The 51,046-nt window shown below is 59.5% G+C and carries 51 protein-coding genes and 4 pseudogenes (1 of these 55 running past the window's edge); 21 read left to right on the forward strand and 34 right to left on the reverse strand.

Translation table 11 applies throughout. The annotated features are described in order from the left end of the window. Both LCM4577_RS17830 and LCM4577_RS17835 read right to left on the reverse strand, forming a co-directional pair. Positions 1-1,651: the start of a molybdopterin-dependent oxidoreductase gene (locus LCM4577_RS17830; RefSeq protein WP_071072600.1), read on the reverse strand. Its footprint begins 1,670 nt before the window's first position; the window shows 1,651 of its 3,321 coding nt (coding positions 1-1,651); it begins with the start codon at positions 1,649-1,651; its stop codon lies beyond the left edge, outside the window. A 70-nt stretch (positions 1,652-1,721) separates the two neighbouring features. Beyond that, positions 1,722-1,991 (reverse strand): hypothetical protein, encoded by a 270-nt coding sequence (locus tag LCM4577_RS17835; RefSeq protein ID WP_071072602.1) that lies wholly within the window; start codon positions 1,989-1,991, stop codon positions 1,722-1,724. Positions 1,992-2,145: 154 nt separating this feature from the next. On the opposite strand from LCM4577_RS17835, the gene LCM4577_RS17840 reads away from it, so the two are divergent. Both LCM4577_RS17840 and LCM4577_RS17845 read left to right on the forward strand, forming a co-directional pair. Further along, positions 2,146-2,298 (forward strand): hypothetical protein, encoded by a 153-nt coding sequence (locus LCM4577_RS17840; protein ID WP_244508359.1) that lies wholly within the window; start codon positions 2,146-2,148, stop codon positions 2,296-2,298. Positions 2,299-2,485: 187 nt separating this feature from the next. Continuing rightward, on the forward strand, positions 2,486-3,166 hold the full coding sequence (locus LCM4577_RS17845; protein ID WP_071072604.1) for a cupin domain-containing protein: 681 nt from the start codon (positions 2,486-2,488) through the stop codon (positions 3,164-3,166). An 81-nt stretch (positions 3,167-3,247) separates the two neighbouring features. Here LCM4577_RS17845 and LCM4577_RS17850 read toward each other — a convergent pair whose 3' ends face one another. Beyond that, complete coding sequence (locus LCM4577_RS17850; protein ID WP_071072606.1) at positions 3,248-4,135, reverse strand: LysR family transcriptional regulator; 888 nt, start codon at positions 4,133-4,135, stop codon at positions 3,248-3,250. A gap of 116 nt (positions 4,136-4,251) precedes the next feature. Here LCM4577_RS17850 and LCM4577_RS17855 point away from each other — a divergent pair, with 116 nt between their 5' ends. The 8 genes from LCM4577_RS17855 to LCM4577_RS17890 all read left to right on the forward strand — a co-directional run bounded on the left by LCM4577_RS17855 (position 4,252) and on the right by LCM4577_RS17890 (position 12,173). Continuing rightward, the gene (locus LCM4577_RS17855) at positions 4,252-5,490 is read left to right on the forward strand and encodes a MalY/PatB family protein (protein WP_244508360.1); all 1,239 of its coding nucleotides are present in this window, start codon (positions 4,252-4,254) and stop codon (positions 5,488-5,490) included. Between the two features lie 10 nt (positions 5,491-5,500). After that, positions 5,501-5,974 (forward strand): RidA family protein, encoded by a 474-nt coding sequence (locus LCM4577_RS17860; protein ID WP_071072609.1) that lies wholly within the window; start codon positions 5,501-5,503, stop codon positions 5,972-5,974. Between the two features lie 109 nt (positions 5,975-6,083). Beyond that, positions 6,084-7,100: an amino acid ABC transporter substrate-binding protein gene (locus LCM4577_RS17865; protein ID WP_071072611.1), complete on the forward strand. Its 1,017-nt coding sequence runs from the start codon at positions 6,084-6,086 to the stop codon at positions 7,098-7,100. A 114-nt stretch (positions 7,101-7,214) separates the two neighbouring features. Beyond that, positions 7,215-8,468 (forward strand): amino acid ABC transporter permease, encoded by a 1,254-nt coding sequence (locus LCM4577_RS17870; RefSeq protein WP_071072613.1) that lies wholly within the window; start codon positions 7,215-7,217, stop codon positions 8,466-8,468. Between the two features lies 1 nt (position 8,469). Then, positions 8,470-9,759 (forward strand): amino acid ABC transporter permease, encoded by a 1,290-nt coding sequence (locus LCM4577_RS17875; protein ID WP_116390092.1) that lies wholly within the window; start codon positions 8,470-8,472, stop codon positions 9,757-9,759. A gap of 20 nt (positions 9,760-9,779) precedes the next feature. Continuing rightward, positions 9,780-10,550, forward strand: a complete 771-nt coding sequence (locus LCM4577_RS17880) for an amino acid ABC transporter ATP-binding protein (RefSeq protein ID WP_198541057.1) — start codon at positions 9,780-9,782, stop codon at positions 10,548-10,550. A 266-nt stretch (positions 10,551-10,816) separates the two neighbouring features. Continuing rightward, on the forward strand, positions 10,817-11,437 hold the full coding sequence (locus LCM4577_RS17885) for an AbiEi antitoxin N-terminal domain-containing protein (RefSeq protein WP_071072615.1): 621 nt from the start codon (positions 10,817-10,819) through the stop codon (positions 11,435-11,437). Continuing rightward, positions 11,430-12,173, forward strand: a complete 744-nt coding sequence (locus tag LCM4577_RS17890) for a nucleotidyl transferase AbiEii/AbiGii toxin family protein (protein ID WP_083354762.1) — start codon at positions 11,430-11,432, stop codon at positions 12,171-12,173. The genes LCM4577_RS17885 and LCM4577_RS17890 overlap by 8 nt, the downstream gene beginning before the upstream one ends. A gap of 76 nt (positions 12,174-12,249) precedes the next feature. On the opposite strand, the gene LCM4577_RS17895 is transcribed toward LCM4577_RS17890, so the two are convergent. Beyond that, positions 12,250-12,588, reverse strand: a complete 339-nt coding sequence (locus tag LCM4577_RS17895; protein WP_040971503.1) for a carboxymuconolactone decarboxylase family protein — start codon at positions 12,586-12,588, stop codon at positions 12,250-12,252. A gap of 439 nt (positions 12,589-13,027) precedes the next feature. Between LCM4577_RS17895 and LCM4577_RS17900 the strand changes: the two genes are divergently transcribed. The 5 genes from LCM4577_RS17900 to larB are packed head-to-tail and all read left to right on the forward strand — an operon-like array spanning position 13,028 to position 18,129. Beyond that, positions 13,028-14,812 (forward strand): hypothetical protein, encoded by a 1,785-nt coding sequence (locus LCM4577_RS17900; RefSeq protein ID WP_071072621.1) that lies wholly within the window; start codon positions 13,028-13,030, stop codon positions 14,810-14,812. Further along, positions 14,812-15,342: a nickel insertion protein gene (gene larC / locus LCM4577_RS17905; protein WP_071072623.1), complete on the forward strand. Its 531-nt coding sequence runs from the start codon at positions 14,812-14,814 to the stop codon at positions 15,340-15,342. The genes LCM4577_RS17900 and larC overlap by 1 nt, the downstream gene beginning before the upstream one ends. A 15-nt stretch (positions 15,343-15,357) precedes the next feature. Continuing rightward, entirely contained in the window at positions 15,358-16,656 is a 1,299-nt protein-coding gene (locus LCM4577_RS17910) for a LarC family nickel insertion protein (RefSeq protein ID WP_071072625.1), read from the forward strand. Beyond that, a complete protein-coding gene (locus tag LCM4577_RS17915; RefSeq protein ID WP_071072627.1) occupies positions 16,643-17,449 on the forward strand; it encodes a hypothetical protein in 807 nt (268 codons plus the stop codon). Before LCM4577_RS17910 ends, LCM4577_RS17915 begins: the two co-directional genes overlap by 14 nt. Then, a complete protein-coding gene (gene larB, locus LCM4577_RS17920) occupies positions 17,446-18,129 on the forward strand; it encodes a nickel pincer cofactor biosynthesis protein LarB (RefSeq protein WP_042645935.1) in 684 nt (227 codons plus the stop codon). Before LCM4577_RS17915 ends, larB begins: the two co-directional genes overlap by 4 nt. A 190-nt stretch (positions 18,130-18,319) precedes the next feature. Here the strand turns inward: larB and LCM4577_RS17925 are convergent, their stop codons facing one another. From LCM4577_RS17925 to LCM4577_RS17945, 5 genes and pseudogenes are all read right to left on the reverse strand, one after another. Further along, positions 18,320-19,087, reverse strand: a complete 768-nt coding sequence (locus LCM4577_RS17925; protein ID WP_244508361.1) for an amidohydrolase family protein — start codon at positions 19,085-19,087, stop codon at positions 18,320-18,322. Positions 19,088-19,185: 98 nt separating this feature from the next. After that, positions 19,186-19,575 (reverse strand): annotated as a pseudogene (locus LCM4577_RS17930) (amidohydrolase family protein); the annotation flags it as partial. 53 nt (positions 19,576-19,628) lie between these two features. Continuing rightward, positions 19,629-19,933 (reverse strand): annotated as a pseudogene (locus LCM4577_RS17935) (HoxN/HupN/NixA family nickel/cobalt transporter); the annotation flags it as partial. Positions 19,934-20,079: 146 nt separating this feature from the next. Then, positions 20,080-20,772: an OmpW family protein gene (locus LCM4577_RS17940; protein ID WP_371410056.1), complete on the reverse strand. Its 693-nt coding sequence runs from the start codon at positions 20,770-20,772 to the stop codon at positions 20,080-20,082. A gap of 980 nt (positions 20,773-21,752) precedes the next feature. Continuing rightward, entirely contained in the window at positions 21,753-22,766 is a 1,014-nt protein-coding gene (locus LCM4577_RS17945; protein WP_071072633.1) for a 1-aminocyclopropane-1-carboxylate deaminase, read from the reverse strand. 248 nt (positions 22,767-23,014) lie between these two features. Between LCM4577_RS17945 and LCM4577_RS17950 the strand changes: the two genes are divergently transcribed. Beyond that, a complete protein-coding gene (locus LCM4577_RS17950) occupies positions 23,015-23,161 on the forward strand; it encodes a hypothetical protein (protein WP_244508367.1) in 147 nt (48 codons plus the stop codon). An 83-nt stretch (positions 23,162-23,244) separates the two neighbouring features. On the opposite strand, the pseudogene LCM4577_RS17955 reads toward LCM4577_RS17950, so the two are convergent. The 15 genes and pseudogenes from LCM4577_RS17955 to nifH all read right to left on the reverse strand — a co-directional run. Then, positions 23,245-23,394 (reverse strand): annotated as a pseudogene (locus LCM4577_RS17955) (exopolysaccharide production repressor protein); the annotation flags it as partial. A 27-nt stretch (positions 23,395-23,421) separates the two neighbouring features. Beyond that, positions 23,422-23,739: a ferredoxin III, nif-specific gene (gene fdxB, locus LCM4577_RS17960; RefSeq protein WP_071072637.1), complete on the reverse strand. Its 318-nt coding sequence runs from the start codon at positions 23,737-23,739 to the stop codon at positions 23,422-23,424. Continuing rightward, positions 23,736-23,939: a CCE_0567 family metalloprotein gene (locus LCM4577_RS17965; protein ID WP_042645941.1), complete on the reverse strand. Its 204-nt coding sequence runs from the start codon at positions 23,937-23,939 to the stop codon at positions 23,736-23,738. The genes fdxB and LCM4577_RS17965 overlap by 4 nt, the downstream gene beginning before the upstream one ends. Before the next feature lie 27 nt (positions 23,940-23,966). Next, the gene (locus LCM4577_RS17970; protein ID WP_071072639.1) at positions 23,967-24,443 is read right to left on the reverse strand and encodes a DUF269 domain-containing protein; all 477 of its coding nucleotides are present in this window, start codon (positions 24,441-24,443) and stop codon (positions 23,967-23,969) included. A 271-nt stretch (positions 24,444-24,714) separates the two neighbouring features. Next, positions 24,715-25,944: a TlpA disulfide reductase family protein gene (locus tag LCM4577_RS17975; protein ID WP_083354763.1), complete on the reverse strand. Its 1,230-nt coding sequence runs from the start codon at positions 25,942-25,944 to the stop codon at positions 24,715-24,717. A 344-nt stretch (positions 25,945-26,288) separates the two neighbouring features. After that, positions 26,289-26,477 (reverse strand): hypothetical protein, encoded by a 189-nt coding sequence (locus LCM4577_RS17980; protein WP_131803469.1) that lies wholly within the window; start codon positions 26,475-26,477, stop codon positions 26,289-26,291. 730 nt (positions 26,478-27,207) lie between these two features. Then, the gene (locus tag LCM4577_RS17985; RefSeq protein ID WP_244508362.1) at positions 27,208-28,173 is read right to left on the reverse strand and encodes a universal stress protein; all 966 of its coding nucleotides are present in this window, start codon (positions 28,171-28,173) and stop codon (positions 27,208-27,210) included. Beyond that, a complete protein-coding gene (locus LCM4577_RS17990; RefSeq protein WP_041010485.1) occupies positions 28,174-28,959 on the reverse strand; it encodes a response regulator transcription factor in 786 nt (261 codons plus the stop codon). A 27-nt stretch (positions 28,960-28,986) separates the two neighbouring features. Next, complete coding sequence (locus LCM4577_RS17995) at positions 28,987-29,466, reverse strand: NifX-associated nitrogen fixation protein (protein ID WP_041010484.1); 480 nt, start codon at positions 29,464-29,466, stop codon at positions 28,987-28,989. 12 nt (positions 29,467-29,478) lie between these two features. Next, the gene (gene nifX / locus LCM4577_RS18000) at positions 29,479-29,982 is read right to left on the reverse strand and encodes a nitrogen fixation protein NifX (protein ID WP_040971458.1); all 504 of its coding nucleotides are present in this window, start codon (positions 29,980-29,982) and stop codon (positions 29,479-29,481) included. Beyond that, a complete protein-coding gene (gene nifN, locus LCM4577_RS18005; RefSeq protein ID WP_071072641.1) occupies positions 29,948-31,330 on the reverse strand; it encodes a nitrogenase iron-molybdenum cofactor biosynthesis protein NifN in 1,383 nt (460 codons plus the stop codon). The genes nifX and nifN overlap by 35 nt, the downstream gene beginning before the upstream one ends. Positions 31,331-31,339: 9 nt before the next feature. Further along, positions 31,340-32,830, reverse strand: coding sequence for a nitrogenase iron-molybdenum cofactor biosynthesis protein NifE (nifE, locus tag LCM4577_RS18010; RefSeq protein ID WP_071072643.1), 1,491 nt, complete (start codon positions 32,828-32,830; stop codon positions 31,340-31,342). 59 nt (positions 32,831-32,889) lie between these two features. Beyond that, positions 32,890-34,431 (reverse strand): nitrogenase molybdenum-iron protein subunit beta, encoded by a 1,542-nt coding sequence (nifK, locus tag LCM4577_RS18015; protein ID WP_040971456.1) that lies wholly within the window; start codon positions 34,429-34,431, stop codon positions 32,890-32,892. Positions 34,432-34,565: 134 nt separating this feature from the next. After that, positions 34,566-36,068 carry a nitrogenase molybdenum-iron protein alpha chain gene (nifD, locus tag LCM4577_RS18020; RefSeq protein ID WP_040971455.1) on the reverse strand — a complete coding sequence of 501 codons (1,503 nt, stop codon included), beginning with the start codon at positions 36,066-36,068 and terminating at the stop codon, positions 34,566-34,568. Between the two features lie 98 nt (positions 36,069-36,166). Further along, positions 36,167-37,060 (reverse strand): nitrogenase iron protein, encoded by an 894-nt coding sequence (gene nifH / locus LCM4577_RS18025; RefSeq protein ID WP_040971496.1) that lies wholly within the window; start codon positions 37,058-37,060, stop codon positions 36,167-36,169. A gap of 1,010 nt (positions 37,061-38,070) precedes the next feature. On the opposite strand from nifH, the gene LCM4577_RS18030 reads away from it, so the two are divergent. Together LCM4577_RS18030 and LCM4577_RS18035 are read left to right on the forward strand one after the other, a co-directional pair. Then, complete coding sequence (locus LCM4577_RS18030; RefSeq protein WP_244508364.1) at positions 38,071-38,493, forward strand: type IV toxin-antitoxin system AbiEi family antitoxin domain-containing protein; 423 nt, start codon at positions 38,071-38,073, stop codon at positions 38,491-38,493. Between the two features lie 449 nt (positions 38,494-38,942). After that, positions 38,943-39,476, forward strand: a complete 534-nt coding sequence (locus LCM4577_RS18035) for a nucleotidyl transferase AbiEii/AbiGii toxin family protein (protein WP_157900471.1) — start codon at positions 38,943-38,945, stop codon at positions 39,474-39,476. Positions 39,477-39,506: 30 nt separating this feature from the next. Here the strand turns inward: LCM4577_RS18035 and LCM4577_RS18040 are convergent, their stop codons facing one another. The 3 genes from LCM4577_RS18040 to LCM4577_RS18050 all read right to left on the reverse strand — a co-directional run bounded on the left by LCM4577_RS18040 (position 39,507) and on the right by LCM4577_RS18050 (position 40,751). Then, complete coding sequence (locus tag LCM4577_RS18040; RefSeq protein WP_082047293.1) at positions 39,507-39,614, reverse strand: DNA-processing protein DprA; 108 nt, start codon at positions 39,612-39,614, stop codon at positions 39,507-39,509. After that, positions 39,569-40,036, reverse strand: a complete 468-nt coding sequence (locus LCM4577_RS18045; RefSeq protein ID WP_338012037.1) for a DNA-processing protein DprA — start codon at positions 40,034-40,036, stop codon at positions 39,569-39,571. The genes LCM4577_RS18040 and LCM4577_RS18045 overlap by 46 nt, the downstream gene beginning before the upstream one ends. A gap of 496 nt (positions 40,037-40,532) precedes the next feature. Further along, positions 40,533-40,751 (reverse strand): hypothetical protein, encoded by a 219-nt coding sequence (locus tag LCM4577_RS18050; protein ID WP_071072644.1) that lies wholly within the window; start codon positions 40,749-40,751, stop codon positions 40,533-40,535. A 1,649-nt stretch (positions 40,752-42,400) separates the two neighbouring features. Between LCM4577_RS18050 and LCM4577_RS18055 the strand changes: the two genes are divergently transcribed. Both LCM4577_RS18055 and rpoN read left to right on the forward strand, forming a co-directional pair. After that, the gene (locus tag LCM4577_RS18055) at positions 42,401-42,934 is read left to right on the forward strand and encodes a peroxiredoxin (RefSeq protein WP_071072645.1); all 534 of its coding nucleotides are present in this window, start codon (positions 42,401-42,403) and stop codon (positions 42,932-42,934) included. Positions 42,935-43,004: 70 nt separating this feature from the next. Next, positions 43,005-44,453 (forward strand): RNA polymerase factor sigma-54, encoded by a 1,449-nt coding sequence (gene rpoN, locus LCM4577_RS18060; protein WP_071072647.1) that lies wholly within the window; start codon positions 43,005-43,007, stop codon positions 44,451-44,453. Between the two features lie 55 nt (positions 44,454-44,508). On the opposite strand, the gene LCM4577_RS18065 is transcribed toward rpoN, so the two are convergent. The 7 genes and pseudogenes from LCM4577_RS18065 to LCM4577_RS18095 all read right to left on the reverse strand — a co-directional run bounded on the left by LCM4577_RS18065 (position 44,509) and on the right by LCM4577_RS18095 (position 49,860). Then, positions 44,509-45,591 carry a cytochrome-c peroxidase gene (locus LCM4577_RS18065; RefSeq protein ID WP_083354764.1) on the reverse strand — a complete coding sequence of 361 codons (1,083 nt, stop codon included), beginning with the start codon at positions 45,589-45,591 and terminating at the stop codon, positions 44,509-44,511. Between the two features lie 105 nt (positions 45,592-45,696). Beyond that, positions 45,697-46,044, reverse strand: a pseudogene (locus LCM4577_RS18070) (nitrogen fixation protein NifQ); the annotation flags it as partial. Positions 46,045-46,731: 687 nt separating this feature from the next. Continuing rightward, a complete protein-coding gene (locus LCM4577_RS18075; protein ID WP_071072651.1) occupies positions 46,732-47,187 on the reverse strand; it encodes a MucR family transcriptional regulator in 456 nt (151 codons plus the stop codon). Between the two features lie 129 nt (positions 47,188-47,316). Beyond that, entirely contained in the window at positions 47,317-47,481 is a 165-nt protein-coding gene (locus tag LCM4577_RS18080) for a helix-turn-helix domain-containing protein (RefSeq protein WP_131614330.1), read from the reverse strand. A 175-nt stretch (positions 47,482-47,656) separates the two neighbouring features. Next, a complete protein-coding gene (locus LCM4577_RS18085; RefSeq protein WP_082044344.1) occupies positions 47,657-48,220 on the reverse strand; it encodes a cold-shock protein in 564 nt (187 codons plus the stop codon). 526 nt (positions 48,221-48,746) lie between these two features. After that, positions 48,747-49,205, reverse strand: a complete 459-nt coding sequence (locus LCM4577_RS18090; RefSeq protein WP_244508363.1) for an RES domain-containing protein — start codon at positions 49,203-49,205, stop codon at positions 48,747-48,749. A gap of 172 nt (positions 49,206-49,377) precedes the next feature. Next, entirely contained in the window at positions 49,378-49,860 is a 483-nt protein-coding gene (locus LCM4577_RS18095; protein ID WP_108703021.1) for a hypothetical protein, read from the reverse strand. Positions 49,861-50,672: 812 nt separating this feature from the next. Between LCM4577_RS18095 and LCM4577_RS18100 the strand changes: the two genes are divergently transcribed. Next, positions 50,673-51,046: transposase (locus tag LCM4577_RS18100; protein ID WP_198541055.1), on the forward strand; the 374-nt coding region annotated here is incomplete at its 3' end.

The following is a 51,046-nucleotide window of genomic DNA, read 5'->3' on the forward strand; positions in this document are numbered from 1 at the left end:
CCAACTCGAAAACGATCCAGACGTCTGATCGGGTGTCTCCTTGGCGGGGGACCATTGGTTGGCGCAGTTGAACGAGTTCCTGTGCCTCGAAGGATATCTCGAAGCCTATTCGAAGCGCCTCGTATTCCCAGGGCGTTGAGACGGGAAGCAGGATATCGGCATAGTCCGAAGTAGGATTGTGGAACAAGTCGCAATGAACGTAGAAGTCCAGGTGTTGCAGCGCTTGCTTGCCGCGTCCGGGCGCGGGATGCGAGACAAGAAGATTGGTTCCGAATGTTACGAGCGCTTCTACTCCATAAGGTCGGCGATCGATGATGGCATCATAGAGGTCGGTGGAAGTGATCCAGCCATTAAGCGGCGGTCCTAACGGGCGATCGGCCAATCCCAGCGCCTTGGCGCGTTGCTCTTGCGGCATCAAGGCCATGCTGTGCAGGACCGGTGTCGGCAGTGGCGTTATCTGGACGTTTCCTCCCCGTACATCGAAGGATCCAGTCAGCGCGTAAAGCGTGGCAATCGCCCGCTCGGTTTGAGTGGCGTTACGATGCTGTCCGGTGCCGGTCCAGGTGTGGTAGCTGATCTTCTTCGCAGAGCCGAGCGCCTGCGCGAATGCCGCGAACGTCGTCGGTGCAACGCCAGTTAGTCGTTCCACCGTGTCCGGATCGAATGGTGCCACTGCATCGCGGTAGAGGTCGAATGCTGTGCGGCACAAAACATTTCCGGTCTTGGTCGCGACGAGATGGGACGCAGATAGTGCGGCCGACTTCGATTTGAGCGCCGCCGGTAGCAATCCTTTGGTCGCGTTATCCCACACCAGGTAGTCTTGCTCACCTTGCGCCATGTCGTCGTGCAAGAGATCGCGCGAGCGCAGAAATCTGGCGTTGTCCGACCTGACGAGAAATGGAGCATTCGTCCAATCGCGCACGAAATCCACATCGAACGCCGCACGTTCAATAAGCTCTCTGGCGAGGCCCATGGCCAAAGCAGCGTCGGTGCCAGGCCGAACCCGCAACCAATGATCGGCTCGGCCGGCAAAGGGTGTGCGACGAGGGTCGATGACGGCAAGCTTCGCTCCCCGCGTCTGCGCGGCCGCGATAACTTCCGCCTGGGCGAGCCAGACATTTGAAGGATTGTGTCCCCACAGCAGAATGAGCTCGGAATGGGAATAGTCGGCGGCGGGGATTCCCGATCCGAAAGTGAAGGCGTGAGCGTAGTCTTTGTGCCAGGTGCAAACCTCCGCCGCGTAACAAAGATTTGGACTGCCGAACCCGCGGATCAATCGCAGGATCCAGTCGGTGCTGTCCGACAACGGGGATGACGATCCCGAGGTTACCGCGAAAGCGACGGACTCCGGACCGCCTCGGGCAACATGGCCCTTCAACCGATCAGCGATCTCATCGAGTGCTTCATCCCAAGCGATCTCCATCCACCGCGGATCCGGATCGCTCTTCGGCGTCGTGCGCCGGAGCGGCGCCGTAAGACGCCGTGAATTGTGGACGACTTCCGGCGCCGATCGGCCCTTGAGGCACATTGCCTTGCCGGTCGGATGATCGGGGTTTGGCACCACCTTTTTGAGCCAGCCGTCTTCGACGATATTGATGGTGCCACACCGTGACTTACACAGCGTACAAAAACCGACTTTTTCTTCGATCATGATAGGCGGGTCTCCGACCGTCGTGCGATCGTCGCTGGAAACAAAGAGAGGGCGAACCGCGGCTTCGCGACTATAGCGTAGCGACCGACAGCCCCATCTTTTCGAGCACAAAAATCGACGCGATCACCAAGGCCATGTGAACCGTCGAGGCTACGGCAACGACCAACTGCTCCGCGCCGAACAGGACTTGGCTAAACACATCGATCGGTAGTGTGGCCAATCCCGGCTCGACCAGGAAGAGTGTCGCGTTCGCCTCTCCGAAAGAGACGAAAGCAAAGATCGCGCCGGCTGCGTCACCGCTTTGGATACCGGGCAGCGCGACGAGCATGAAAGCACGCAATCGGCTCGCTCCGTGGTGCTTCAGTATTCTCGTAAGATAGGCTCCGCGTGGTGACGATCGGGCGCGGCGAGGGTATCGCCGCGGATGCGAGAAAGCTCGGCGCCCATCGCTACATTGACGCCAACAAGGAAACGCGACCGACACGCTGAACGGCATGGGCGGCGCGAAAGCTATCCTTACGACGATCGGCAATTCAGCGGCCATCGCCGCGCCGATGCATGCGCTTGCGCCGGAGGGGCGTCTGATCGTGCTCAGCGTCGGCAAGGATCCGCTACCGGTCTCAACGGGATATCTGGTGGGCGCCTAACGTGGCATTATCGGCTCGATTACGGGGTCACCGTTCGAAAACGAGAAGACGCTAGATTTCAGTGTCCTGACGGGAGTGCGACCGATAATCGAAACCATGCCGTTGGGGCGAGCCGCGGAAGTGGTCCAAAAAATGAGGTCCGGCGACGCGAAGTTTCGCACAGTCCTGACGATGGGAGATCAATCCAATGCGCATCAATGATGATCTGACGAAGCCGGTAATCGTGCACGCTGCCAGGCTCGACTGGGTACAAAGTCCAGCCGCGGGCGTCGAGCGCCGCATGCTCTATCGCGTTGGCGGCGAAGTCGCTCGGGCGACTTCCATCGTTCGTTACGCTCCCGGGAGTGCCTTTCCGCGCCATGTCCATGCGGGCGGCGAAGAAATTCTCGTGCTGGACGGAACCTTCCAGGACGAGCATGGCGACTATCCGGCAGGAAGCTATTTCCGCAACCCGCCCGGAACCTCGCACGTGCCGGCGGCGGAAGGCGGCTGCACGATCTTCGTCCGTCTTTGGCAGTTCCGGAAGGGCGACGACGCGCAAATCGTGCGCCGGCCCGGCGAGGGTGAAGCAGCAGCGCTGCGCGAGGGGGCCACACAAGCGCGTGTCCTGTTCGACGACGGTGAGGAGCGTGTCTCAGTCGAGATATGGCGGCCCGGCTCCGCCATAGAGGTCGAAAATCCCCGAGGCCTCGAGTTCCTCGTCGTGTCCGGCCGCCTCGCCGTCGGAGGCGAGAAACTGGAACCGCAAAGTTGGGGGCGCTTGCCTGCTGGCAAGCCGCTTGAGGCCATAGCGGGGCCGAAGGGCGCGCAGATCTGGATCAAGGACGCCCCCCTTCAGCATGCCGACGTGTTGCCGATGCCAGGTTGATGCCCGCGGCTGGGAATGCGCCGGAAGGTCAACGTCACGGCCGCGTTTCGGAACTCAATTTGAGCAATCCCCGGCAAGGGATTAGCGGCCCATTTCCCGGGCAAGCGTCAGGAAACCCTCGATGTAGGAGGTCGTCTCCTCGCCGCGCCGCACACCAAGGTTAATGCTCTTCCGGATGCCGCTATCTCCCAGGCGCAGCGCACGTATCGGCAGGCCCGATGCATCCTCCTGCAGGAGCCAATCGGGAAGAACTGTCACGCCCCTGCCCGCGCATACCAATTGCAGCATTAGGTCGATGGTTTCGGCAGTGCGATGCTGACGGGGTCTGCAGTTCGCCGGGACAAGGAATCGGGTGTAGATGTCCAGCCGCTCCAACGTGACGGGCACCGTAATCAACTCTTCGTCCAGAAGATCTTGCGGCTGCACGCGTTTTCGGCCGGCGAGTGGATGCGCCTCGTGCACCATAAGCACCAGCTCGTAATCAAAGACGGGCGTGAACAGTAGCTCTGGCGTTTCCACGGGGTCCGGCGTTATCAACAGGTCGATCTCATAACCCAGTAGCGCCTCAACGCCGTCGAAACGGAAGGCGGTACGCACGTCGAAGTCGACGTCGGGCCAGCGTGTCAGATAGGGCGTTGCCATTCTCGTCAGCCACCGCTGGCAGGGATGACACTCCATTCCAACGCGAAGCGCTCCCCTCCTCCCCAGCGCGAAGTCCGTCAGGACACGCTGGGCGTGCTCCATCTGCGGCAAGACCCGCTCGGCAACCGTCAGCAGGTACTCGCCCGCCTGTGTTAGTCTCAAGCCCCGTCCGGTTTTCATCCAGATCTTGATGCCGTGCCGTTCTTCAAACTTGGCGATCGTGTGGCTCAGTGCCGATTGGGTGACATTCAGCTTCTCAGCAGCCGCGGTGACGCTGCCCCGCCGCCTTACCTCCCTTAGGATCGCAAGGTGCTGCCGATCGATCATTATGACGTACTCTCATGAGTAAATGAAATCATACCATTTCCACTCATAATGCGATGCCGTTAACCTTCCGTCAATCAGCCCCTGTCGGCTGGCCCAAGATCCAGGAAGGAACTGCCGTGACGAAGCTCGCACTTGCCCATCAACTTCACCCGGAGCATGCGCGTGCGGCGTCGATTTTCGACGAAGTTGTCGACCGCAAGAACAGCAACTCCATGAAATGGGCCTGCGCCAGCAAGCTGCTGGCGCCGGACGAAGCCGCGGCCGATCCCCTGCCGATGTGGGTGGCCGATACTGACTTCAAGGCGCCTCGAGCCGTCATCGAGGCGCTGCATGCGGCGGTCCACCATGGCGTCTTCGGCTATCCAGGCGGCGCGACCGCCTCCTATATTGACGCTGTCGTCGGTTGGCAGCAGCGGCGTTTCGGTTGGGACGTCGCCAAGGAATGGATCCTCCAGACCTCCGGCATCATCACCACGCTGAAGACTGCGGTGCAGGCCTTTTCTGCGCCGGGCGACACCGTTTTGATCCAGCCGCCGGTCTACGCGCATTTCCACAACGATGTCCTGTTGAACGGCCGCCACCTAGCCTATGCGCCGCTCGAATTCACAGGCGATGGCTACCGCTTCAACGAGAAGGCTTTCGAGGCCGCCATCCGCGCCAACACGAAGATCTTTATCCTAAGCCATCCGCACAATCCCACCGGAAACGTCTGGTCCGAAAGTGAACTGCGGTCCATGGGCGAAATCTGCGCCCGCAACGGCGTTCTGGTCATTTCCGATGAAATCCACGAGGATCTCATCCTCGACCCGACCAAAAAGCACATCCCGTTCGCCTCGCTCGGCGAAGAGTTCGCCCAAAACAGCATTACCTGCACGGCGCCCAGCAAGACGTTCAACCTGCCTGGCCTGCAGAGCGCCAATGTCTTCGTGCCGAACAGGAGACTGCGGGAAGAGCTGCATCGGCAATACGAGCGCAACGTCTTCGAGTTGGTCAACGTGTTGGGGATGGTTGCCGCCGAAGCCGCCTATGCCCATGGCGAGCCATGGTTGGAAGAGATGCTCACCTATTTGCGAGCCAATCACGCGCATTTCGCCAAGACGATCAACGAAGCTGATCCGCGCCTGAAGGTCCTTCCGACCGATTCTCTCTACCTGGCGTGGATGGATTGCCGCGGCCTCGGAATGGATGCCGAGGCGCTGAACAAGTTCATGCTGACCAAGGCTCACGTCTGGCTCGACAAGGGCCAGAAGTTCGGGATCGAGGGACACGGGTTCATGCGCGTCAATCTCGGCTGCCCGCGCGCGGTTGTCGACGAGGCGATCCGGCGCATCACCACCGCCGTCGCAGCGCTTTGAGGAAGAGCCGATGTCTCAGTTGATTGACACGCGCCTGGCAGAGTTAGGGGCAGAACTGCCGGCAGCGGCAAAGTCGGTAGCGAACTACCTCCCCATAGTCACAAGCGGAAATCTCGCTCTCACGTCGGGCCAGTTGCCGCTCGCCGAGGGCAAATTGATTGCAAGGGGCCTGCTTGGAAGGGATCTCGACGTGGCGGCCGGAACGCTCGCCGCGAAACAGTGTGCGTTGAACGTCCTCGCACAGGCAAAGGGCTGTCTGGGCAACCTCGAGAGGATTGCCAGGATCGTCAAGATCACAGTCTTTGTCGCCTCGGCCGCCGATTTCACGGAACAACATCTCGTCGCCAACGGCGCGTCTGATCTTCTCGTCGCCGTCTTTGGCGAGAAAGGCAAGCACGCGCGCTCCGCCGTCGGTGTGGCGGCGCTTCCGATGAATGCGCCCGTCGAAATCGAAGCCATCATCGAGATCACTCCAGAACAATAAGCGTCTTCGGTCCGATCACGCCGAACAAGTGGGAACTCAACCGATCCGAGTGGCGGACAATTCGGCAAAAAAGCCACCGCTGCCGGATCACAAACCGGGAGAATGAAACATGAAAATGACGACCGCTCTTGCCACGATTGCAGCGGCAACGCTGACGGCCGGTATCGCTTCGGCCGGCACGATGGCCGATGTTCAAGCGCGTGGTAAGCTGAATTGCGGTGTGACCGGCGGCCAGGCCGGCTTCTCCGCTCCGGACGCGTCCGGCGCCTGGCATGGCATGGACGTGGACTACTGCCGAGCTGTCGCGGCTGCGGTCTTGAAAGATCCCAATGCGGTGACCTTCGTTCCTACGACCGGGCAAACGCGGTTCACCGCACTTGCATCCGGCGAGATCGACATTTTGTCCCGCACCACGACCTGGACATTTTCGCGCGATGTGGACCTGAAGTTCACGTTCGCGGGTGTGAACTTTTACGACGGTCAGGCCTTCATGGTGCCGAAATCTCTCGGCGCCAAGAGCGCAAAGGATCTGAACGGCGCCACCGTTTGCATCCAGACCGGGACCACCACCGAGCTGAATCTCGCGGAATACTTCCGCAAGAACAACATGAAATATGACCCGGTTCCCGTCGAGAACAATGGCGACGTCCAGCAGAAATATCTTGCCGGTGCGTGTGATGTGATTACGAGCGACGGATCCGATCTTGCATCAACCCGGTCGAGCTTCAAGGACCCGCAGGATCACATCATTCTCCCGGAGATCATTTCGAAGGAACCGCTGGGTCCGCTTGTCCGCCAGGGCGACGATCAATGGGCGGACGTGGCGCGCTGGACCTTGAACGCGCTCCTTGCGGCTGAGGAGCTCGACATAACATCCGAGAACGTGGAGAAGCTTTCAGCAGGCACGGACAACCCGGAAGTCAATCGCCTGCTGGGCAAAGAGGACAAGCTTGGTGAAATGCTGGGCCTGGATCCGGCCTGGGCCAAACGGGCAATCGCATCCGTTGGCAACTACGGCGAAATTTTCGCCAGGAATGTTGGCGACAAAACCTCGATTGGTTTGGCCCGCGGCCAGAACGCTCTGTGGACGCAGGGCGGCCTGATGTATCCGCTGCCGTTCCGCTGAAATCTTTCTCGAGGCGCGGGCTTGCCCCGCGCCTTTCGGTTTCCGGCACGCATAGCCCACAACACACAAGTCGTAGGCCGAAGGTAGCGCAGCGAACCTTCAGGGAGACCACTCATGGCCATGAAAAGCGCGGCTCCCCGCGAGCCCTTTCACCTGAGCATGCTCTTCAATGACACCCGTTACAGAGCCCGATCGATCCAGGTCATCGCGTTCATCCTGCTCGTCCTTGCGGCTGCCTGGCTAATCGACAACACGATCCACAATCTGGCTGCCCTTGGAAAGAACTTCTCGTTCGGATTTCTCTGGAGCACGGCAGGTTATGACATCTCGCCGCACGCTATCGAGTATTCGAGCACGAGCACTCATGCCCGTGCCGCCATCGTCGGTTTGCTCAACACGCTGATCGTTGCGGCAATGGCCTGCGTGACCGCGACGATCCTTGGCGTGTTGGCGGGCGTGCTCAGGCTTTCCAACAACTGGATCGTCGCTCGTCTGATGACAGTCTATGTCGAGAGCTTCCGCAACGTGCCGGCTCTGCTCTGGATCGTTGTTGTCGCCGCGATCATGTCGCAGGCTATGCCGACGCCCAGCGCATTCCGCGGCGACAATCCCACGGCTTCCATGATCCTGTGGCACAGCGTTGCTGTCACCAACCGCGGCATCTATCTGCCAGTTCCCTATTTCTCTAACAGCCTGGGTCAATCCAGCAGCGCATTCGGCGCGCTTGACCTCAACTACGCGGCAATCCTCGGCACGCTCGCGCTTTCGCTTCTCGCCCATCGGAGGCTGGTCAGACACGCGCAACGTATCCAAAGCGCAAGCGGGCAACGTCCGGCCACGTGGTGGAAAAGCCTGTTCGTGTTTGCGCTGCCAATGATCGCTCTGCTCTACGCGTTGGGTTTCCATCTTGAGTATCCGGCCCTGAAGGGACTGAACTTCACCGGTGGCCTGTTGTTGCGCAATTCCTTCATTGCGCTGTGGATCGGGCTCAGTGTCTATAGCGGCGCCTTCATCGCCGAAAACGTTCGCTCTGGAATCCTTGCGATCTCCCGCGGGCAGACGGAAGCCGCTCATGCGCTTGGGCTTTCCCCAAGTCGTACGATGCGGCTCGTGATCCTGCCGCAAGCCTTGCGGATCGTCGTGCCTCCGCTCATTTCGCAATATCTCGACATCACCAAGAACACCTCTTTGGGCTTGGCGGTCGGCTACATGGATCTGCGTTCTACGCTCGGCGGCATCACCATCAACCAGACCGGTCGAGAACTGGAGGCGATGCTTTTGATGATGCTGATCTACGTCAGCATCAGCCTGACCATCTCGTGCGTCATGAACGTCTACAACAGCCGCGTCAGGTTGCAGGAGCGCTAAGATGAACATGCACAACGTATCCTGGGTGCGCCAGGAGATGGTTCTCGCTTCGGCAAGGCCGGTCAGCCAACATGGTCCGCTGGAGTGGATGAGGAAGAACCTCTTCGATGGCTGGCTCAGCACCCTGCTGACCGTAGCGTCGTTGTCGGCCATCGCGTGGCTCGCCATGGCCATCGCTCCCTGGCTTGGCAATTCCATTTGGAAAGCCAAGTCGCTTTCCGAGTGTCGACAGCTCCTCGACGGAGCGCCAGGCGCGTGCTGGGGTGTCATTCGCGACCGCTGGCCGCAACTTCTGTTTGGCTTCTATCCTGCGGATCTTTATTGGCGCCCGGTTCTCGCCTTCGCGTTGCTGTTGGCGGCGCTGGCGCCGGTTCTGTTCCGCGTCCTGCCGTCTCGCGCGCTCTGGTTCAGCGCCATCTACCCCGGCATTGCGTGCTGGCTGATCTGGGGCGGAAGCCTTTGGTTTCCCGTTGCCGCCTACCTCGGTTTCGCTGTCGCCGCCGGCCTGTTCGCATCGACAGCACTCATCAGTCGAGGGCTTGGCGTGAGCATCGCCATTCTCGGCGCGGCGCTTTGGTGGATTTATGCCGCCCAGCTTTTTTCGTCAGGCGTAGATAGCGTCATTCCGATCGCCCTCGAGCCCGTCCCGTCGCGCCAGATCGGCGGGTTTCTGCTGTCGATCATTATCGGCGTGACGGGCATTGCAATGTCATTGCCGCTCGGCATCTTGCTCGCGCTTGGCCGTCGCTCCAGTCTGCCGCTCATCCAGATGCTGAGCGTCGTGTTCATCGAATTCATCCGTGGCGTGCCGCTCATCACGCTGCTGTTCACCGCATCGCTGCTCTTGAACTACTTCCTGCCGCCCGGCACCAACTTCGACCTCATCCTGCGCGTCGTGATCATGGTGACGCTCTTTGCCAGCGCTTACATGGCCGAGGTCATCCGCGGCGGCTTGGCAGGCCTGCCGCGCGGCCAGTATGAGGCCGCGGAAGCTCTGGGGCTGGATTACTGGAAGGCTCAGCGTCTCATCATCCTGCCGCAGGCTCTCAAGATCTCCATTCCGGGAATCGTGAATACTTTCATCGGTCTTTTCAAGGACACGACGCTTGTCATGTTCATCGGGCTTCTCGACCCCATCGCCCTTGCAGCGGCCATTCGCGCCAACACGGAGTGGCAAGGGATCTACTGGGAACTCTTCATCTTCATCGCAGCTGTGTTCTTCATCTTCTGCTTCGGCATGTCGCGATACTCGATGTATCTGGAGCGCCGGCTGAAGACGGATCATCGTTAGGAGAAATGCGCATGACCAAGATGCTGCGCGGCCTTTCGCGAGAAAGCGGCCTGTCAGAAACGGCTGTCGAGATCACATCCATGAACAAGTGGTATGGTGATTTTCATGCCTTGCGAGACATCGATCTGACCGTGCGCCGTGGAGAACGGATCGTCATTTGCGGGCCATCCGGCTCCGGCAAATCGACCATGATCCGCTGCATCAACAGGCTCGAGGAGCATCAATCAGGCAAAATCGTCGTCGATGGGATCGAATTGACAAGCGACCTGAAGCAGATCGAGAAAGTCCGCCGCGAGGTTGGGATGGTGTTCCAGCACTTCAATCTCTTTCCGCACCTGACCATTCTCGAGAATTGCATTCTCGCCCCGATCTGGGTCCGCAAGGTGCCTGAACGGCAAGCACGAGAGATCGCCATGCATTTCCTCAAAAAGGTCAGGATACCGGATCAGGCGCATAAGTATCCGGGTCAGCTCTCGGGTGGTCAGCAGCAGCGCGTGGCGATCGCGCGGTCTCTGTGCATGAAACCACGCATAATGCTGTTCGATGAACCGACTTCGGCTCTCGATCCGGAGATGATCAAGGAAGTGCTCGATACGATGATTACGCTCGCCGAAGAGGGCATGACGATGCTCTGCGTCACGCACGAAATGGGTTTTGCCCAAGCGGTGGCGGATCGGGTGATCTTCATGGATCAGGGCCAGATCGTGGAGCAGAACGAACCGAAGACATTCTTCAGCGCGTCGCAGTCGGAACGCACGCGCACCTTCCTCGGGCAGATCCTGGGCCACTGAGCAACAGCGTCAGCGCCCTGGCGCGTCGGCGGCACATTTTTGATGAGACATCAGGCATCAACGGCGATGTCAAATTGCTCGCAGATCTATTCCGCCGACGTTGCAGAGGCTTGGTGGTTGTCGGAATACGAGGAGCGAGGCGGCGACCGAGGGTTGCCGCGGCGCCTCACAGTTTCCCCCTTCCCCTGGGCTATTCCTGGCTGCCCGCAGGGATGACGTGTGACAAAACCTCAGATAATATTGCGATCGATTAGAGGATTTGTAACATGCCCTCGGCGCAAGATTCGCAAAAGGCGAAGCTCAGAAGCCTGCTCGATGCGCGAAGCATGATGCATGCGCATGAACTGCGCGAGGCTGGCATCAGCGCGCAAACGATCGCGCGCGCCGTCGAGAGCGGTGAAGTCGAGCGTATCTCGCGGGGAGTTTATCAGAAGCGGGACGCGGAAGTCGAAGAGAACCAGATCCTTGCTGAAGCCATCATGCGCGCGCCCAAAGGCGTGATCGCTCTGGTGTCGGCGCTCGCCTTCCACGGACTGACCGACCAAATGCCGCGGCGCGTTTGGATAGCGATCGGGACGAGCGATTGGGCGCCCGTGCAGTCCTATCCTCCGCTGCGTATGGTCCGCTTCACGGAGCCATATCTGCGACAGGGCATTGAACATCATGCAATCGCTGGCCGTGACGTCCCGATCTATTCGATCCCGAAGACCCTTGCCGACCTGTTCCGAAACCCCAAACTGGTCGACCGATCGGTCGCTGTAGAAGGCCTGCGCGCTGCTCTCCAGCAACGCAAGGTAACTCCGAGCGCAATCGCCCAGGCCGCAAAGGCCGGCGGCGCTTGGAAGGTGATGCAACCCTATATCGAGGCGCTCACATCCAATGGCTAAAGCACCGACGAATATGGCGAAGTCGGTCAAGGACCGGCTGCTCAATACCGCCCGGAAGGAAGGCCGCCCATTCGATATCCTGTTGGTGCGGTTCGCGCTTGAACGGCTGCTCTACCGCCTGTCAATCTCAGCGCATCGGGACCGCTTCGTCCTGAAAGGCGGCATGCTGGTCACGGTCTGGGTGGCCGACGACAATCGGGTGACGCGGGATGCAGACTTTCTCGGACATGGGGACGCCGATCCTGACCGCCTGATCGCCGACGTCAGGGAGATCATGGCGATGGAGAGCGACGATGGCCTCGCCTTCGATATCGATGCGCTCACTGCGACGGTCATTCGAGAAGAGATGGAATACGGCGGCGTTTGCCTCAAAACCGCAGCTTATCTCGAAAGGACGCGCGTTCCCTTCACAATCGACATCGGTTTCGGAGACGCCATGGCCGATGCGACGCAGCGGCTCGACTATCCGACCTTGCTCGATCTTCCCGCTCCACAGGTCCGTTCCTATCCGCCGGCCACCGTGATCGCCGAGAAATTCCAGGCGATGGTGGCGCTTGGCGTCCTCAACGGACGCATGAAAGACTATTACGACCTGTGGGCGATCCCGCGCGCGATCGACATTTCCGCTGGCGATCTGGATGCGGCCATCCGCGCGAGCGGGCGACCTAGGATCCGCAGCAGAGAGATAACCAGCCTTCGCCAAGAGAGGGAAAAGGCCTCCTGCACTGCGAGATAGAGGGTGATGCGCTCTGGGGTGCTGGCGGAGAAGGATCGTATGCGCCCTTCCCCGCCTTGTTTGCGTGCTGAGACTATCAGCCGTTAGCGGTGTCGAAGGCATCCAGTACGCGCGAGGAATAGACCAGAGCCGCTCCCGCGTTCAAAGCGATCGCCACGCCAAGCGCTTCAGCGATTTCCTCGCGCGTTGCGCCAACTTTTGCAGCTTCGGCGGTGTGGCTCGCAATGCAGCCGTCGCAGCGTGTCGTGACCGCGACGGCAAGCGCGATCAACTCGCGGGTCTTGGCGTCCAGCCGGGCGGTCTTGTTGCCCGCACCACCGAGCGCCCGAACCCCCTCAAGAGTGGCGGGGGACAGCTGCCCCAGCTCACTCACCCGCGACGACAGTTGCTTCCGGTATTTCGCCCACTCGAGCATTCGAAACCCCTCCATGAAATCGGGACTGATGATCAGGCAAATACGTGAGCAAACAGCGAGGTATCACCTGGATCCGCCGCAGGCATATCCAAGAAGCTTCATGAGCAGAAATGGCATCTTCTCACGCAATCATGAGCAGTCCTCATCCGATCGGGCGCTTCGCATCTGCGCTCATAGGCGCCTTGCGTATTGCCCAGGCGAAGCCGTTATGAAGACTGCTCATGAACTCATGAAATATTGCCGTTTAACGATCATAATGCGGCCGTGCTATTTCTTTCGCCAGCGCCGCCGCCATGACGCGGGAACAAACCTTGCGGCAAGACAACGCCCGGCAGGCGGACGCTTCAGCTACGAAACGGCGCCCCGACCGGTTCGAATTACAAGCTTTCGAAATCCGAGAAAGCCGCTCGTCTAGCCGCCACAGGGAGGAGACCAAGTAATGAAGAATGCGTCTGCACAACGGGAAAGAGTCATCCTGGCGTCGGTTATGGCTGCGAACGCCAATCCCGGCTGGCTGACCAGCGACCGCGTCGAGGCGCTGACCGGCGGGCACGGGATGCTCAACATTCCAGTCGTTGCTGCATGCAACGTCATCGCCGCCGAACTTCGTCGTGGGGTAAGCCCAGAGGTCAAATTCGCCGACGCGGTTCGCCAGCCCATCGACGACCTCCTGGCAAAGAGCATTGCGGTTGCAAAGGCAGCGGGTGCTGACGGCGCGAATGCGGCGCTTATCGCGGCAACGCTCCTCTATCTGTGCGGAGCCAATGCACAGGTTGGCATCCCAGCAGGCAACCGAAAGCTCGGTTCTTCCGCGCGCATGATTGCGGGGGTCAGCCGTTCCGGCCTTGCGGCCGTGCCCACGGCCAAGATGAACAACAAGATCTCGGGATTCGCGGCCGTCGCTGCGGTTTACGATGCCATGATGAAGGGAGAACTCTCGCCGATTCAAGGCCGCGACATCCCGGAAGGCGTTGGTGGCGGGGTCATGGTCGGCCACGGAGCCCTCGGTGAAGATTTCATCTTCCCCGGCATGGCCGAAAAAGGCGCAGCTATCGGAACCAAGGCGATGATGGATGGCATGTCGGGTGCCGGCATGCCCAGCCAGAAATTCCTCTCCGCACTTTTCGGCGCGGCAGCGATCCTGGAAATTATCCATCCGGATGCCGACGTGGCGGAGGAGTACGGGCCCTATGGCAAGGTCACCAGCGCCTTTGTCGCCGGACGATCCGCGGTCCGCACCGCGGGCCTGCCGGAGAAGCTGCATGTGCGCATCACGGGAAAGCAAGTCGAGACGGCGCGGCTGATCGGCGACCTCGGACTGATCCTGAAGGATGTCGGCGGTCCGACCGTGATCGGCATCATGGCGCTCGATGAAATCATTTCAGTGTTCGAAGAGGGAATTTGCGGCGCGGGTGCAGGCCCCGTCAATCCGCCGCTCGGCCACGTCTGCGGCGATGCGGTCATCGCGCTGATGTGCCTTTTGCAGGACGGATCGACGGAACAGAGCGTGGCACGGGCTTTGCGCGATCGACGGCTCGGCTTCAGCTTCGACCCGGAGACCGCAATGATGGCGATGAATATCGTCGCCCGAAAGGCGACCCAGATTTGCAACGGGCCGGTGACCGAAGCCCTGATCATGTCCTCCACTCCCATGGTCACGAAGGCCCTGCATGCCCGTGCGGCGCGCAGCTATGACGATCTGATGGCCGGTAGGAGCGTGGCTGAAATCGTCCGCGCGATGGACGAAGAACGTCAGCTTCTGGTGGAGGCGCGGGGCTCGGAATTCCTGAGCAAGGTAAAGGGCACCAATATCAAGGTTCATTTCACCAGGATCGGCAAGGGAGCCCGCCGATCGAGCAAGATGGCAGCGCGTTGGCTTGCCTTCGATCCGGCGCTTGATGCCGAAGTGACCGTCGGTGACAAGACGATCCACATGGAAGGCATCATCAACGCTGTCATTCCGGAAGTCGCGCAGGGGATAGGCAAGGAACGCGCGCCGTTTCTGACGGCGCTTGCGCCCATTGCAAGCGAGCTGCTGCTCGCCGGCAATGTGATCATGAACGTCACCATCCCCGCCGTGGTCGCAGCCGCGATGGGCAAGATGAACGCTTCGGACGCCGCCAATGAGGCGCAGTCAGCAGGCCTGATTTCCGCAGGTATTCCCGGTACGAAGGCCAAGGCGGAGGCTGCGGCTCTGGTCGCAGTCGAATCCATGGCGCTCTGATGGCAGGCGGCGTCATTCTCCTCATGGCCCAGATCGATGATGCGCCCGGCGAGTTGCTCGGGCATGTCATCGACAAGATGACCGTGATGGGCGCCAAAAATGTCCAGCTCCTTTCCAGTCTCGGCAAGAAAGGCCGGCCAGCCTATGTGCTGTTGGTCGACATCAACGCCGAGGACGAGCCGGAATTTGCCTCCCTTCTCGTTGGTGATTTGGGCATTTGGGGCTACCGGGTTCTGGAGGCCCAACACAAGCACTTCGATATCCGACGCTATCGGACGCAGCTCGAACTGAAGTGGGCGGGAGGAGAGGTTAGTTTCCCGCTGCGCCTCAAACGCATCCTTAACGACGGAATGTTCATGCGGGCAAAGGCCGAACACGACGATCTTGTCGCCATATCCGCGCAGATGAGAGACCTTCTGCCGGTCTCGGTGGCAGTGCTGAAAGGGGCGATTGAGACCACCATTGGATCGACTGAGCCGGGCGAGACCTTGCGCGTCGATCTGTCCGGTCTGCAGCTTGCGGGCCGATAAAGGATGGAAGGCCCGATGCATATTCATCTTGATGTCTTGGGCGGCATTGCCGGCGATATGTTTGTAGCCGCGATGTTGGACGCCTGGCCCGATCTGGCTGAAGTCGTGCAAAACAATCTTCGTCTTGCCGGTTTGGAAGACGACGTAGAGGCTGTGGTGCATCCGCATGACGACGGCGTGCTGACCGGCAGCCGCTTCGATGTCACGAAGATGGGCTCCGAACAGGCAACCGCCCGACCTCATTGCGGTCACCATGCTCATGGGCACGCCCACGAGCATGATGACCATGACGAGCGGCATGGCCAACATCATCATGAGAACGTCCATGACGAGCACCATGGCCACCGTCATCACACTCATTGGCGCGATCTTCGTCCGATGCTTGAGGGAAGCCGCTTGGACGAGACTGTTAAGCGCGCAGCCATCGCGATCTTCCGTGAGCTCGCCCTGGCCGAAGCCGCGGTTCATGGCAGGGACGTCGATGACGTGACCTTTCACGAAGTCGGCAACTGGGATTCGATCGCTGACATCGTAGCCGCGGCGACACTGATCGACGCAGTGGGCGAAGCAAGCTGGTCGGTCGGATCGCTCCCGCTCGGGCGCGGCTGGGTGGAGACTGACCACGGCCGGCTGCCTGTTCCAGCTCCTGCCACGACCCTGTTGCTGCGCGGATTTGCCTTTCATGACGACGGTCGCGTGGGCGAACGCATCACGCCGACAGGAGCGGCTATCCTGCGCTATCTCTCTCCCTCGACCAGTATCGGCTCCTCCCCCCATGTGCTCGATCGCACCGGCATCGGCTTCGGCACGCGGCGCTTCCCCGGCATGAGCAACGTGCTTCGCGTTCTGGCCTTCACGGCTGAAGCCGCAGTGCAGGATCGCGTCGGTGTCATCCAGTTTGAAATCGACGACCAGACAGGCGAGGAATTGGCGGCCGGCCTTGATCACATTCGTGCAGCCGAAGGCGTCATCGATGTGACCCAGTCGCCGGTCTTCGGCAAGAAAGGACGGATGATGGCTTCCGTTCAGGTTCTCACACGGCCAGATGCGATCGAGGCAATCGGTGCGCTATGCTTCCGACAGACCACGACACTTGGCCTACGCAGCCGCACGGAGGCGCGCACCATCCTGCCGCGGCAGGCAGTCACGACCAGCGATGGGATGAGGGTGAAGCTAGCCGATCGCCCCGGCGGGCCGACTGCCAAGGCAGAGATGGATGACGTGGAAGCCTTTCGTCAGAGCCACAAAGCCCGGTCTGAGTTGCGCCGCAGCGCCGAGGCAGAGGCGCTGGAGAAAAGCCATGACGACCAGTGAAGCCTTCTTGCGCCGTCTCGACGCGGTGTTCGACAGCGCCCGTCCCGCGGCTGTGGCCATCTCCGGCGGGGTCGACAGCATGACTCTGGCTTTCGTGGCGCACCTTAGGTTGGGCGCAGACCTGACCATGTTCCACGCTGCCTCGGCCGCGGTCCCGGTCAGCGCGACCGAACGGGTCAGGGACTATGCGGCGCGCTATGGTTGGGACTTGCGGGTCATCGACGCAGGGGAATTTAGGGACGAACGCTATCTGGCCAACCCTTCAAATCGCTGCTTCTTTTGTAAATCGAATCTGTACGGCGTGCTGTCGTCGCTGTCGAAAGCGCAGCTCTTTTCCGGCACGAATACAGACGATCTGGGCGACTGGCGGCCCGGTCTCAAGGCAGCCGAAGCCAATAGCGTACGTCACCCCTTTGTCGAGGCCGGCATGTCCAAGGCCGACGTGAGGGCGATGTCGGCAGCGCATGGCTTGAACGACCTCGCCGAATTGCCTTCGGCACCCTGCCTTTCAAGCCGCATCGAAACGGCGCTCCGGATCGAACCTCAGGTGTTGCGCGCCGTCGATCAGGTCGAGATGCTGGTCAGGCGCGAGCTCTCGCCGGACACCGTTCGTTGCCGCGTCCGTCAGACAGGCGTCGTTGTCGAACTAGACGCAACTACCCTGTCGCGCCTGTCCGATCAGGGGCGCGTTCAATTGGCCCTCAGAATCGCTGAGGCTTTCGGCGGTTCGCGACCTGTCCATTTCGAGACCTACGTCCGGGGCAGCGCCTTCTTGCGGGAACGAAGCGCATGAACGAACAGATTAGATTGGACTTTCAGCGTCCTGAGCGGCTGGACTTCGATGAGGCCATCCTTTGCGCTCGCAAGTCCGATCCCCACCTTACCGTAATCATGGACCGGGTGTTGGCGCACGGCGCGCGGTGCCTGATGACCCGCCTCGAACCCGATGTCTTCGCCCGCATGGCGCCCACTTATCGCGAAAGGTTGGATTACGATCCCGTCTCGCGGACGGCTTACCTGAACTGGACCCCTCCTGCCGAACTGGAACCGCCTCGGATCGCGGTGGTGTCGGCTGGCAGCTCGGACATGCCGCAGGCGGCCGAAGTCACGCGAACGCTCGCCTATCTCGGCGCCGCGACGAAACAATTCATCGACGTCGGCGTGGCCGGCCTGTGGCGGTTGTTGGAGAGTGTCGACGAATTGCGGACCTTTCCGGTCATTGTGGCGGTCGCCGGAATGGATGGCGCCCTTCCAAGCGTTCTGGGCGGGCTCGTGCCCGGCGTGATCATCTGCCTGCCCACCTCGACCGGGTATGGGGTTTCGAACGGAGGAGAAACCGCCCTTCACGCAGCGCTCGCTTCCTGCGCACCCGGACTTGCGGTCGTAAACATCGACAACGGGTACGGCGCGGCATGTGCCGCATTCCGGGCTCTAAATATGATCCGCCGAGCCGCAGCCGCTCCGACTGTGTGACGAGGTTGCGCCGTTGCATGATCCGACTGTAAATTTGTCCAGAAGCTCAGGGAGGTCTCTCCTGCAGTCTTTTCGACGACCAACTTTTCGCGCCAAGGCAAAGATCGCCACCGTTTATGGTTTTCTGATCATCGCAACTATCGTGGCCTGAATCTGGGCTTGGAATGTTGTCAACGGCCAGCCGGTTCTACTAAGGACAGCCATTGTGGTCGATGGTGTTCTTTACCACGCGGCCAGCCCTCACGATGAGGGATAGGTGGTCGCCCTGGCCGCCGAGCAGCGACATGTTCTCCAGCGGATCACCGTCGACGGCGATAAGGTCGGCGAAGACGCCGACCTGGAGCGATCCGACCTTGCCGGTCATGCGCAGCAACTCGGCCACATAGCACGTCGTGGACCTGATCACCTCGATCGGCGGCAGCACCTCGGCGCGTATGGTGAATTCGTCGGACTGGTACTTGTGCAGTTCGCCCAGGAGATCGGTGCCCAACGCCATCGTCACCCCGGCCTTGTGGAGAATTTCGAGCGAGCCCCGGCTGCGCAGCCGGACGTCGTCGATCTTCGCGACGGACACGTCCGGCAGGCCCAGCGCCTTGGCATCCTTGTGCAGCGCTTCGTAGGCCACCAGTGTGGGGCAGGCGATAGCGCCGCGTACCTTCATGAGGCGCGCTGTCGCCGGCTCGATCAAGTTGGCGTGTTCAACCGAGCGCACACCGCACCGCACGGCACGCGAGATCGCCTCGTCGGTGTAGAGATGCGCGGAGACATAGGTCTGAGCGTTCGCCGCCTCTTCGACGATGGCCTCCAGCTCTGATATCGAGAACTGCTGGAAGTTGATGGGATCCGTCGGCGACGACACGCCGCCATTAGCCATCGCCTTAATGAACTGAGCCCCCTGGCGGATTTCGTCGCGGGCAGAGTGACGAACGGCGTCGATGCCGTCGCAGACCCGGCCCATCGCGCCGAACGGTAGGTCTGGGAATCGGCGCTGCGGTTGTCGACGAAGCCGCGATAGTCGCTGTGACCGCCGGTTTGGGAGAGCGCCTTGCCGCAGAAGACAAGACGCGGTCCCTCGATCAGGCCGGCTTCCTCAGCCTGGGCCAGCGGCCGCGTCGCCCCGCCGACGTCACGCACCGTCGTGAAGCCGCGCATCAGCATCTGCTTCATAATGCGCGCCGCGCCGAAGGCGACCGTCACGTCCGGAAGCATCGCCGTGCGGCCAGGGTCGACGGTGATCGCCGTCACATGGACGTGGCAGTCGATAAGCCCTGGCATCAGGGTGTGGCCCTTCAGGTCGATGGTGCGCGCCGCCTTTGAGGAGAACGGCTTCTCGGAGATTTCCGCGATCACGCCATCCGCGATGCGCAGCCACGATTCCGAGGTCCCGGCGAAGCCGTTCCCGTCAAGCATCCTAGCATTGGCCAGGATCAAATCATCCGCTGGCATGGTTCGTGTTTCTTTTGTGCTGGCTGGGTGTGAACGAGATAGGCGTGTGGCGGACGCGCTCGCGAGAACGCCGCCCAAATGCCTCTCAGGACAAGCAGATTGGCAATCCAATCACCAGCAGGAACAGTGCAGAAATCGATGTGCCGATGACGCTGCCAATGTCGTGGAAGACGTGAAGCTGGTTCCCGGTGGCTGCGATGACCACGTAATCCAGAACGACGATGCTGGAATGGCCCTGCAAAAAGAAAAAGCCGACCGAAAACGGATGTTTGCCTTCGTGTGTGAGCTTGCGCGCGATATTGTCTATTGCCGCAATATGGTCTGCGTCAAATGCACGTCGAAGGCCGAGCATATAGGCCGGGCCGAGCACCTACGAATGAGGTGCTCGCCCATATTGCACGGCGTAACGTTGAGCAGCAGCCTGGACGGGATTCGGTCTTGCCTCAAGTCTTTCATTGGGCGTTTCCGCCGCTTTTAAAATCGAGCCGAAGGATCGCCGACCTGTTAGAAGCGGTAAGTCACGCCTGCACCAATCAACCAGGGGTCTAGCTTGGCCTTGCCTTTCAGATCGGTGCCGGCCACTTTGACGGTAAAATCTGGTTCCAGGAAAAGCTTCTTGACATCGACGTTGACCCCCCAGTGCTGATCCAGCATGTAGTCGAAGCCGACCTGCAGCGCGGCACCAAACGTGTTCTTCACATGGAGAGCATCGGCGCTGCCGACACTTTGATTGTAAAAGACGGTGTAGTTCAGGCCGGCGCCGACATAGGGTCGGAAGGCCCCGAGGTCGGTGATATGATACTGCAGCGTGAGCGTGGGTGGCAGTATCCATACCTTGCCGACATTCCCCAGCGCGCCGATTGCTCCGGTGCCATCAACGTTGGCGTAGGTAGTGGCGAGTATGAGTTCGGCAGCAATGTTTTCGGTGAAAAAATAGGAGATGTCGAATTCTGGCGTCACGGTGTCTGAATAGGAGAGATTGGAACCGGCGACCCCGCCGACGTAACCTGAATCGTTGGTTTTCACTCCCAACGCGCGCACGCGGATCTGCCACGGGCTCGACGCCTCCACCGTTCCCTGGTCCTGTGCGATGTAACGTTGCGCAGGGTCTGCCGCCAAAGCCTGCTGACCCACCCCCATAAGGACGATGAGCGCCATCGCACCCTGCGCCGCAATCATCCGCACTTTTGTCATCATGTTCTCTCCTGGCATCTGATAACCGTAGACTCTGTCGTTTGCGCGCGCGGGATGATTTCTCATCACGCGCTGATACAGACGTCTGTGAAGAGCACTGCATTTGTCGTGCCAACGAAAAGAGACATTGGGAAACCGCAAGATTCGCTTCCGACACACTCGTGCCTCGGAGCTGATATTGTCGTGTTTCGAGCCGATATTGTCGTGTTTTGCACAAACGGACTAACGACCGAAAGCACGCGACAGCTACCCCCGACCCATTGGCAGAGGATGAACGAGACAATCCCTCACGAGGTGGTCGCGATGCTGGTCATGCGAGGTGGGGTCTTCCATCCCCAACTTCAATGTCTCACGAGAGTGTTTGGCCTGCCAATCAGGCTTGAGGCTTGAGGCGATCGCAATTTCTATTATTAGCGCGCTAGCACTGATCCGGCCGAGCATGGTCACGTCGATCGTGTGATCTTTCTCCCAGCCGGCCACGCCAGGTTGGAAGCTCTCTTCGAACGCGATCGAGAAGATAAGGCCGCATGTCAATTCAATGTGGTGGCTCTCTCACGAGATGGCCCGCACAGCGAACTGTCCAGCACCGGCTGGCGCTGGATTTCTCACATGGTGTTGGCCGCGCGATCATCCACCCGCACTCGGGCGATGGAAACTCGGAAACACATCCCATTCAGGGACGCCCTAGCCAGCGCTCTTCTTGCCTTCTTGATCTCATCGGCAAACCCGCCGCGGCCGAGCGGGCGGAGCGGGCCGGCAATAAGCCCGCTCAGGCCGCGTGACCGCCGTCGAGTAACCGCCCAGATGCTGGGCCCAAAGCGGTCCTTGAATTTTGGGCGCTGCCCGCCAGCATCGCCAAGTGTTTGCGGTTCGTGGCGATATCAATAGGCGGCTGCGGCGATCGCTCCAGATGCACTAGCTCCGCGCTCGGCAGCCGTCGCGGCGACTCCCAGCCGGGTCGCTGCTGACGCGGCCCGTACGGGTCAGCCGTTTCGAAAGGTGTAACCGTAGCCGTTGATCGCCGGCGCACCGCCGAGATGCGTGAAAAGAACCCTCGATCCCTTGGCAAAAAAGCCTTTCTGGATCAGGTCGATCATTCCTTGCATCGATTTGCCTTCGTAAACGGGATCGATGATCATACCTTCGAGCCGCGCGCACAGACGGATGGCATCCTTAGTTTCCGGGGACGGTATGCCATAACATGGGTAAGCGTACTCCTCGAGCAACACTACATCATCCTCGACCAGTTCCATTCCGAGATCGACGAGCTCCGCTGTATGTTGGGCAATATCCAGCACTTGCGCCTTGGTTTGCGAGGGAGTGGCAGAGGCATCGATACCGATGACTTTGCGATGTCGACCGTCATTGGCAAATCCGACGATCATGCCTGCATGGGTCGAACCCGTGACCGTGCAAACAACGATGAAATCGAATGCAAACCCAAGCTGTTTCTCCTGGGCGCGCAACTCCTCTGCGAACCCCACGTAGCCGAGACCACCATACGGGTGAACGGACGCGCCGGCTGGTATCGCATAGGGTATGCCGCCCCTTGCCTTGACCTCGTAGAGCGCCTTTTCCCAACTGCGGCGGATGCCGATGTCAAAGCTCTCGTCGACCAGATGCACTTCTGCACCCATGATGCGGCTTAAGAGAATGTTGCCGACCCGATCGTAGACGGCATCCTCATGTGGAACCCAGCTCTCCTGAACTAGGAGGCATTTCATGCCAATCCTGGCGGCGACCGCGGCGACCATTCGCGTGTGGTTGGACTGGACGCCGCCGATGGAGACAAGCGTATCGGCATCTGAGGCGATGGCGTCGGGGATGATGTATTCGAGCTTGCGCAGCTTGTTTCCGCCAAACGCGAGTCCGGAGTTGCAGTCCTCGCGTTTGGCGTAGATTTCCACCTTTCCACCCAGATGCTTGCTGAGCCGATCGAGCTTCTCGATGTGCGTCGGTCCAAAGGTAAGCGGATAGCGTTCGAACTTTTCCAGCATGTTCTCTCCGGCGAAGCGTGAATGAGCCGAGACTTGCTATACACATCAGCTTAAGGGGTGCGCTGTCCGACCTCTTAGAAGAGCTTCGTCACATTCCAGCGCCTCATTCGCCGTCCCGACAAGCAAAGGCCACGCCGGCGTCCCTACCAATGGCCTGTCGCACCAAAACTGCGTCGCCGGGATTCGAGCGACGGAATGCCGTCGCCGTCGACCGCACAAAGCATGGCATTCCTTAAACGATCCACACGATGTTCACGGTTGATCCGAAGTGGCATAAATCTGACTTTGATGTCGTCGTCGCGCGTCAGTGGAGCAGCGATATGCCGCCCATCGGAAAGACGGGAGCCGCATCGGAAGATTTATTCCTGACCACCTCATCATTGTCTGGCGGCTGATATTCTGACTGCGTCGCAACTCCGAAATGTTCAACCCTTTGGCCAGTTTTGCTAGGGCCGCCAGATCGCCAGATCAGAAAGAGCACGCTTGCGAAATAGACTATTTGGAGGAGCAGCGAACAAGCCAGCGTTGTGACGACTGCCGTGCGGATGGAATGAGACGCAAAGTAGACAGCCAAAGCGTTGCTGCACAGGATTACCCAAAAAGCGCGATAAAAGATTCTGAAGGACAACGCCGTTCTCCTGGTTTTCTCGCCAAATCATGCAGCGACCTTGTCGGCGGCAACATGTGTCTGGCAGTTCTTCGGGCAGACTCGGCCGCAGGCTCCGCAGCCGACGCAGCGGCCTGCATGGTCGACGACCATGATCATGCGATTGAGCTCGCCATCGAAGTCGTCGTCTTCGTCGTTGCAGGGGCCGAGGATTTTGCCTGCGTCATCGACGCCGTAAAGGTGCATGACTTCGCGCGAGCAAACCTTAAAGCAGCGTCCGCAGCCTATGCAGATCGTACCATCGATAGCGGTGAGATATTGCGGCATCCATTTGGAGCCGTCGCGGGTGACGAAGGCGCTCGTCATCGCGCAGTCTCCGATGCAGCGAGATCTCTCTTGGCAGCGTCCAACTCGGCAAAAACGGCGAATGTTCTCTCGGCAACCACCTTGATCTCGGTCCAGTTGACCGGGAGGTCTTCGGCAAGGTCGTGCAATTCCATCTTCGCGGTTCCCGCACGCGACTGCAACTTGCGGACCTTCTTCTGCAGCTCTTCAAGGTTTGACATTTAATCCTTCCTCGAAAACGGCTTCCATCATACCAGCGAGACGTCGGGACTGACTTCGGTGTCTGCGGTCGCATCGTCGACCAGTCTCGTACCGGCCTCCGCAAGTTGTCGGAACGTCTCGAAGCCGAACCGGTGGATGTCCGGACAGAACGACCCAACGCCCGGCACCGAAAAGCCCGCGCCCAGAGGCCTCACGGGTTTGGCCTCCACAATTTGTGATGTCACCGGGCCGAAACGCTCCGCGATCGCAAGCCCGACGGCGCTGTAAAACATGTCGAGCCTCCAAAGCGCGTGGGGATCGGGATAGCCCATGCCAGGGATCGCGCGACGCTTATTCCTGGTGACGATGAAGCCGGCCAGCAGCGCTGCGTCCGATTTGCCTTCCCATAAGCAGTAGGACTCCTCAGCACGGATCAGCCGCACGAGGCATTTGACGAACGGGGTGGCAAGGGCCGCCTCGTCCTCGTTGATAGCAGCGCAGGTCGCGGCTTCGGGCAATTTCATATTGTCCCCAGTTCAGGCCTCTTCCTCGAATTTCTTTTTCCGGCAACGCCTAGCTCGGGCACACGTGCGCGGCCGATGCCCGGCTCCGAGCGGGCAATTCCAAGCAATTGATGTCCCGGTGAGCGGCCTTGGACGCTTCTTCGACTGCGACGCCTTCCACCACGGCGAGAATTCGCGTCCAACATCACTTGCGCGCTTGCGCGGCCGCGGGTCATCGCAAAATTCGAGCTTTGAACCTGCCGCAAACGATCCACCCGGTGCTGCATGGGGCCTACTTGCTGCGGTCACGCCAGGTAAATGGACGAATTGGCCAGTAAACATTCAGATTGACGCCCCTTTTTATGTATTTTCGCCGGCCGATTGCGCTTTCGTGGCGTCCGGAAAATTTTTTGCGGAGCCGCGTAGAGAGCGCTGTGACGGCCCTCCCACCCTTGTAGCTGGCTAGGGCCTGCAGCAAATTCGGTAGAAGGTGCTGTTTCAGGGCGTCCGGAGTAAGCTCCGGACTGTCAAGCGACTTCACTGCCAACCTAAGCAACGCGATCGCGCGATCCGTATTGCCGCTGTCGTAATAGTACCTAGCGACCGCCGGATAGGACCGGAACTTGGGGCCGTCGCCTTGCGGGGGGTTGAGTGCCAGGATGTGTTCGGACAGCTTCTTGCCCATCGCGAAGCGCTCAGCAGATGGAAAGTGCGAATGGTGGCACGCCGGACCGAAGAGCTGGCCTAGCGCTGCAAGCATCCAGTTCTCGGAGTTTCTATCGATTGCGTCGCGAACCAATTGGCGCATGACGGGCATGCCTTTTTGCATGTCGCGCATTCTGTGAAGTAACAGATGAACATGAGCCAGGCGGAAACTGATATCGTCCGGCACCAAGGCGATGCCCTCTTCGATCGCCGAGAGCGCCGTCTTCCAATCCTCTATCTTTATCGCCGCCCAGAATCTGTCATTGATCGGCTTCTTCAACGCCTGTTCGCGCGCTACTGCGCCATTTCTGGCGATCCGCGCCGTGTCGGCGGCCTTCGCTTCATTGCTGGTTCGCCAACTGCCGTTCAGCACCTTCGGCAAAACCTCGTCGAGTTGCCTTGGATGACCGATAAAGGCGATATGGCCGTCCCGGTCGACCACGAACGAGGTCGGAATTCCGACCGAAAAGCTGGGCTCCCTCCAAAGCTTGTTCATTTCACCTATAGGGTCGAACGCGATCCGATAGTTCAGATCCGGGCACTTTTCGGCCAACCACGCGCCCAACTTGGCTCGGGCTTCAACGGGCGCGGAAGCGTCTTCATCGGCCGCGACTCCGACGACCTCAAGTCCGGCTCCCTTGTATTTCTCCTGCAGTTGCACCAGTTGGAGCGCCGCCGCCGCCGCACATGGTCCGCACCAAGTCGCCCAAAACTCGACCACGTACACTTTGCCGGGCTGGAAACGCGCAAGCGGCTCGCCACGCAGYCAGGTCTCGACCTTGATCGGGGGAGCCTGTGACTCCATTTGCAACGCCATGTTACTCTCCAAGGCTATTGCCAAACGTTGCGCGACTTTACGCGCGAGCTTGTTTCCCTCTAAGCGAGGGGCACACGCGTTGAAGGAAAGCGGGCATCACTCGTCTCGCGCGTCTGCGCGCATTGAGCCTTTACCCAGTCTTGCCGCATCCAGTGTTGCCGCATCTCCCCTAGCAAGGGGTGTGCCAGTGCGCTCAGCGTGCAGTAACGGGTGATTTCGCTTGAAAACCGACGCGATGAAGATGGCCGGTTGTATTGAACCCGACATGTTTGCCGCCGTTGTCAGGCTTCGGCCACGCGTCACGCGCCGCGTTTGCGCGCCGCCAGCAGAGCTTGGCCATTCTCTCAGGCGGTAGCAGAACTCGGCATTCGCCACTGCAATGGGCCGCTCCATGCGCGTGCCTGCTGTGTCCACTCGCCGCCTTGCGATTGAATTTCCCGGCTGGTGACATGGCCGTCCTGCACGACGACGATGGTCCAACTGCGGCCCGCCACTACCGCCATCGCCAATGCCGCCATTGTTAGATTGACCATGATGATCGTCACTGGCCCAGGAGTGTTGGTGCCGGCCGGTGAACTCTGTGGCGTTCCTGCCTCGTGTTACCTTGTGTGTTTCCGGCGCCCGGGGCGCTACAGCGCCCGCCCAGGCGCGAATGCGAGCATTGCGGATTTGATCAGCCCAGGACCATTCGGCCGCCACGCAGGTCGGCCCGGGACCGACTGAATACACCGAAGAGGCGGCGGTCCTCGCCGCTCTGCCATCTCAGCCAATGACATTATGATTGACGCCATCGCTTGCCGCCCAATCCGGCAAGGTCCCGACAGTCCACACTCGAAGTCGAGGGTCTTGGCCGTGCGGTACTATTATTGCGTTGTCCAGCCCCAACCCAATAGTGAGGGCGATGCGATCCAAGATTTCGCCCATGCGGTGCCGATGCGGGTCCGAACCGCGTGCCGCGTCGAAAGGATTCTCGTTTTCGACCTGACGCCGACCTGCAAACCCTTGAGTTTTGACTGCATTGAGAAGCCCAGTACGTCGGCGCGTCCGTTAAGTTCCGCTCACGGATCTTCTCAAGCGAGCAGAAGCCATCCTAAGGGCACACTGGAGACGTGCGGGATGCCTCGGGCCGAGGCGCTTGTAAATTGTCTCGAGGCGCTCCGCGAAAACCTGCGCGTTTACCGCGACCTTGGCCGACTTGGAGCATCAGGATAGGCGACCAGCTAAGCAGAGTTTCGAACAGCATAGGTGCCCCCTTCGGAACCGTCACCGCGCCAAAAACAGCGGCAATGGCGGCTTTGCTTCTATCCATCTCCTCACGCCACCGAAGAGCCGCTCCCGCAGCCGCCGGCTTCCATAAGCGCCCATGACAATCATGTTGGCAGACGTTTCGATTGCGTGCTGCGCGAGCACCGTTGCCGCCGGCTTGCCGGCGCTCGGCAGCCGGTCGACCGAGACACGAGCACCATGCCGGGTGAGATAGGCGGCGATGTCGGCTCCCGACTCGGTGCCGTTTCCGGTGCAGGTCACCTCCGAATCGACCAATGTGAGCCGAACTTCGTCGGCTCCGGATAGCAAATCCAGCGCTTCCCGAACCGCACGGGAAGCCTCCACGCGAGAATCCCAGCCGACCAGCACGCGCCGCGGCGATAGCGTCGCCTCGGCACCCTTCGGTACGACGAGCACCGGCTTTCCGGTATCGAACAAGCTGCCGTTGATAACAAGAGGTCCGAGATCGATGTCGTTGAGAAGTGCGGGGCCGACGATGGTCAGGTCACTGCAGAGCGCCCGCCGTCGCACCGCGTCGCCGACGCTGGCCTGGTCGCAGAATTCGGTATCGACGTCATAGCAATTCCATAGGGCTCCCAGCAGGTCTTGAATATCCCTGGACGTCTTTTCCAGAATGGCCATGTCCTGTGAAAATTTCTCGATCTGCCTATACCGCTTTTCCAGTCTGGCAATGGCTGCTGCATGTCGTTTTGGCCACTCGGGCGTGGAACCGCATAGCGGCGGAGACCCCATAATAAGTACCGAAAGGTTCGCACCGCCCTCAGCACATAAGCCGGCAGCTATTGTGACGTCCTTATCGGAGTGGTGAGCTCCCGTCACACTAAGTACGCTTTTGAAGGCCATGGACTGCTTCTTTTCGAGTATGTTGTACCCTGCAGGCGTTTCGAAGCCGCAAGACTTGACCTCGCGAAGGAGATGGGAAATGGCAAACCGGCTTGCCATTCAGCCATCCGGCTTCTCCAGCGAGTAACCTGCCGATCTGACGGTACGAATGACGCTGTCGGGCGAGGCCGCCTTCAGCGCCTTTCTGATCCGGCTGATATGGACGTCGACGGTGCGTGCACCGATATGGATATTGTTGGGCCAGGCCGCGTCGATCAGCTCGTCTCGGCTAAAGACCTTGCCGGGAGCCTCAAGCAAATGGCGCAGAAGGTTGAACTCGAGCGGTCCGAGATGGATGTCATGGCCATTACCGCGAACTCGGTAGGCGTCGAGCTTCATCTCAAGGCCGCCGCAGCAGAGCCAACTGCCGTTTTCGGCCCCGTTTGAACCCGGCTTCGGCAGCGCCAGCTTCGTGCGCAGACAGTCAAGCAGCGTGGCCGGCGCGATCGGCCGCACAAAGCTCTCGTCGATGCCTGCCTTCAAGAGATCGAGGTGCTGGTTCTCGGCACCGGGGGCAATCAGGGCAATAACGGGTAGGCCACCCGTGCGGGGTTCGCTCTTGAATGTTGCGCAGATTTTGGAGCCCGTTGCGCTTGCTGGCCCGCAATCCAGCACCACGGCCTGGAGCTCTCGTTCATCGGCCGCTGCAATTGCTTCCTTCACGCCGCCGGCCGGCTCACTCGTGAAACCGTCCACCCCCAGAATGTGGCTCAGGAACAGATACAACTCCGCATCTTGCGAACAGATCAGTACCAATGGCTTCATCGGCGCTACCCCAAGAAGCAAATCGGCCTCGACCGCCTCGGTTGGGTGGGCGGGCCATGGCATATCTTCAACGCCTGGCATGATCCCCTTGCTCGACAATCGCGTCCATCACGCCCGCGCCACCTCGGGATAAGCTTCAATGGCGGCGATCGCATCACCGGCCAGTTTCGTACCCGCCGCCGCGAGTTTCCAGAACGTCTCGAAGCCGAAGCGGTGGACGTCGCGCAGGGTCTTCGACAGAACGACCAAACGCCCGGCCGTGAAAAGCACGCGCCCGAAGCCCTCATGGCTCATCTCCATCATCGGCGATGCCATCAGGCCGGAGCGCTCCTCGATCGCGAGCCCGACTGCGGTGTAAAACATGTCGAGCCTCCACAGGACGTCAGGATCGGGATCGCCGATGATCGGGATCGCACGGCGCTGTTCCTTTGAGATGATAAAGTCGCCCAGGAGCTCGGCGTCCGATTTGCCTTCCCACGACCCGTAGGAATCCTGAGCGCGGATGAGCCGCACGAGGCATTTGACGAACGGGGTGGCAAGGGCCGCCTCGTCATCGGCGACATCAGGGCTGACCACGGCGTCAAGCATTTCGCCTACTCCTCATTTGAGATCCTCGTCTTCGAAGCACGGTTTCTTTTCGGCAACGCCGGCCTGGCCCAGCACCTTGCGCAGCCATGGGGGAGGAACCTTCCTGAGCATCGTTTGCGTGCGCAACAGCACCTCTTGGATGGTTTGGGGCTGGGGCACTTTGATCGGATGGATTTTCGCCGAAATAACCTTGGCTGCCGAAGGGCCACCAATAGCCAGACAAAACAGGAGATGACAGCCCTTCAGCGCCTCCACCTTGGGAGTGATGCGATCATCGCCCTCGCTGCGATGCGTCCCGCTCTCGTCGGAAACCTCGTCGAAGGCCACGGCTTCCACAAGTTGCCATTCCTCGCGCGTCACGTCGTAGACGGCAAAGCGCTTGGCAGAACCGAAGTGAGCATTGAGGTTCTTCATGTCTTGCGTAGCGATCGCCACGCGCAAGGCGCCGGCTTGCCGCAGCGGCATCGATGCATGAACCTCGTCAGTGACGAGCGAGAGACGACGAACGGAGCTCATCTGGCATTTCTCGGTGGCGGAATGGATCAAGCGCCTCAGGCGTCGGCGCATGCCGATTGGCCTGGAAGATGTTGGCAGCCTCAAAGATCAGATCGCGGGTACCCTGATAGAGGACTGTGAGCTTGTGTTGGCTGCCGAGCCGGTCAAAGATCGGGAAGCCGACGCGCATGAGCGGGATGCCAAGGTGCTGCGCCGCCTGGCGGCCGTGGGAATGGGTGACGAGGAGATCAGCGCCAGCGCCAAGAGCTTCCAGATCGCCGATATCGCCGATCTGGACCGAGTCCGCCGGTACTTTTTCCAGAATTTTCGACATATTGGTCGTGGTGACCGCCGCCGCGATTTCGGAGCCCATGTCGACGAAGAAAGTCGCGAGCTGGTAGAGCTGGTCTGGTTCGGCAGCGATCGCAATTTTCTTACCTCCGAAATGGAAATGTCCGTCGAGCAGCGCGTCCTGCAACTGCGCCCGGCGCCGGCGGACCCCGGCCGGCACCGGCGCGCCCGAAATCGCTGATAGCAGCGAGACGAACCGGTCTGCGGCCTTCAATCCAGCCAGTGACTGGAAGATTGTGTAAGGCACGCCGGTCAACCTGTGCAGCAGCTCGGCCGGGCGGCGCATATGCTCACCGACGACAATGCATCGTTCGGCCGTGCCGAGCTCGCGGATGTCCTCGACGCTGGTACCGCCATAGGTGGTCGTGACCCAGCGGTCTGGCACTGTGCCGTCGAGCGAGCCGGAGACGTCCGGCACAATCACCGGCTCGAGCCCAAAGCTTTCGACCATGTCACGCAAATGCTCGATATCGGCCACAGTGAGATTCCACCCGGGCAGGATGGCGATCTTCTTCGATTGCCGCGCTTGCTCGCCGGGGCGCGTGATCCTTCCGATCATCGCAGTGACCGCCTTGGCCCAACCCTCTTCGATCGCCCCCTCGAAATCCGGCGTGTTGGCCAGCACGACCTCCGTACCCGCGAGTTCTTCCGCGTGCTTCTGCCTGATATTGGCGATATCCCCTGCGAAATCCTCGCCTCGGGTTTCCGTTAGCGCCGTCGTGCAGACCCCGATTAGCTTTGGCTTTGTACGACTCTTGAGATTGAGGATCGCCTCTTCCAGATGATCCGCCCCGCCAAGGATCGTCGCCACTTCGTCCATCGCGGTAGTCTGCAGGGGGATGGCTTCCTTGAAATGCCGCACGAAGAGCACGAGCGCGAAGCTGGTGCACCCCTGGCTGCCGTGGAACAATGGCATGGCCCCATCGATCCCAAGAAAGGCCAAGGCTGCACCCAGCGGCTGCGACGACTTCAGTGGATTGACCGCCGCGGCTTTTGTCTGGGGAAGGATGCGGACCATCGGCTTTCCTCAACACTCGCCGAAATCGTCGGCCGTCGTGCYGGCGAATTTCTTAAAACCTTGGACGATCGCGGTCTCACTCTTGGTGCCCGGCGGTTCGTCCCCTGCGGCAAGCTGGCACTCCCACGGTGGTGGCTCACGCACCTGGCGCCAGATCGGGTTGTGGATGGCGAGGTCGATCTGACGTACGAGTTCCACCATGCCGTCATAGCCGGCATAGGGCTGGTGACGCTCTTGGTTGATATCGAGCCAGGGTACCTTGGCCTTCAGTGCGATAAACTGCGTGCGCCCGCCCGACAACATGATGTCGGCCTTGCGTTGCGAGAGCATGGCATAAAGGTCCCGCGGTGCCATAGACTCGAACATGTGGTTCTCGTCCTTGAGTATCTTCTTGATGCGCTCCTTGTCTTCGGGCGTTGATTTCTTGACCGAGGTGCCGACGATCTCAATGCCGATCTCCATCAGTGCGTGGACGACCGACCAGGACTTCACACCACCAGTGTTGAGAAGCACGCGCTTGCCTTCGAGTCTCGGCCGGTAGGCGGCAAGCTTCTTCCAGGCAATTGCCTCCTCTTCAGCAATCAATGCCTCGGTGCGGCCGAGGATCTCGGGATCCGCCCCCTTCTTCACGAGCAGTCTGGAGATCTGCCGCAGCGCTTCAGAGGTGTCGGTGATGCCATAGAAGGAGCCTTCGAAAAACGGGATGTCCCAGCGCTGCTCCATCTTGCGGGCGAGATTGATGAGTGCGGTCGAGCACACCATCATGTTGGCCCGGGCGCAGTGCGCTGACGCAACTTCGAGGTAGCGAGCGTCGCCCGGAATTGCAGCGCGCACCCGGATGCCAAGCCGATCAAGGAGCGGCTTCACCAGCCAAAATTCGCCCGACAGGTTGAATTCGCCAAGGATATTGATGTCGTAAGGGCCGGCATCGTCAGGCTCCGCCGTGCCGATGACATGGTCGAGCAACGCCTCGCCGGCAAGCTTATTGCCGAGATTCTTGGACCCGACGAAGCCCGGCGCATTGATCGGCACCACCGGCAGGTCGAACTTTTCGGCCGCGCGTTTGCACACGGCCTCGATGTCGTCGCCGATCAGCGCCGTCACACAGGTCGAATAGACGAAGATTGCTGGCGGCGCGTAGGCTTCCTTGATCTCGCGGATCGCTTTGAAAAGCTTCCGCTCGCCCTGCCCCATCATCACGTCGAGTTCGGTGAGATCGGTCGTGAAGCTTGTACGCCATAGCGTTGGCCCGGACGAAGCCGTGCCGCGGTTGTCCCAGGAATTGCCCTCGCAGGCGAGCGGTGCATGGACCAGATGCGCGACATCGGTGATCGGCTGCAGCACGATTTTTGCGCCGTCGAAGGCACAGCCGCCGGCTGCCGCCCCGGGGGTCAGCGGCTTGGAGCAGCCCTGTTTGCGCGCCTTGGCATCCTTGCCGCGGTTGTTTTCGCAGGCAGGCTCGTTGAAGACATCTTGGATTTTGGCACTGAGCGAAGACATTGCGTCGGTCTCCAAGTCCATCGAGAAGACGGACCGGCCCTAAAAGCCGGCCGCCGCTCCTAGCGGGTGAGGTCATAAGAATAGTCCGTCACCCCCGTCTCGCTTGTCTCGCGATCGAGCTTGTCGAAGATCTTGTCGAGGATTGTCGTCAGTACGCGCAACCCGCCTTGATAGCCCATGAGCGCAAAGCGATGGTGATGGTGCCGGTCGAAGATCGGAAACATCAGCCGGATCAGCGGCGTGCCGGTGTCGCGCTCCAGATACTTGCCATAGGAATTGCCGATCAACAGGTCCACGGGCTCGGTGAAGAGCAGCGATCGCATCGCCCACAGGTCCTTGCCCGCCCAGACCTGAGCCTCCTTGCCGAAGGGCGAGGATGCAAGCAGCTCCTTCATCTCGTCTTCCCACGCCTTCGTGCCGTTGGTGGCGAGGCAGTGAGTCGGCTCGCCGCCTGTCTCCATGATGAAGCGGGCCATGGCGTGAACAAAGTCCGGGTCGCCGTAGAGTGCGTATTTCCTGCCGTGCAGCCAGGATTGGCTGTCCGCCATGGCGTCAACAAGTCGGCCACGCTCCAGTCGGATTGCCTCGGGGATTTCCTTGCCGGAGATCGCGGAGACCTCCACCAGGAATTCGTCGGTCGCCTGGACACCCAGCGGGTAATGGAACGAGGCTGTGGCCTGGCCGACCTCCTCGCAATATTCCAGCGTCTTTCGGGTGTTGTAATGCTGTAGCGAAAGTGTCGCCTCGGCGTTGAGTGCATTCTTCACGTCTTGGATTTTCGTGCCGCCGTCATACATGCGGTATTCACCGTCCGATGGTGTGTCGAACTGGTCGGAGGCATCTTGGATGAACGTGTAGGACACGCCCATCAGATCGAGCAGGCGTTTGAGTTCCCGGTTGTTGCCAACGCAAAAGCCGTCGAAGCCCGGAATGATGTTGATCGTTCCTAGGGCTTCCGTTCGCTCCTGGCCTTTCCAGAAGTGCTCCAAAATGCCCTTGACCGTAACATCATAGCCGTCGACGTGGCTGCCGACGAAGGCCGGCGTGTGCGCGAAGGGCACGTCGAAGTCGCGCGGGACCGAGCCTTCTTCCTTGGCGTTCTCGATGAAGCTGTGCAGGTCGTCGCCAATGACCTCGGCCATACAAGTCGTCGATACGGCGATCATTTTCGGGTCATAGAGTTTATACGTGTTGGCGAGCCCGTCGACCATGTTCTTCAAGCCGCCGAACACTGCCGCGTCCTCGGTCATTGAGGAAGAAACCGCCGAAGCAGGTTCCTTGAAATGGCGCGACAGGTGCGAGCGGTAGTAGGCCACGCAACCCTGACTACCGTGCACGAAGGGCATGGTTCGCTCGAAGCCCGTGGCCGCGAACACCGCGCCGAGCGGCTGGCAGGCCTTGGCGGGGTTGATGACAAGCGCTTCGCGAGCGAAGTTTTTTTCCCGGTATTCCCAGGTCTCGGTGAACTCGCGTTGATCGGTAACGACCTGATCCTGGTGCGGACATTCGAAATTCAGCTTCTTCTCGGCCAGCATCTGCCTGTATTCCGGCTCGCGGAAGAGGGGCGCATGGTCGAGAATTTTTTCGGCCGACTGCGGCATGGTGGTTACCTCTTTTTTCTATCTGACCGCGCCATACGGCGGGACAGGAACATCAAACGTTTCTGGTCTTCCGCGGATCACGGGGTCGCGGGTTTATCGTCTCCTTGGGGGAGACCGGGCTGAGGGCCTGGCATTTATTCGGCAGCCATCGCCCGTCCATGGCTCGGACGCCTTTTCCAAGGCGCCTCGAATAGGCCCCAGACCGGGTTGTTGATGGCAAGATCCACATCACGGGCGAAAACGGCAAAGCCGTCATAGCCATGATAGGGCCCCGAATAATCCCAGGAGTGCATCTGACGGAACGGTATGCCCATCTTTTGCACCGGGTATTTTTCCTTGATCCCCGAGCCTACGAGATTAGGTCGGACGCCCTCGATGAACTTCTCCAACTCATAACCGGTCACGTCGTCATAGATCAGCGTGCCGTTCTTCACGTAGTGGGCGGTGCGTTGATAATCGTCGTTGTGGCCGAACTCGTAACCTGTGCCGACGATCACCATGCCGAGGTCCTCGTAGGCTGTGATGACGTGGCGGGGGCGCAGGCCGCCGACATAGAGCATCACTGTATTGCCTTCGAGGCGCGGTCGGTATTTGGCGATTACCTCTTCGATCAAGGGGCGGTACTTGGCGATCACCTTTTCGGTCTTCTCCTCGATTTCCGGCCCAAAATGCTTGGCGATCTTGCGCAGCGAAGCTTCGATCTGGGAGGGACCGAAGAAATTGTACTCCATCCAAGCGATGCCGTACTTTTCCTCCATGTGCCGACAGATGTAGTTCATAGACCTGTAGCAATGGATGAGATTGAGCTTGGCCTTCGGCGCGCGCTCTATCTCGGCGAGCGTGGCGTCGCCCGACCAGTTGCCGACCACGCGCAGACCGATCTCCTCGAGCAGGATTCGCGAAGCCCAGGCGTCGCCGCCGATGTTGTAGTCGCCGACCACGTTGACGTCGTACGGGCCACCCTCGAACTCGACGTCCCTCTTCTCGAACACCCAGTCGCGGATCGCATCATTGGCGATGTGGTGGCCGAGCGATTGCGAGACGCCGCGGAAGCCCTCGCAGCGCACCGGCACGATCGTCTTTTCGATCTCCTTGGCCTTCTTGCGCGAAACCGCTTCGGTGTCGTCGCCTATGAGGCCGATCGGGCACTCGGACTGCACCGTGATGCCCTTGTTCAACGGAAAAAGTTCTTCAATCTCGTCGATGATCTGTTCCAGCTTTTTGTCGCCGCCGAAAACAATGTCTTTCTCCTGGAAATCGGAGGTGAACTGCATTGTCCCGAACGTGTCGATGCCGGTTGTGCCGACGTAGTAGTTGCGGCGCTGCGACCAGGAGTATTGCCCGCAGCCGACGGGGCCGTGCGAGATATGGACCATGTCCTTGACCGGGCCCCACACCACGCCTTTTGAGCCGGCATAGGCGCAGCCGCGAATGGTCATCACGCCGGGAATGGACTTGATATTCGATTTGACGTCACATTCGGAAAGGACCTCCCCTTCCTCGCCGGCCTCGTCCCCGCTCTTTGCGACATTGAGGTGCTTCTTGCGGCGCTTCGCCGTCTTGTCGGGATATTGCGACAACACCTCCTCGATAAGCTTCGCATGGAGAGCACCGTCATTTTCGTATTCCAGGCTCATGGGACCCCTTTCAAGGTTCGTGTGACGCCTCATCGGCGAGGCGCCGTTATTCCAAAGGCGCGCTTGGTCAAGGCCGCACCTCAAGTCGACAACGCTCGTTACAGTGCGGCCGCCTTCGGCGTTTCCTTGGCTTGGAGTTCGGCAAGCATCTGCTCGTCTGTCTTCATGATGCCGAAGTCGAGCAGCATGTCCTCGAGTTCCTCCATGGTGATCGGGGTCGGGATGGTGCCCTGGCGCGAATTGGCATGGATCTTCTCTGCCAGCGCACGGTATTCTCCGGCCTGCTTCGAGTCCGGCGCATACTGGATCACCGACATCTTCCTGAGCTCGGCGTGCTGGACGATATTGTCGCGTGGCACGAAATGGATGAGCTTGGAATTGAGCTTGGAAGCCAGTGCTTCGGCGAGATCGAGCTCGCGGTCGGTTTGGCGCTCGTTGCAGATCAGGCCGCCGAGCCGCACGCCGCCTGAATGGGCGTATTTCAAAATGCCCTTGGCGATGTTGTTGGCGGCATAGAGCGCCATCATTTCGCCGGACATGACGATGTAGATTTCCTGGGCCTTGTTCTCGCGGATCGGCATTGCAAAACCGCCGCACACCACGTCCCCGAGGACGTCGTAGGAAACATAGTCGACATCATCGTAGGCGCCGTTCTCCTCGAGGAAGTTGATTGAGGTGATGACGCCGCGGCCGGCGCAGCCTACACCCGGCTCGGGGCCGCCCGACTCCACGCACTTGATGCCTTTGTAGCCGATCTTGAGCACGTCCTCGAGTTCGAGATCTTCCACCGAACCTTCCTTTGCAGCAAGGTGCAGCACGGTATCCTGCGCCTTCGAGTTCAGGATCAGGCGGGTGGAGTCGGCCTTGGGATCGCAGCCGACGATGAGTATCCTCTGCCCAAGATCGACAAGGGCGGCGAGCGTATTTTGGGAGGTGGTGGACTTGCCGATGCCGCCCTTGCCGTAAAAGGCGATCTGACGCAGACCTGACATGTAGCTTTCCTTCCTTCGTTCCATTCATCACGGCTGCCCGCGATATGAATGCCGGTCGGCAGCTTTCGCCGCCTCGTAACGCAAGGCTCAAAACGCATGCCAATTTTATTGACCGATCGAAGAAAGTTTTTTGTTCTTCCTTTTCAGATATTTGACCTGAGCAAAATAAAGGAATGGCTAGCCGAGCCTATGTCGCGAATCTGACAAGACCAACGAAACATGTCGGAGAGCGTTAAATATGACAGCCATTACCTCACGCCGGGGACCGAAAGACACAAACGCTGTCGTCCACTCCTCGTGAGTGGCACGCCTCCCCGGCCAAATTGCGCCGCCAGAACTTTAATCCTGGATCACGCATCTGTCTTCCGGCACCAATCGAGAACGCCACGGCTGCTGTCGTCGATCTGACGGGAGTGAACCTCAGTCAAGGTGCGCCCAGGTATCGTCCATTGAACGCACCCTGATGGCGCCTTGGGCTTCAAAGGTGTGGGGCCACCTCAGGTCTTTCCGGACGCAGGAGTCGAGGATAAACGGTTTACGTTCTTGATACAAAGCAGCTTGAGTGATTTTGGGTCATTCGCGGATTATCGCGAACTATCGCTAACCCGCTCTAAGTCACTGATTTCAAAATAAGATGTCTTCATCATCTATCGTGACTATCGCGTACAAGACGACCGTTCTGACATTCTTTTTGACGGTATCCGTTTGCTTTCCGAGCGCCAATATCGCAATACCGTCAGCCCAATTCGGCCGATGACGGTCATTTTCGGAAGCTAACGCAGGACATGCGCCGGGAACTCACGCTATGTTCTTCCATCGCGCTACGACGCTGACGCGCCGATGTCTCGCGCCACGTTTACAGAACGTGGAAGGGCTGCTTGCCGACTTTCACTGCGGTGTAATAAAATGTCGGAACTTACCGGTAATTGCAGACAGTTTAATACATGACCGAATCCGTTGAAACCTCTCAGCGCGACCTTGCCGTCGGTCTGATTGAGTGCCATGGGATCATGCGCCTGTCGGACCTGAAACGCCGAGGGATCAATCCGGCTACACTGGCTCGTCTGGTTGACGAGGGCATCCTCCATCGCTCCTCACGAGGGCTCTACGAACGCGCGGATGCCGACGTCGACATTTCTCATTCCCTGGCCGAAGTCGCGACCCGTGTTCCGAAAGGTGCTGCCTCGTATCGGCGCTCCAGTTTCATGAGATTACGCTGCAGCTTCCGCGCAGCGTCTGGATCGCAATCGGCTCCAAGGACCGCAAGCCGACGATCGACTATCCGCCCACCCGGGTTGCTCGCTTCGGCGAAAAAGCGCTCACCCTTGGCGTCAAGACCTACACCATCGATTCGGTACCTGTCCGGATCTTCGATCCGGCCAAATCGATCGTGGACTGCTTCCGCTTTCGCAACGCCGTCGGAGAAAGGCTAAGCCCGACGACATGCCCGATATGCGCAGACGCTGCGCATCTGGAGTATCGTTCGTCCTTATCTTGAAAGCACAGTTGCTGATTAAGGATAGGCCGGCGAATCTTCCAGCATCGATTCTTGCTCGGCTCCGCAACATCGCGGAACAAACAGACGGACAATCAGCTCATCCTGAGGCGATACGCCATCAAGAGGCTGCTTTATCGGCTGAGCATCTCCCGCATCGCGATCAGTTTAGCCTGAAGGGCGCGATGCTCTTCACAGCGTGGCTCGACGATCCGTTTCGCCCTACGCAGAACCTTGATCTTCTCGGATTCGTCAATCCAGACGTAACAGCGATCCGTTTTCGAAACGATCTGCCGGATCGAGGCCGAAGAAGACGGACTGGCGTACGATGCGAACGGCCTAAGCGTCGAGGCGATCCGTGAAGGCCAGCAATATGGCGGCGTCAGGGTGCAGACGACAGCGTTTCTCGGGACGACCCGGATCCCGGTACAAGTTGACATAGGCTTTGGAGACGCTGTTACGCCGACGGCGCAGGAGCTGGAGTTTCCGTCGCTTCTGTCGGCTGAGGCTCCTCGACTGAGAGCCTATCCCAGGGAAACCGTGGTTGCCGAAAAACTCCAGGCAATCGTCGTACTTGGCCAGGCGAACAGTCGCATGAAGGATTTTTACGACCTGGCGCTGTCGCGGCTATTCGCGATGAAAGGTGGATCGCTGGTCCAGGCAATCCGAGCGACATTTGAACGGCGTGACACGCTACTGCCAACAGAGACTCCGCTTGGACTCAGTGCCGCTTTTGCCGAGGACAGCAAGAAGGCAAGGCAATGGACGGCGTTCGTCGGAAGGGAACCGCTTCTCTTGCAGCCATCGAATCTCCCGGCCGCGATCGTCGCCATTGGCGAGCTCGTTTTTCCGCCGCTCCAGGCTGCAGCCTTAGGCGACGGTTTCGAGCGTCATTGGCCAGCCGGCGGCCCTTGGACGTAAAGCTCTGACTTGCTTTGCTCCATGGGCGGATCACGGATGGTAGGTGCTGAGAGGCATTACCGCAATCGTGCGTCCGCCGTTAGTGATGGCCGTTACGTGAGCGACACGATCGATTCCGGCGGCCGGGCCCGAAACGATAGTGAAGTCGTCCTTCTCAAGCGCGCGTATGCGGACAGTGAGGTCGCGACCAGCTGTCTTGAGCGCTGCTTTCCGTTATCGCTCGCTTCGCGGGCGCCGACAATGGCTATGCGGCGAGTCTCCGTGAGTTCCCAGATGCCTTGGAAATACAACAGCTCGATTGGACGCTTGGCGTCTCGCAGCTTTTGCGGATAAGGAGGCACAGTCAACCGCGCTTTGTCACAACCGGTAGGCCGACGCGACTGGAAGAGCGTCACCTGTCGGCACGGGTCGGCTGCCGGGGCTCGATTTTCATCTGTCGGTGTCTTGTGGGATAACGTCATCGTCGCCCCGATTGCGGGCTCTTTTGTGGCAGGCCGATGCTTTTCCTGCATTGCGGGATGAAATTTGTGCGTTGCAATATCTGACGCCGAGGCTACCATGAGGGTGTCGGCAACTCTTTAGATGAGATGCCGATCTTGAATGCGGCACACCCCCTCTAGTGCCGTTTTCGAATCGGGCCCGTTGCCACCTCCTCCCGGCAGCGGGCCTTTTCTCTCCAAGACTGCCTGTTGGCCAAGCACGGTGCCGCCATGAATTCGAGCGCAGAATTTCGAGTTGAATTTCTGGCGATTGAGCAGCTATTGAACTCCAGCGTTTCGCTATACACCGAAATCCTGTCGTCGGAGATATCGCTCAACGCAAGATGAGGTCCGGCGGAAAATACGATGATTTTCAGCTCCTTGATGAGCGGCGGTAGCAACCGGCACCATCCCTTATCGGCACTATTCAGCCGCAGGCAACGCGTCTTCTTCGAAGGGCCAGTTACCTGAAGGCATGGCTATGGCGTGGTCATGCGATCGAGGCAGATGTCGGCAATAGGTCGCCAATCTTCAGCAACGGTGAGTTCTTTGCGAACATACTCTTCTTGGAGGTTGATTAACCTATAGTGCCAATAGCCGCCTTCAAATGCGACCAGAAAGTGGCGACATGGACCGGCCAATCGTCCAGGTTGGCCTTGGCAATACACTCCCGCAGCGCCGCTACGCTGATGCCCCGCTTGTAGGGCGCGTTGACCGTAGCCAATACAAGCCCGTCCACTGCTGAAAAACCTTCAGCAGCGCCAATGATATGGGTTTTCGTAATCGCGCGAACCATGCTGGGTATATAATTCTTTCGCCCGACAAAGGCGACCCACGGGCAATTTGGCATCGCGCCGTATAATAGAGTTCGCCGCGGCACAACGACCCGTTCCGCTCGTCAGCCCCAATGTTCCGCTCGTCAGCCCCAACGTAAGGAACCGATCGACTCCCGCGGAAATATCCAACCAAGGGGCCCGCCCCATGCTGAGAGGATAAGCATACGACTCTGATTTCGAGGGCCTCCCACGGCCGCCGCTTCGCCGTTTCGTACCGACGACTGCCCAGCCCAGGAGCCTGAACATGAACCCCAGGCCTCTAATTCTTCCTCGCACCGCCTGCCCCAGGATTCTGGAGCGTCCGGAGTGGTTGGAAGATAGCCATCGCGATCGGAGAACGAAACGCGTGGTTGTGAAATCCGAACGGGCAGCATTTCCTGATGTCCCCGGCATGCCGGGACACAGGACCTCGTCGGATTGACGAGGAGGAAGCCTACACGACGCTCTGCCATTTCCGCTGGCCAAAGACGAATGGCGAGCCCGTCTGCCGCGGCCTTCTCGGCTGCTACGCGCTCAGGGGCGCTTTCAAGTGCTCCGGCTGCCGCCGCGAGTTCCTACAGACGTGCCGAAAAGAGCGCAGAGTTCATTGACATGAACGAGCTTATTTCGGCCCTTTCCCATTCGGCTACGCGCGGACGAAGCTGCGCTTCGGGTTCAGCATGAGTATCGTCTCCGTTCCACCACTTCTTCGTTCTCGCGTCCCAGCCTGTCCTTGGTAGAGCTTCCGACATTTTCGTCCACCTTCTGACACAAGAAGGTTCGTCGAGACGTCACGTGGAAACGCCTTGTATGTTTCCCGAGCATTAGCTGCTTGAGATGTTACAAGTTCAGCCCGATGAGATCGCCGTCTTAGACGGAAGCCGTTCCTCCATGGCGGCCCCGAAAGCAGGTCTCTCTACTCAAGGTAAAAATCGCTTCCATCCCTGCTGCAAGTCAGATGGCACGGCATTTGCGACGGCTCATTAGAACCATCGAACCACCAACAAAGCGACGAGTGAATCATTGGTGACTCCAGACAAGCGCTTGAGGCGACGGTGACAATTGCGGATAAACATCGGGAGGTCGTCCTCTCCAGACGCCAGTGCTCGCTAGCTTTTCTGCGCAGGTGTTGTTGGAGGCCGACATCCAACAGCGCGGCATGCGCCCAAATGCTGCTTGCCGGTCCTCATCAGCATGTGAATGCCGAAGCACCGCATCGAAGGGTCACCCAACCGACGTCGGCGCGCCATGGGCAACCTACAATACGCAGAAGCACTTTCGTGAAGCGAGACTCTTGCGCGACCGCAACGTTGCGGCGCCAAACGCCTATTTCGACACTGACACTGTCGATTGCCACCACATTCTCTTCGGGGACAGCCAGGCGGTCATTGACATCCCTTCCAGCGCCACTTGCCGCAAAGGGGTTGCTTGATCCCACCCAAATCACTCATATTGGCCCGGCCATTCGGATGACGAAGAGGGTGGGCCAAGGCCTTCCCGTACCACCGGATGGAAGAGCGATTTGGAAGCCGCGAAGGCCTTCATCTCATGTCCGGCATGCCTGCCGAGTCGACGTTGCGTCGGCCAAACCGAGAAGCCATGCCAAGTTTCTTCTAAAAGGAGCTATTTGATGACCGTCACGAAGAAGGTCCCCTTCGTTACCTTTCGCACGCGTGTTCGCGATGATTCAATCGAGGGGCCAAATCCATACCGCTGGGAAAACAAGACATCCGACGACTATTTTGGTGGGAAGCGCGTCATCCTGTTCTCGCTTCCTGGCGCCTTCACTCCGACCTGCTCGACCTACCAACTGCCCAATTTCGAAAAGCTCTATGACGAGTTCAAGAAGGAAGGGATTGACGCAATCTACTGCATCTCCGTCAACGATGCCTTCGTCATGAATGCGTGGGGCAAGGCCTTGGGGCTGCAGAAGGTCGAGCTGATCCCGGACGGCTCAGGCGAGTTCACGCGCAAAATGGGTATGCTGGTTGCGAAGGACAATCTCGGCTTCGGAATGCGGTCCTGGCGCTACGCCGCCCTGATCAACGACGGTGCGGTGGAGCAATGGTTCGAGGAAGAAGGATTCTCCGACAACTGCGATAGCGATCCCTATGCCGTCTCATCCCCGCAGAACGTTCTTGAAACACTGCAGGCCGCCRCATGATCAAGTGAGCGTCTGGCAATCCCATTAACGCACGGCCAAGAGCCTCCTCGATCGGAGTTTCGCGCTCAACATGCTGTCCTCGGCAAGGCTGCTTCAACGCCAGAAGCAATCTATGGTGGCATCGCCTCAGCTCATTGAGTCGATTCGCCTGTTGCAACTTGCGCGCGCCGAACTGCATCAATTCGTGGAGCAGGAACTCGAGAAAAATCCGCTTTTGGAGCCAGCTTCAAACGACAGTGAGGCTCTTGGCGACGTGCCGATTTCGGCAGACCAGTCCACCAGCGCACGCGAAAAAGACATGGATAGGCCGACGAGCGCGGCGGCCGCAGAGCGACCGGGGGAATGGAAATCGCTACGCAATACGACGAACGCCCCTGCGGATAGTCGCCCTGCCCTGGACGAGTTCGCCGCCTGCACCGAAACATTGCACGACCACGTCGCTGGTCAGATCGCGCTCACTGCATTCACACCACAGGAGCGGCTGATTGCCGGCGAGCTCGCAGCCCATCTGGACGATACGGGCTATCTTCGGGTGGACCTTGTGGAACTGGCCGGCAAACTGAACGCCCGCGAGACGGATGTGGAACGGGTTCTCGCAACCTTGCAGCAGTTTGATCCACCGGGAATTTTTGCTCGCACTCTCAGCGAATGTCTCGAGATCCAGTTGCGTCAGCGAGACCGGTTCGACCCGGCAATGGCCGCCTTGGTTGCCAACCTTGAGATGGTTGCCAGACGCGATTTCCAGGCGTTGAAGCAGCACTGCTGCGTCGATGAAGAAGACCTTCTCGAGATGTTGCATGAAATCCGTGCGCTCGATCCTAAGCCTGGCAACCGATTCCAATCCGGAGCGCCGGAATCCATCATACCCGACGTCTGGGTCACGCCCTCGCCCGGAGGTGGATGGCAGATCGAACTAGATCCGGACGCATTGCCCAAGGTTTTGATCAACCAAACCTATTTCGCCGAAATCTCGCGACACGCCGTCCAGAATCCGAAAGATCAAGCGTTTCTGAACGAATGCCTGCAAAACGCGAATTGGTTAATCCGCAGCCTGGATCAGCGTGCCAAGACGATTCTTAAAGTTGCGACTGAAATCGTGCGCCAACAGGATGCCTTTTTCCAACATGGCGTGGCCCATCTGCGGCCTCTCAATCTCAGGACTGTCGCTGAGGCGATCAACGTGCATGAATCGACGGTGAGCCGGGTGACCTCGAACAAGTATATGCTTACCCCACGCGGGGTGTTCGAACTGAAGTATTTTTTCACCGTCGCGATTGCCTCCTGCCAAGGCGGTGACGCGCACTCTGCCGAAGCTGTCCGGCATCGGATCAAAGCGATAATTGCTCAAGAATCGCCCGGTGACGTGCTTTCCGACGACGACATCGCCGTCCGGCTGAAGGAAACCGGCATCAATGTAGCGCGCCGCACCGTCACAAAATATCGCGAGGCGATGAACATCCCCTCCTCCGTGGGACGGCGCCGAGAAAAGCGGCTATGGCTCATTGGCGATCAAGATTGAAGCAGGCGTCTGGCCTCTTCTCGGCGTCTATTCGCCGCCCTCTCGGATTATGCGGTCACGGCGCCGGCCGGGGTGTCGTCGCGACGCTCGGCGGCAAGGTTGGATAGGTTACGTTCGGCTGGTCCCCGGTGAGCGCCTGTAGGAAAGCGGTGATCTTGTCGACTTCCTCAGGGCTCAGCTGCGTACCAAGCTGGGTCGTCCCCATCACCGCCACGGCTTGCTCTAGATCCCATGCATGGCCGCTGTGAAAGTAGGGGGCGGTGAGTGCGACGTTCCTTAAGGTAGGGACCTTGAAGACATAGTCATCATCGACCTTCCGTGTCACCTCAACGCGTCCCTTGTCGTCAGGCGGCAGGAACTCCCAGCCGGGCTTTTCGACCACCCCAAAAGGAGCATACATGCTCCCACCGATGTTGATGCCGTTGTGGCAAGACGAGCATCCTTTGTCGGCGAAAAGCCTGAGCCCCTCCTTCTGTTCAGTGGTGAGTGCGTTTTCGTTACCCTCGAGATACTTGTCGAAGGGTGCGTTGGGCGTGATCAGCGTCGCCTCGAACACGGCGATGGCTCTCGCGATGTTGTCATATCTGAGGGGGTCGATTTCATCAGGGAAGGCTTTGCCGAACGCCTCAACGTACCCAGGAATGCCCTTGAGCTCTTCGACGGCGTGCCCGGGAGTGGTCCCCATCTCCGTCGGATTGGAGATCGGGCCGCCGGCCTGCTCCATCAGATCCGCTGCCCGTCCGTCCCAAAACTGAGCGATGTTGAACACCGCGTTGAATACAGTTGGCGCATTGCGGCCGCCGCGCTGCCAGTTATGGCCAATAGAGGTGGAGCGGCCATCGCCGCCAGCACGGCCGATTTGATGACAGGTGTTGCAGCTGATGTTGTGAGCTTGCGAGAGCCGCGGTTCGAAATAGAGCATCTTGCCCAACTCGAGCTTCTCTAAGGTCGCCGGATTGCCGTCCAGGTCTGCAGCACGCTTGGGAATAGGGCTAAACAGCGATCTCGCAACGTCCAGCAGGTTGTCCTGCCCCATGGCTGTGGAGGCAAGCAGGCAGCCTGTGAGTGCAGTAAATGAAAAGGCCGATCCCACCGCCAAGCGGAAGAAGGAGACAATAAATGTCTTCACGAAGCCCATCGACGTAAGTGTCCACTATTGCTTTGATGAAACTTTCTAGGAATTCAAACGAACTACCGCAGCGCCCGGACCGCGTCTTCGCAACTATTGGAAGTCATTCCTGAATTACATGAATGCCCAAGACGTCGAGCGATTTAGCAAGCGCGGCCTGGCTCTAACGAGACTGCTATCATCCCAGCCGTTCACAACACGCGCGGAGTGGATATCACCCTCTTCCGGGCGGAAGTAAGCATCGAAGTCCCTAAAGTCTTGACAGGCGTGCGCCGGAAGATGGGTTGCGAGCAAGCGGCTGATCTCGTGACGATCGAAAAGGCCGAGGTCTTGCCGGAGACAGTCTGTGTGCATGGCGCGGTGCGCAATGGTTTTGGCGAACGAAGTGCTGAGGGGTGGCCCGGCCGGGGCTGACCAAAGATTGAGTCTCTTTCCGGTCGTATCATCCTTTTCCTCCATTTGGGTTTTGCGAGCGGTCGCGTTTCTTGCCTGCGGTGATCACATCGAATGGAAGACAACAAGGATCATGCCATTTCAGGCCAACCGAGATTTTTCTCAAATTTGCAGCGGTTACGCTCGAAGAGCCTGTCTCGGTCGAGCTACAGTTGTCGCCAATCTGACAGAATCGACAGCGGAAAAGTCGGGAGTTTGTGCGGCCACCGGCGCTCCTGATCACGGCGGGCGCGGGTGTCTATTCATCAGCCACGTCGAACGCCAAGTCTGCTGGCTGGGGCTGCGGAGTTGTCGATTGCAGCGGAGGACGGGAGCGCTGCCGCAATACCGCCTCGGCTTCGTCTTCAAAGCCCTCCCGGGCAATTTTATCTGGACTTCGGCTGCGAAATCGAAGCGGTCTTCGAGACCGCGCAGACCTTCCAAGAAACCCCTGCGATAGAGTTCGCGCTCAGTCGAGCCTAGCGATCTGGTCGCGCAGCTCAAGCAGCCAGGCAGCCGCTGTGACGCGATCGGCCGCGATTGCACAGGACCAGCCGGCGATCACTTTAGCCGTAGCAGGACTTGCTACGAAAGGATTGCCGGCGTCCTTGTCGCCTCCGAGTTAGCTTCGGCTGTGCGCAGAGCTATGTCGGATTTGAAGGCCTTACAGGTTTGGCCGGTCAATTCCACCCTATGGCGCATCGACCTTTGCACCCACTACTTGGATTTGCGTGCCGCCCTCGCCGACTTCCTTTCGGAATTGCTGGCAGCCTTGTGGCCGAGACCGCTCGACTTCGCCAGCGCCGACCGTTGTGCCGCATAGTTCGGCGCCACCATGGGGTAGTCGGGCTTCAATCCCCATTTCTCGCGATATTCGTTGGGCGTCAGGCCGTAGTGGACGTTGAGATGCCGCTTAAGCGATTTGAATTTCTTGCCGTCCTCCAGGCAGATGATGTAGTCGGGAAACACCGACCGCTTCGGATTAACCGCAGGCGCTTGGGCTGGCTTCTCTGGCTCGACCGCTTGCCCAAGATTCGACAATGACGAATTCACGCTTGCGATAAGCTCTGGCAGTGACGCGGGGGGAACTGCGTTTTTGCTAACATAGGCAGATACAATATCTGCCGTAAGTTCAATCAACAGGCCTTGGCTATTTGCGGTGCCCTCGGGCATTCAATTACTCCTATTGCGTGACAACACGGGAACTCTTTTACCGGCTTTGTCGAGGAAGGCCAGCATGATTTGCTTATATCGGCGTTAGTCGACCATTCTCGCTATCGCAGCAGAAGAGTCATAGGATGCTTAAATGATCCGATAAACCTGCATTGTGCAGCAGCCGACCAGTTTGGCAATTCCTGCTGGGCCGAGGCCGTCGGCAAGCAGTGCCATGATAATCTCTGTCAAGCCGCTGTTTGCCACCTTATAGGTGCTGTTACGTTGTTCGATTCCGTTGCGCCCGCGTTCCATGATGAACCGCAGCCTCAATTTGAACGACCATGCCAAGGATGGTGAGCACGATGTGAACCATATCGGCCCTCGTTAAAAGAGAGGATCGAGCACCGCGACAAACGCGCCTTTCTGATATGCTTATGCGCAGTGAATGGCTCACCGCCGTGCGTTCAACAAAAAGGGCTGGGCCGTCTCAAGCAGCTACACGAATGCTTTGGACCTCCAGACCTTTCTTGCCCTGCGCGCACTCGACAAAAACCTTTTGTCCGTCCACGAGATCGCTGACGCCACAGCGGGCCAATGTTGAGGCGTGGACGAATACGTCCTTTCCGCCAGCTTCAGGGGCAATGAAGCCAAAGCCTTTCTCGGCGTTATACCATTTGACGGTGCCGGCGCTTTCCGACGCGGATGTCGAAGTGTTGGCCGTCTCCTGTGCGATCTCCAGGACTTGCGCGACCTGATGGCCTTTTCGCGTCTCTTCCAAGGTGACCTTAAGCCGCGCTCCCTCTGGGACACTGCTTCTTCCAACCGCTTCCAATGCCCGAATATGGAGGTAGGCGTCCCTTCCGTCCGAGATTCTGACGAAGCCAAAACCTTTGCTTGCATTGAACCACTTGACCTCTGCGTCTACCGGCTTGGTCGTCGCAGGTGACATTTGATGAAAGAAGCTTGGGACGGCTTCCTCTTCTGGAAAAGGAAACGGGCCGTCGTCATCTCGACGCCGACGGGGCTTGCGGTAATCCTTATATCTGCTCATGTCATCTCAGGGGAAACAAATGGTGCTGGCCACCAAAAAGGTTGGCAAGATGGGCGGTCTTTGAGTCTTCGGTACGTGTCAGCTCTTCAAAAGGGCCATCCATCTTTGATTAGCGACAAGCCAGAATTGTCAGCCGGGCAGCAGGGCGCGGTCCTCTCATCCAGGCTCTGCAGAACGCTCTCACTTGCTTTAGGCCTGGCTTTCTAACCACTGGATATCCTTCTTTGCAATATCGTCGCGAATGCGTCGCCACGTCGCTTCTATTCCGGGACCGATCCGCCGTGGTTGAGACGCGTTCCGCTCGGTTATTGGGAGTGCCGCTCTTCGCCCGACCGCATCATTGCTACAGTCCTCCGTCACCCGGTCAACCCCTGTTGGAGGTCTGATCTCGCCCTGATCGAGCGTAGGCATTTTTCGGGATGTCCGCGCCCCCCTAGCTCGTCTATGGACTTCGGGTGAGAAAACATAGGTCTCGTGAGGAGGGCCAACCGGCCGCGGAGCATGTGTTTTCAACATTAACGTATGCTCACGAAATGATGGTATTGCCGGCGCGCAGGCCGAAAGCTCGGATCTCGAGCAACAGGTCCGCGTCGAAGCCGACCTCGATGCTGTCGTGAACCTCGAAATCTCCTTCGCCCTCGAACAGTGTTACGCATCGATCTGGGTCGCACTGTCGAGATGTCCAAAGCAGGCCGTCAACGTCCGCTCTGGCGCCGTGAATCGCTTGAGCCCAAAGAACAGTCTGACCGTAGGTTGATTTCGGCGTTTCGATGAGATCGCCGCGGCTTATGCCCCACGCCTTGAGATCCGGCGCGAACAGGCCGGCAACGAGCAGATCGCGCTTCGGTGCTATGCGGCTTACTCTGCGCGATTCGATGACGTCGAGGCGGGCTTTCTTGAAGACGGCGTGGTCTTGATGTCGTGAAAAATCGACTCGAAAGCCGCTGCCTCCCGCGATGTCGCCGCGTAGAGCGTCGGGACGCATGTGCCTGCGGAATCTTGAAAAGGAGCAAACCGCGTCGGCTGGCCAATGCATGGGTTGAACTGTGCCGGCCGGAAACTGGAGCCGTGCGTCCGATGTAGGACGCTACCTTTCGTGACCTTTTGGGTGTTGATGCTCGGAAAGGGAAAGGGCGGCGGGCGCACGCTTGACACGCTCACCCAACCACCTCTTCGCCCTCTCGTTCAGCGGCTGCGATGATGGACTGCGGATCGTCGAGCATATCGGCGGGTGCCTTGTCGGCCAGCCAGCCGTTCGTCGACATGAACCAGAAGGCACGTTGCCACGCAGACAACCGGGGAGGAAGTGCCCCGAGCGCCTTCTTGATCGTGGGGTGCGGCCGCCCCTCGCGGAACTGGAAAGCCGGGAAATACTCCTTGCCGCGGTGCTGGACCGAGAAGATGTTGCCGGCCTTTTTCCAGCGCGCTGCGGTCGCATAGGGGTTCTTGGTCTTCAGGCCCGCCTGTGCTCCGATCTCGGCGCTCGTGAGCTGGGGGACCTCCGAGACGAATCGATCACGCAGCTCGAGGTTGTCCAAGGCCAGTGCTCCACGCGCGTCGGCGAGTTCATCGGGCAGGAGGACCTCCGCGAGCTTGCCGATCGTCGACTCGAGGCGTGTTTCGTCAAGCGTGGCACTCACGCGGACAACTATTTCAAGGAAGGAGCGCACCGCGCTTCGGCGTCCTTCGTCTAAGTCGGGCTTAAGTTGAAGCACGACGGAATGCCGATGTCAGCGGCCGCGGCAGCGAGATCCACGAATCCTGTCGAGGTCGCAGTTGCTGGCGCCGCCACGGCCGGCGCTGTCTCTTGAAGCGCGCGACGGATCGCCCCGACAAGAAGCTCGCGATCGTCGGAGACGGAGCGGCTGGGGCGCTCCTGCGCCCTAGCGCCGCCCGACGTGCGCCGTCCGGCGATCGGCGCAGGCGGCCGGTCAAACATGAGGAAAGATGAGAAGAGAGCGTCGGACATAACATCACGTGAGATTGAGGGGCCGAATCTAGCCAGTGACGGTAATAACTCGCGCGGCTGACGCCAGCGAGCCAGCACATTCGATCGATGTTGAATTCGCCTTGCGACAGGCCGGCCGTCATCTTTTCGATGACTTTGAAGATCCCGTCTCGCCAGGAGCGCTGCTCCGGCGCTGATCTTCCTCGAAGTGCCGCAAGGCTTCGCGAAAAAAAATCGAGATCGAGCTGCTGTTGCCCGACTTTCTGCTCTAATTCCCTGATCCGGCGCCCGGCCGTGGTCGGAGCCTTTTCCTGAGACGCCGGCGGATCGACTGCGCTCTGCAATGGCAAGTCCCCGTCAACTCCTCCCGCCACTCTCGCCGGCCGGCCGCGCCGACGTGACTTCAGGTTACCACGAAGCCTGAGGCGCCCGTTGATGGGGAAGACGGCCCCGCTTCTGAGAAGGGACCGTATACTGGTCCTACACTGCAAAAGGAGCATTCCGATGAACCCAGCCACCGTAGGCCTCGACCTAGCCAAGAATGTTTTTCACGTCCATGTCGCCGATGCATCTGGCAAGACGATTGACAGCAAAAGGCTCACTCGTCGTGATCTCCTGCCCTATTTCAAAGCGTTGCCGCTTTGCCTGATCGGTATTGAGGCCTGCGCAACTGCCCATAACTGGGCCCGTCAGTTGCAAGGGCTCGGGCATGACGTGCGCCTGATTCCTCCAAGCTACGTCAAACCTTTCGTGCGTCGCGGCGCGAAGAATGACGCCACTGACGCGGCGGCAATTTGTGAAGCAGTGACCCGACCCAACATGCGCTTTGTTCCGATCAAATCGCGTGAAGATCAGGCGTTCCTGATGCTGCACAGGGC

Origin of the sequence: Mesorhizobium sp. LCM 4577 (genome assembly GCF_001854795.2) — a bacterium.
Lineage (GTDB): Bacteria > Pseudomonadota > Alphaproteobacteria > Rhizobiales > Rhizobiaceae > Mesorhizobium > Mesorhizobium plurifarium.

Coding starts and splice junctions, on each gene's coding strand:
- LCM4577_RS17840 (WP_244508359.1), top strand. CDS start 2,146: ATGGGCGGCGCGAAAGCTATCCTTACGACGATCGGCAATTCAGCGGCC.
- LCM4577_RS17845 (WP_071072604.1), top strand. CDS start 2,486: ATGCGCATCAATGATGATCTGACGAAGCCGGTAATCGTGCACGCTGCC.
- LCM4577_RS17850 (WP_071072606.1), bottom strand. CDS start 4,135: ATGATCGATCGGCAGCACCTTGCGATCCTAAGGGAGGTAAGGCGGCGG.
- LCM4577_RS17860 (WP_071072609.1), top strand. CDS start 5,501: ATGTCTCAGTTGATTGACACGCGCCTGGCAGAGTTAGGGGCAGAACTG.
- LCM4577_RS17865 (WP_071072611.1), top strand. CDS start 6,084: ATGAAAATGACGACCGCTCTTGCCACGATTGCAGCGGCAACGCTGACG.
- LCM4577_RS17870 (WP_071072613.1), top strand. CDS start 7,215: ATGGCCATGAAAAGCGCGGCTCCCCGCGAGCCCTTTCACCTGAGCATG.
- LCM4577_RS17875 (WP_116390092.1), top strand. CDS start 8,470: ATGAACATGCACAACGTATCCTGGGTGCGCCAGGAGATGGTTCTCGCT.
- LCM4577_RS17880 (WP_198541057.1), top strand. CDS start 9,780: ATGCTGCGCGGCCTTTCGCGAGAAAGCGGCCTGTCAGAAACGGCTGTC.
- LCM4577_RS17885 (WP_071072615.1), top strand. CDS start 10,817: ATGCCCTCGGCGCAAGATTCGCAAAAGGCGAAGCTCAGAAGCCTGCTC.
- LCM4577_RS17890 (WP_083354762.1), top strand. CDS start 11,430: ATGGCTAAAGCACCGACGAATATGGCGAAGTCGGTCAAGGACCGGCTG.
- LCM4577_RS17895 (WP_040971503.1), bottom strand. CDS start 12,588: ATGCTCGAGTGGGCGAAATACCGGAAGCAACTGTCGTCGCGGGTGAGT.
- LCM4577_RS17900 (WP_071072621.1), top strand. CDS start 13,028: ATGAAGAATGCGTCTGCACAACGGGAAAGAGTCATCCTGGCGTCGGTT.
- larC (WP_071072623.1), top strand. CDS start 14,812: ATGGCAGGCGGCGTCATTCTCCTCATGGCCCAGATCGATGATGCGCCC.
- LCM4577_RS17910 (WP_071072625.1), top strand. CDS start 15,358: ATGCATATTCATCTTGATGTCTTGGGCGGCATTGCCGGCGATATGTTT.
- LCM4577_RS17915 (WP_071072627.1), top strand. CDS start 16,643: ATGACGACCAGTGAAGCCTTCTTGCGCCGTCTCGACGCGGTGTTCGAC.
- larB (WP_042645935.1), top strand. CDS start 17,446: ATGAACGAACAGATTAGATTGGACTTTCAGCGTCCTGAGCGGCTGGAC.
- LCM4577_RS17925 (WP_244508361.1), bottom strand. CDS start 19,087: ATGGGCCGGGTCTGCGACGGCATCGACGCCGTTCGTCACTCTGCCCGC.
- LCM4577_RS17940 (WP_371410056.1), bottom strand. CDS start 20,772: ATGATGACAAAAGTGCGGATGATTGCGGCGCAGGGTGCGATGGCGCTC.
- LCM4577_RS17945 (WP_071072633.1), bottom strand. CDS start 22,766: ATGCTGGAAAAGTTCGAACGCTATCCGCTTACCTTTGGACCGACGCAC.
- LCM4577_RS17950 (WP_244508367.1), top strand. CDS start 23,015: ATGTTCACGGTTGATCCGAAGTGGCATAAATCTGACTTTGATGTCGTC.
- fdxB (WP_071072637.1), bottom strand. CDS start 23,739: ATGACGAGCGCCTTCGTCACCCGCGACGGCTCCAAATGGATGCCGCAA.
- LCM4577_RS17965 (WP_042645941.1), bottom strand. CDS start 23,939: ATGTCAAACCTTGAAGAGCTGCAGAAGAAGGTCCGCAAGTTGCAGTCG.
- LCM4577_RS17970 (WP_071072639.1), bottom strand. CDS start 24,443: ATGAAATTGCCCGAAGCCGCGACCTGCGCTGCTATCAACGAGGACGAG.
- LCM4577_RS17980 (WP_131803469.1), bottom strand. CDS start 26,477: ATGGTCAATCTAACAATGGCGGCATTGGCGATGGCGGTAGTGGCGGGC.
- LCM4577_RS17985 (WP_244508362.1), bottom strand. CDS start 28,173: ATGGCAAGCCGGTTTGCCATTTCCCATCTCCTTCGCGAGGTCAAGTCT.
- LCM4577_RS17990 (WP_041010485.1), bottom strand. CDS start 28,959: ATGCCAGGCGTTGAAGATATGCCATGGCCCGCCCACCCAACCGAGGCG.
- LCM4577_RS17995 (WP_041010484.1), bottom strand. CDS start 29,466: ATGCTTGACGCCGTGGTCAGCCCTGATGTCGCCGATGACGAGGCGGCC.
- nifX (WP_040971458.1), bottom strand. CDS start 29,982: ATGAGCTCCGTTCGTCGTCTCTCGCTCGTCACTGACGAGGTTCATGCA.
- nifN (WP_071072641.1), bottom strand. CDS start 31,330: ATGGTCCGCATCCTTCCCCAGACAAAAGCCGCGGCGGTCAATCCACTG.
- nifK (WP_040971456.1), bottom strand. CDS start 34,431: ATGCCGCAGTCGGCCGAAAAAATTCTCGACCATGCGCCCCTCTTCCGC.
- nifD (WP_040971455.1), bottom strand. CDS start 36,068: ATGAGCCTGGAATACGAAAATGACGGTGCTCTCCATGCGAAGCTTATC.
- nifH (WP_040971496.1), bottom strand. CDS start 37,060: ATGTCAGGTCTGCGTCAGATCGCCTTTTACGGCAAGGGCGGCATCGGC.
- LCM4577_RS18030 (WP_244508364.1), top strand. CDS start 38,071: ATGCGCCTGTCGGACCTGAAACGCCGAGGGATCAATCCGGCTACACTG.
- LCM4577_RS18045 (WP_338012037.1), bottom strand. CDS start 40,036: ATGGTAGCCTCGGCGTCAGATATTGCAACGCACAAATTTCATCCCGCA.
- LCM4577_RS18050 (WP_071072644.1), bottom strand. CDS start 40,751: ATGGTTCGCGCGATTACGAAAACCCATATCATTGGCGCTGCTGAAGGT.
- rpoN (WP_071072647.1), top strand. CDS start 43,005: ATGCTGTCCTCGGCAAGGCTGCTTCAACGCCAGAAGCAATCTATGGTG.
- LCM4577_RS18065 (WP_083354764.1), bottom strand. CDS start 45,591: ATGGGCTTCGTGAAGACATTTATTGTCTCCTTCTTCCGCTTGGCGGTG.
- LCM4577_RS18075 (WP_071072651.1), bottom strand. CDS start 47,187: ATGCCCGAGGGCACCGCAAATAGCCAAGGCCTGTTGATTGAACTTACG.
- LCM4577_RS18080 (WP_131614330.1), bottom strand. CDS start 47,481: ATGGAACGCGGGCGCAACGGAATCGAACAACGTAACAGCACCTATAAG.
- LCM4577_RS18085 (WP_082044344.1), bottom strand. CDS start 48,220: ATGAGCAGATATAAGGATTACCGCAAGCCCCGTCGGCGTCGAGATGAC.
- LCM4577_RS18090 (WP_244508363.1), bottom strand. CDS start 49,205: ATGCGTCCCGACGCTCTACGCGGCGACATCGCGGGAGGCAGCGGCTTT.